General features: G+C 67.4%; 55 protein-coding genes (1 of these 55 cut by a window edge). 25 read left to right on the top strand and 30 right to left on the bottom strand.

The window, feature by feature from the left end; translation table 11 throughout:
- The 6 genes from ileS to purE form a co-directional block, all read right to left on the bottom strand.
- A protein-coding gene (gene ileS / locus B1A78_RS01060; RefSeq protein WP_077145187.1) for an isoleucine--tRNA ligase crosses the window boundary here: on the bottom strand, nt 1-2,160 show its 5' portion. 921 nt of this gene lie to the left of the window's left edge; 2,160 of the gene's 3,081 nt are visible here — the first part of the coding sequence; its start codon is at nt 2,158-2,160; its stop codon lies off the left edge, out of view.
- 247 nt (nt 2,161-2,407) lie between these two features.
- Complete coding sequence (locus B1A78_RS01055; RefSeq protein WP_077145186.1) at nt 2,408-3,337, bottom strand: bifunctional riboflavin kinase/FAD synthetase; 930 nt, start codon at nt 3,335-3,337, stop codon at nt 2,408-2,410.
- A 118-nt stretch (nt 3,338-3,455) separates the two neighbouring features.
- A complete protein-coding gene (locus B1A78_RS01050; protein WP_077145185.1) occupies nt 3,456-4,637 on the bottom strand; it encodes a dipeptidase in 1,182 nt (393 codons plus the stop codon).
- Entirely contained in the window at nt 4,637-5,134 is a 498-nt protein-coding gene (locus B1A78_RS01045; RefSeq protein ID WP_077145184.1) for a dihydrofolate reductase, read from the bottom strand. Before B1A78_RS01045 ends, B1A78_RS01050 begins: the two co-directional genes overlap by 1 nt.
- Nucleotides 5,131-6,207: a 5-(carboxyamino)imidazole ribonucleotide synthase gene (locus B1A78_RS01040; protein ID WP_077145183.1), complete on the bottom strand. Its 1,077-nt coding sequence runs from the start codon at nt 6,205-6,207 to the stop codon at nt 5,131-5,133. The genes B1A78_RS01045 and B1A78_RS01040 overlap by 4 nt, the downstream gene beginning before the upstream one ends.
- Before the next feature lie 4 nt (nt 6,208-6,211).
- Complete coding sequence (gene purE / locus B1A78_RS01035; RefSeq protein WP_077145182.1) at nt 6,212-6,709, bottom strand: 5-(carboxyamino)imidazole ribonucleotide mutase; 498 nt, start codon at nt 6,707-6,709, stop codon at nt 6,212-6,214.
- A 186-nt stretch (nt 6,710-6,895) separates the two neighbouring features.
- On the opposite strand from purE, the gene B1A78_RS01030 reads away from it, so the two are divergent.
- From B1A78_RS01030 to B1A78_RS01015, 4 genes are all read left to right on the top strand, one after another.
- Nucleotides 6,896-7,540 (top strand): GGDEF domain-containing protein, encoded by a 645-nt coding sequence (locus B1A78_RS01030; protein ID WP_077145181.1) that lies wholly within the window; start codon nt 6,896-6,898, stop codon nt 7,538-7,540.
- 68 nt (nt 7,541-7,608) lie between these two features.
- Nucleotides 7,609-7,938: a hypothetical protein gene (locus B1A78_RS01025; protein WP_077145180.1), complete on the top strand. Its 330-nt coding sequence runs from the start codon at nt 7,609-7,611 to the stop codon at nt 7,936-7,938.
- Between the two features lie 23 nt (nt 7,939-7,961).
- Nucleotides 7,962-8,531 (top strand): hypothetical protein, encoded by a 570-nt coding sequence (locus B1A78_RS01020; RefSeq protein WP_077145179.1) that lies wholly within the window; start codon nt 7,962-7,964, stop codon nt 8,529-8,531.
- A gap of 103 nt (nt 8,532-8,634) precedes the next feature.
- Nucleotides 8,635-9,090, top strand: coding sequence for a Dps family protein (locus B1A78_RS01015; protein ID WP_077145178.1), 456 nt, complete (start codon nt 8,635-8,637; stop codon nt 9,088-9,090).
- Between the two features lie 258 nt (nt 9,091-9,348).
- Here the strand turns inward: B1A78_RS01015 and B1A78_RS23280 are convergent, their stop codons facing one another.
- Entirely contained in the window at nt 9,349-10,128 is a 780-nt protein-coding gene (locus tag B1A78_RS23280; RefSeq protein WP_077145177.1) for a cold-shock protein, read from the bottom strand.
- Between the two features lie 261 nt (nt 10,129-10,389).
- On the opposite strand from B1A78_RS23280, the gene B1A78_RS01005 reads away from it, so the two are divergent.
- From B1A78_RS01005 to B1A78_RS00990, 5 genes are all read left to right on the top strand, one after another.
- Nucleotides 10,390-11,007 (top strand): ribonuclease D, encoded by a 618-nt coding sequence (locus B1A78_RS01005; RefSeq protein ID WP_077145176.1) that lies wholly within the window; start codon nt 10,390-10,392, stop codon nt 11,005-11,007.
- 13 nt (nt 11,008-11,020) lie between these two features.
- On the top strand, nt 11,021-11,659 hold the full coding sequence (gene lptC / locus B1A78_RS01000; RefSeq protein ID WP_077145175.1) for an LPS export ABC transporter periplasmic protein LptC: 639 nt from the start codon (nt 11,021-11,023) through the stop codon (nt 11,657-11,659).
- On the top strand, nt 11,656-12,237 hold the full coding sequence (locus B1A78_RS00995; RefSeq protein ID WP_083733690.1) for an LptA/OstA family protein: 582 nt from the start codon (nt 11,656-11,658) through the stop codon (nt 12,235-12,237). Before lptC ends, B1A78_RS00995 begins: the two co-directional genes overlap by 4 nt.
- 154 nt (nt 12,238-12,391) lie before the next feature.
- Nucleotides 12,392-12,544, top strand: a complete 153-nt coding sequence (locus tag B1A78_RS22445; protein WP_179101947.1) for a hypothetical protein — start codon at nt 12,392-12,394, stop codon at nt 12,542-12,544.
- Nucleotides 12,545-12,898: 354 nt separating this feature from the next.
- Nucleotides 12,899-14,713 (top strand): ABC transporter ATP-binding protein/permease, encoded by a 1,815-nt coding sequence (locus B1A78_RS00990; RefSeq protein WP_077145174.1) that lies wholly within the window; start codon nt 12,899-12,901, stop codon nt 14,711-14,713.
- Here B1A78_RS00990 and B1A78_RS00985 read toward each other — a convergent pair.
- Entirely contained in the window at nt 14,710-15,426 is a 717-nt protein-coding gene (locus tag B1A78_RS00985; protein ID WP_077145173.1) for a hypothetical protein, read from the bottom strand. The genes B1A78_RS00990 and B1A78_RS00985 overlap by 4 nt on opposite strands.
- A 209-nt stretch (nt 15,427-15,635) precedes the next feature.
- Here B1A78_RS00985 and B1A78_RS00980 point away from each other — a divergent pair, with 209 nt between their 5' ends.
- Nucleotides 15,636-17,663: a bifunctional diguanylate cyclase/phosphodiesterase gene (locus B1A78_RS00980; RefSeq protein ID WP_144037623.1), complete on the top strand. Its 2,028-nt coding sequence runs from the start codon at nt 15,636-15,638 to the stop codon at nt 17,661-17,663.
- Here B1A78_RS00980 and B1A78_RS00975 read toward each other — a convergent pair.
- The gene (locus tag B1A78_RS00975) at nt 17,660-18,562 is read right to left on the bottom strand and encodes a LysR family transcriptional regulator (protein WP_077145171.1); all 903 of its coding nucleotides are present in this window, start codon (nt 18,560-18,562) and stop codon (nt 17,660-17,662) included. The two genes, B1A78_RS00980 and B1A78_RS00975, sit on opposite strands and share 4 nt — an antisense overlap.
- Before the next feature lie 119 nt (nt 18,563-18,681).
- Between B1A78_RS00975 and B1A78_RS00970 the strand changes: the two genes are divergently transcribed.
- From B1A78_RS00970 to B1A78_RS00920, 11 genes are all read left to right on the top strand, one after another.
- Entirely contained in the window at nt 18,682-19,446 is a 765-nt protein-coding gene (locus B1A78_RS00970) for an SDR family oxidoreductase (RefSeq protein ID WP_077145170.1), read from the top strand.
- 112 nt (nt 19,447-19,558) lie between these two features.
- Nucleotides 19,559-21,196 (top strand): YbaL family putative K(+) efflux transporter, encoded by a 1,638-nt coding sequence (ybaL, locus tag B1A78_RS00965; RefSeq protein ID WP_077145169.1) that lies wholly within the window; start codon nt 19,559-19,561, stop codon nt 21,194-21,196.
- A 125-nt stretch (nt 21,197-21,321) separates the two neighbouring features.
- Nucleotides 21,322-23,097, top strand: a complete 1,776-nt coding sequence (gene recQ, locus B1A78_RS00960) for a DNA helicase RecQ (protein ID WP_077145168.1) — start codon at nt 21,322-21,324, stop codon at nt 23,095-23,097.
- 318 nt (nt 23,098-23,415) lie between these two features.
- Nucleotides 23,416-24,399 carry a hypothetical protein gene (locus tag B1A78_RS00955; protein ID WP_077145167.1) on the top strand — a complete coding sequence of 328 codons (984 nt, stop codon included), beginning with the start codon at nt 23,416-23,418 and terminating at the stop codon, nt 24,397-24,399.
- A gap of 372 nt (nt 24,400-24,771) precedes the next feature.
- On the top strand, nt 24,772-25,074 hold the full coding sequence (locus tag B1A78_RS00950) for a UrcA family protein (protein ID WP_077145166.1): 303 nt from the start codon (nt 24,772-24,774) through the stop codon (nt 25,072-25,074).
- Between the two features lie 21 nt (nt 25,075-25,095).
- On the top strand, nt 25,096-26,166 hold the full coding sequence (locus B1A78_RS00945; protein WP_179101946.1) for a helix-turn-helix domain-containing protein: 1,071 nt from the start codon (nt 25,096-25,098) through the stop codon (nt 26,164-26,166).
- Nucleotides 26,167-26,172: 6 nt separating this feature from the next.
- Nucleotides 26,173-27,078, top strand: a complete 906-nt coding sequence (locus B1A78_RS00940; protein WP_256837379.1) for a sterol desaturase family protein — start codon at nt 26,173-26,175, stop codon at nt 27,076-27,078.
- A gap of 119 nt (nt 27,079-27,197) precedes the next feature.
- A complete protein-coding gene (locus B1A78_RS00935; RefSeq protein WP_077145164.1) occupies nt 27,198-27,632 on the top strand; it encodes a TIGR01244 family sulfur transferase in 435 nt (144 codons plus the stop codon).
- Nucleotides 27,629-28,036, top strand: a complete 408-nt coding sequence (locus B1A78_RS00930; protein ID WP_077145163.1) for a hypothetical protein — start codon at nt 27,629-27,631, stop codon at nt 28,034-28,036. Before B1A78_RS00935 ends, B1A78_RS00930 begins: the two co-directional genes overlap by 4 nt.
- A complete protein-coding gene (locus B1A78_RS00925) occupies nt 28,029-28,943 on the top strand; it encodes a sterol desaturase family protein (protein ID WP_077145162.1) in 915 nt (304 codons plus the stop codon). Before B1A78_RS00930 ends, B1A78_RS00925 begins: the two co-directional genes overlap by 8 nt.
- Before the next feature lie 185 nt (nt 28,944-29,128).
- The gene (locus tag B1A78_RS00920) at nt 29,129-30,715 is read left to right on the top strand and encodes a GMC family oxidoreductase (protein WP_077145161.1); all 1,587 of its coding nucleotides are present in this window, start codon (nt 29,129-29,131) and stop codon (nt 30,713-30,715) included.
- 75 nt (nt 30,716-30,790) lie between these two features.
- Here the strand turns inward: B1A78_RS00920 and B1A78_RS00915 are convergent, their stop codons facing one another.
- Entirely contained in the window at nt 30,791-31,330 is a 540-nt protein-coding gene (locus B1A78_RS00915; protein ID WP_077145160.1) for a helix-turn-helix domain-containing protein, read from the bottom strand.
- 85 nt (nt 31,331-31,415) lie between these two features.
- Between B1A78_RS00915 and B1A78_RS00910 the strand changes: the two genes are divergently transcribed.
- Nucleotides 31,416-31,796 (top strand): VOC family protein, encoded by a 381-nt coding sequence (locus B1A78_RS00910; RefSeq protein ID WP_077145159.1) that lies wholly within the window; start codon nt 31,416-31,418, stop codon nt 31,794-31,796.
- Between the two features lie 458 nt (nt 31,797-32,254).
- Here B1A78_RS00910 and B1A78_RS00905 read toward each other — a convergent pair whose 3' ends face one another.
- The 14 genes from B1A78_RS00905 to B1A78_RS00840 form a co-directional block, all read right to left on the bottom strand.
- Nucleotides 32,255-34,624, bottom strand: coding sequence for a TonB-dependent receptor (locus tag B1A78_RS00905; RefSeq protein WP_077145158.1), 2,370 nt, complete (start codon nt 34,622-34,624; stop codon nt 32,255-32,257).
- 301 nt (nt 34,625-34,925) lie between these two features.
- Complete coding sequence (locus tag B1A78_RS00900; protein ID WP_077145157.1) at nt 34,926-36,305, bottom strand: ammonium transporter; 1,380 nt, start codon at nt 36,303-36,305, stop codon at nt 34,926-34,928.
- Between the two features lie 17 nt (nt 36,306-36,322).
- Nucleotides 36,323-36,661 (bottom strand): P-II family nitrogen regulator, encoded by a 339-nt coding sequence (locus B1A78_RS00895; protein WP_003043080.1) that lies wholly within the window; start codon nt 36,659-36,661, stop codon nt 36,323-36,325.
- 306 nt (nt 36,662-36,967) lie between these two features.
- A complete protein-coding gene (locus B1A78_RS00890) occupies nt 36,968-37,663 on the bottom strand; it encodes an endonuclease/exonuclease/phosphatase family protein (RefSeq protein ID WP_077145206.1) in 696 nt (231 codons plus the stop codon).
- A gap of 51 nt (nt 37,664-37,714) precedes the next feature.
- Nucleotides 37,715-37,927 (bottom strand): DUF2007 domain-containing protein, encoded by a 213-nt coding sequence (locus B1A78_RS00885; protein WP_077145156.1) that lies wholly within the window; start codon nt 37,925-37,927, stop codon nt 37,715-37,717.
- Nucleotides 37,927-38,493 (bottom strand): pyridoxamine 5'-phosphate oxidase family protein, encoded by a 567-nt coding sequence (locus tag B1A78_RS00880; protein ID WP_077145155.1) that lies wholly within the window; start codon nt 38,491-38,493, stop codon nt 37,927-37,929. Before B1A78_RS00880 ends, B1A78_RS00885 begins: the two co-directional genes overlap by 1 nt.
- Nucleotides 38,494-38,527: 34 nt before the next feature.
- The gene (locus B1A78_RS00875) at nt 38,528-39,103 is read right to left on the bottom strand and encodes a DUF924 family protein (protein WP_144037622.1); all 576 of its coding nucleotides are present in this window, start codon (nt 39,101-39,103) and stop codon (nt 38,528-38,530) included.
- Nucleotides 39,104-39,109: 6 nt separating this feature from the next.
- A complete protein-coding gene (locus tag B1A78_RS00870; RefSeq protein ID WP_077145153.1) occupies nt 39,110-39,520 on the bottom strand; it encodes a hypothetical protein in 411 nt (136 codons plus the stop codon).
- A 221-nt stretch (nt 39,521-39,741) separates the two neighbouring features.
- Complete coding sequence (locus tag B1A78_RS00865) at nt 39,742-40,959, bottom strand: hypothetical protein (RefSeq protein ID WP_077145152.1); 1,218 nt, start codon at nt 40,957-40,959, stop codon at nt 39,742-39,744.
- Between the two features lie 125 nt (nt 40,960-41,084).
- A complete protein-coding gene (locus B1A78_RS00860; protein WP_218667920.1) occupies nt 41,085-43,910 on the bottom strand; it encodes a CHAT domain-containing protein in 2,826 nt (941 codons plus the stop codon).
- A gap of 93 nt (nt 43,911-44,003) precedes the next feature.
- Nucleotides 44,004-45,431: a metalloprotease TldD gene (gene tldD, locus B1A78_RS00855; RefSeq protein ID WP_077145150.1), complete on the bottom strand. Its 1,428-nt coding sequence runs from the start codon at nt 45,429-45,431 to the stop codon at nt 44,004-44,006.
- A gap of 42 nt (nt 45,432-45,473) precedes the next feature.
- Nucleotides 45,474-46,022, bottom strand: coding sequence for a DUF4402 domain-containing protein (locus B1A78_RS00850; RefSeq protein WP_083733688.1), 549 nt, complete (start codon nt 46,020-46,022; stop codon nt 45,474-45,476).
- A gap of 132 nt (nt 46,023-46,154) precedes the next feature.
- Nucleotides 46,155-46,352 carry a zinc-finger domain-containing protein gene (locus B1A78_RS00845; RefSeq protein ID WP_083733699.1) on the bottom strand — a complete coding sequence of 66 codons (198 nt, stop codon included), beginning with the start codon at nt 46,350-46,352 and terminating at the stop codon, nt 46,155-46,157.
- Nucleotides 46,353-46,602: 250 nt separating this feature from the next.
- Nucleotides 46,603-47,163 (bottom strand): DUF4402 domain-containing protein, encoded by a 561-nt coding sequence (locus B1A78_RS00840; RefSeq protein ID WP_256837377.1) that lies wholly within the window; start codon nt 47,161-47,163, stop codon nt 46,603-46,605.
- A gap of 111 nt (nt 47,164-47,274) precedes the next feature.
- Here B1A78_RS00840 and B1A78_RS00835 point away from each other — a divergent pair, with 111 nt between their 5' ends.
- Nucleotides 47,275-48,198: an ABC transporter ATP-binding protein gene (locus tag B1A78_RS00835; RefSeq protein WP_077145204.1), complete on the top strand. Its 924-nt coding sequence runs from the start codon at nt 47,275-47,277 to the stop codon at nt 48,196-48,198.
- A 99-nt stretch (nt 48,199-48,297) separates the two neighbouring features.
- Entirely contained in the window at nt 48,298-49,884 is a 1,587-nt protein-coding gene (gene nadB, locus B1A78_RS00830; RefSeq protein WP_077145147.1) for an L-aspartate oxidase, read from the top strand.
- A 54-nt stretch (nt 49,885-49,938) separates the two neighbouring features.
- On the opposite strand, the gene B1A78_RS00825 is transcribed toward nadB, so the two are convergent.
- The 6 genes from B1A78_RS00825 to B1A78_RS00800 all read right to left on the bottom strand — a co-directional run bounded on the left by B1A78_RS00825 (nt 49,939) and on the right by B1A78_RS00800 (nt 54,773).
- A complete protein-coding gene (locus tag B1A78_RS00825) occupies nt 49,939-50,388 on the bottom strand; it encodes a hypothetical protein (RefSeq protein WP_077145146.1) in 450 nt (149 codons plus the stop codon).
- Nucleotides 50,389-50,468: 80 nt separating this feature from the next.
- Nucleotides 50,469-50,714: a GlsB/YeaQ/YmgE family stress response membrane protein gene (locus tag B1A78_RS00820; RefSeq protein WP_077145145.1), complete on the bottom strand. Its 246-nt coding sequence runs from the start codon at nt 50,712-50,714 to the stop codon at nt 50,469-50,471.
- A gap of 106 nt (nt 50,715-50,820) precedes the next feature.
- On the bottom strand, nt 50,821-51,204 hold the full coding sequence (locus B1A78_RS00815) for a GxxExxY protein (RefSeq protein ID WP_077145144.1): 384 nt from the start codon (nt 51,202-51,204) through the stop codon (nt 50,821-50,823).
- A gap of 47 nt (nt 51,205-51,251) precedes the next feature.
- Nucleotides 51,252-52,454 carry a M20 family metallopeptidase gene (locus tag B1A78_RS00810; RefSeq protein WP_077145143.1) on the bottom strand — a complete coding sequence of 401 codons (1,203 nt, stop codon included), beginning with the start codon at nt 52,452-52,454 and terminating at the stop codon, nt 51,252-51,254.
- A complete protein-coding gene (locus B1A78_RS00805; RefSeq protein WP_077145142.1) occupies nt 52,423-53,814 on the bottom strand; it encodes an SRPBCC family protein in 1,392 nt (463 codons plus the stop codon). Before B1A78_RS00805 ends, B1A78_RS00810 begins: the two co-directional genes overlap by 32 nt.
- Complete coding sequence (locus B1A78_RS00800) at nt 53,811-54,773, bottom strand: acyl-CoA desaturase (protein ID WP_077145141.1); 963 nt, start codon at nt 54,771-54,773, stop codon at nt 53,811-53,813. Before B1A78_RS00800 ends, B1A78_RS00805 begins: the two co-directional genes overlap by 4 nt.
- Before the next feature lie 89 nt (nt 54,774-54,862).
- Here B1A78_RS00800 and B1A78_RS00795 point away from each other — a divergent pair, with 89 nt between their 5' ends.
- Nucleotides 54,863-55,186, top strand: coding sequence for a metalloregulator ArsR/SmtB family transcription factor (locus B1A78_RS00795; protein WP_077145140.1), 324 nt, complete (start codon nt 54,863-54,865; stop codon nt 55,184-55,186).
- Nucleotides 55,187-55,540 lie beyond the last annotated feature (354 nt).

Here is a 55,540-nt window from a genome sequence, read left to right as displayed (position 1 = left end):
GCCCTTGAGGATTTCGTCGCCGATGCGGTGGTCCTCGGTGAAGTCTACCGAAAGCGCCCACAGGCGGATGATGTCGGCGCCGTTGGTTTCCATCACCTTAACCGGGTCGGTCGTGTTGCCGAGCGACTTCGACTGTTTGAAGCCTTTGCTGTCCATCGTGAAGCCGTGCGTCAGCACCGCCTTATACGGCGCCTGCCCGCGCGTGCCGCAGCTTTCGAGCAGGCTCGACTGGAACCAGCCGCGATGCTGGTCGCTGCCTTCGAGATAGAGGTCGGCGCTGTGCGTGCCGCCGTCGTGGCGGACGAGCGCGGGCCACCTGCCACTCTCCAGCACGAAGGCGTGGGTGCAGCCCGAATCGAACCAGACGTCGAGAATGTCGGTGATGCGCTCAAAATCGGCGGCGTCATATTTGTCGCCGAGATAGTCCTGCGCGCGCGCGTCGTTCCACGCGTCGACGCCGCCCTCGCGCACCGCCGCGACGATGCGGTCGTTGACGACCGGATCGTTCAGATACTGCCCGGTCTTGCGGTCGACGAAGAGCGTGATCGGCACGCCCCATGCACGCTGGCGCGACAGCACCCAGTCGGGGCGGCCCTCGACCATCGATCCGATGCGGTTGCGGCCCTTGGCGGGGACGAAGCGCGTGTCGGCGATCGCCTGCATCGCCGCCTGCCGCAGCGTCGGGGCGTCGCACAGATCCTCCTCATGCGGATTGATCGCGCCGCCCTCATTCTCCCAGCGCTTTTCGCGCGGGGTCTTGGGCTCGATATGCGTCATCACCTTGTCCATCGGCACGAACCATTGCGGGGTGCAGCGGAAGATGACCTTGGCCTTCGAACGCCAGCTGTGCGGATAGCTGTGCTGGTAATCGGCCGACGCCGCGAGCAGGCCGCCGGCTTCGCGCAGGTCGGTGCAGATCGGGCCGTCGGGGGCGTTGAACTTGGGGTTGATCACCGATCCCTGACCGCCGAGCCAGCCCCAGTCGGCGCGGTACTTGCCGTCGCCCTCGACCGCGAAGACGGGGTCGAGCCCGTTCGCCTTGCACAGGTCGAAGTCGTCCTCGCCATGGTCGGGCGCCATATGGACGAGCCCGGTGCCGCTGTCGGTGGTGACGAAATCGCCCGCGAGGAAGGGACGCGGGCGCGCGAAGAAGCCGCCGAGCGCGTGCATCGGGTGGCGGGCGATGGTACCGGCGAGGTCGGAACCTTTGATGGATAATTTCGGCTCGGAAAAGAATGCCGTGCCAAGGTCGCCAAAGCCCTTCTTGAATCGGGCTTCAGCCTCTTTGACGAGGTCTTTGGCAATCAAATAGAATCCCGGCTCGCCAACCGCGGGGTTTTCCGCGTGAAAGCTTTCGACCAGCCAATATTCGATCTCCGGCCCATAGGCCAAAGCCTGGTTGACCGGGATCGTCCACGGGGTGGTCGTCCAGATCACGGCATGCGCGCCGACCAGCTCGGCGATCGGACTTTCGACGATCTCGAACGCCACGTCGATCTGGGTCGAGACGATATCCTCATATTCGACCTCGGCCTCGGCGAGCGCGGTCTTTTCGACCGGCGACCACATCACCGGCTTGGCGCCGCGATAGAGCATGTCGTTCGCGGCGAACTTCAGCAGTTCGCGGACGATGGTGGCCTCGGCCTCATAATCCATCGTCAGGTACGGATGGTCCCAGTCGCCGCCGATGCCGAGGCGCTTCAGCTGCTCGCGCTGGGTATCGACCCAATGCTGCGCATAGGCGCGGCATTCGGCGCGGAACTCCTCGACCGGAACCTCGTCCTTGTTGAGCTTTTTCTTGCGATACTGCTCCTCGACCTTCCACTCGATGGGCAGGCCGTGGCAGTCCCAGCCGGGGACGTACGGGGCGTCCTTGCCCTTCAGCGTCTGGGTGCGGACGACCATGTCCTTGAGGATATGGTTGAGCGCATGGCCGATGTGCATGTCGCCATTGGCGTAGGGCGGGCCGTCGTGGAGGATGAACTGGTCGCGGCCCTTGCGGCTTTCGCGAATCTGCGCCTCCAGATTGCCCGCGATCCATTTGGCGAGAATTGCCGGCTCCTTCTGCGGCAGGCCGGCCTTCATCGGGAAGTCGGTCTTGGGCAGGAAGACGGTGTCGCGATAGTCGCGCTGCTCGGCGGTGGGCGTGCTGTCGGTCATGGTGCGCGGCGCTTAGCGCAGATTCGCGTGGGCGCAAAGCTTATGGGTTGGGCTGGATGGGGTTCACGCGGAGACGCGGAGACGCGGAGGAAAAAGATAGAGGGGATTCGGGCAGAGGCCGCAGAGGCTGCAGAGGGGAGGGAAATAAGGGCGGCGAAGCCGCCACTCTCATTTCTTCTCCGCGTCTCCGCGTCTCCGCGCGAATAGAAACTCTGCGCTCTCTGCGGCCTCTGCGCCTCTGCGCGAATCATATGTCGGTGAGCAGTGCCTTCGCCTCGTCGCAGTCGACTGCGATCTGCGCCATCAGCGAGTCCATCCCGTCGAATTTCGCCTCCGGCCGGATAAAGGCGTGGAAGGCGACGTCGATTTCCTGGCCGTAGAGATCTTCGGCGAAGTCGAAGAAATGCGGTTCGAGCAACTCCTTGGGCGGATCGAAGCTCGGGCGGATGCCGAGGTTGGCGGCGCCCTTGAGCATGCGACCGTCAGGCAGCCGGCCGGTCACCGCATATATGCCGTAACGCGGGCGGAGATAATTGCCCATGTCGATATTCGCGGTCGGGAAACCGAGCAGGCGGCCGTTCTTGTCGCCGTGCTGGACGATGCCGCGCACGGTGAAGGGGCGGGTCAGCAGGTGTGCGGCGGTCGCGCAGTCGCCCGCCTGCAGCGCCTCACGGATGCGGCTCGACGAGATCACCGCGTCATCGGCATCGACCGGCGCGACCATTTCGGTGAAGAAGCCGAGGCGGCGGGCATGGTCGGCGAGCGTCACGACGTCGCCGCCGCGACCCTTGCCGAAGACGAAGTCGGCGCCGGTGACCACGCCCTTGGCGCCGTAGCGACCCAGCAGCAATTCGGTGATGAAATCCTCGGCGCTCGTGCCCGCGAGCGCGGCATCGAAGGGGAGGACGAGCATCGCGTCGGCACCGGCGGCGGCGAACAGCTCCTGCCTTTGGTCGAGCGTGGTGAGGCGGAAGGGGGCGGCGTCGGGCTTGAAGAAGCGCACCGGATGCGGGTCGAAGGTCGCGACGATCGCCGGGCGACCCTCATCCTGCGCATGGCGCACCGCGCGGCCGACGACCGCCTGGTGCCCGGCGTGGAAGCCGTCGAAATTGCCGAGCGCGATCACGCCGCCGCGCAGATCGCCCGCGATCCGCTGGTGGCCGTCGAGGCGGATCATGATCGCACCTCTCCCCGTTCGTGCTGAGCTTGTCGAAGCACCGTCCTTCTCTTTCCCGCCGTGGAAAGAAAGAACAGCCCTTCGACAAGCTCAGGGCGAACGGATTGGGAGGGGCGCGTCATGGAGCGGGCGGGGTCAGCGGGACGAGCCCCGCGCTCAGCACGCGGATCGCATTGCCGCCCATCGCGGCGCGAATCTCGTCGTCGCTGAAGCCCGCGTCGATCAGCGCCTGGGTGATCTGGACGAGCTGCGCGGTGTCGAAACGCACCGTGGTGGCGCCGTCATAGTCGCTGCCGAGCGCTACATGCTGGATGCCGACGAGGTCGCGGACATGCTTCATCGCCTTCGCGATGCTCGCGGGCGAGGTGTCGCACACGGCGGCGTCCCAATAGCCGATGCCGATCAGCCCGCCGGTCGCCGCGACGCCGCGGATTTGCGCGTCGTCGAGGTTGCGGTTGACCTTGCACGTCGCCTGCACCCCGCCATGGCTCGACACCACGGGACGGCGCGCCATCTTGAGGATATCGGCGACGCACGCCTTCGAGCAATGCGCGACGTCGACGATCATGCCCTTGGCTTCCATGCGGCTCACGACCTGCCGCCCGAGCGGGGTGAGCCCGCCCTTCTTGAGCCCGTGCATCGACCCCGCGAGGTCGTTGTCGAAGAAATGGGTGAGCCCCGCCATGCGGAAACCGGCGGCGTAGAGCTTGTCCAAATTGGCGATGTCGCCTTCGAGATTGTGCAGCCCCTCGATGCTGAGCATCGCGCCGGTGGCGAGCGGCTTGCCCTGCCGCGCTGAAAGGAGCGCCTCAATGTCTTCGGGGGTCGCGACTGCGCGGAGCTGGCCGTTCGACGCCTTGGCATCTCGGTGGAGCTTGGTCGCATGCCACAGCGATCGTTCGAGCAGCGAATCCCAAGTGCGGATCGGCTGGAGCTGCGCGATGACGAGGCCGGTGATATTGTCGCTGTCGGCGCCATTGGCGTCGTAATTCTGCCCCTTGGGCGACTGGGTCGTGCTCGCGAGGACCTGCAGCGCGACATGGCCGTCCTGCAAGCGCGGCAGGTCCATATGGCCGCGGTCGGCGCGCGTCAGGAAATCGCGGCTCCACAGCAGGCTGTCGCTGTGCAGGTCGACGATGGTCAAGGTCGCGTGCAGCGCCTTTGCCCGCGCGCTGACCTGCGGCAGCGGCTTGCCGTCGATCTTGTTGAGCCCGCGTTCGATGACGCCGGGCGCGAAGCTGAAGAAAGCGAGCGCGGCGAGCGCGACGACGAGCAGGATGCCGGTGATCCAGCGGCGCATCAGCGGTCCTTTCGGGTGAAGGTGACGAAGCTGTAGGCGGGGCGGCCGGCGTCGTCGGCGCCATGGTCCTCGCGCGCCGCCTCGACCCAGCCGGCGGGGTCGGGATAGGCGATCGACGCGTCGCCCGCGGGGGTGAGCGCGACCTCGGTCAGCTCGATACGGTCGGCGAGGGGCAGGAACATCGCATAGATTTCGGCGCCGCCGATCACCATGACATGCGGCGCATTGGCGAGGCGCAGCGCATCGTCGATGCTTGCGACGGGCTCGGCGCCTTCTTCCTGCCAGTCGGGATCGCGGGTGAGCACGATATGGCGGCGGCCCTCGAGGATCGCGGGCAGGCTGTCGAAGGTCTTGCGCCCCATGATCATCGGGCGCCCCATGGTGAGCTGCTTGAAACGGCGGAGGTCGGCGGGCAGGTGCCAGGGCATCTTGCCATTGGCGCCGATCACGCCGTTCGCCGCGCGTGCCATGATGAGCGTGATTTCGGGGTGGTTCATGCCGCGGGTTCCGAACCCACCCAAGTTGCGTGACCGAGCTTGCGCCCGGGGCGCACCTCGGTCTTGCTGTAATGGTGGACGTGGCAATGCGGGTCGGCGAGCAGGTCGGGTACCGCGGCGATGTCCGCGCCGATCAGGTTGCGCATTGTCACCGGCAGCGCGCGCGTCGCGGTGCTGCCGAGCGGCAGTCCTGCGACCGCGCGGATATGATTTTCGAACTGGCTCGTCTCGGCCCCCTCGATCGTCCAATGGCCGCTGTTGTGGACGCGCGGCGCCATCTCGTTGAAGACCGGGCCGTCGTCGGTCGCGAAAAATTCGCCGGTGAGCACGCCGACATAGTCGAGCGCGTCGGCGATGCCGGCCATCATCGCGCGCGCCGCATCCTGCTGTTCGAGGACGATCGGCGGCGGCGGCAGGCTCGCGGTCGCGAGGATGCCGGCGTCATGGACGTTGACCGTCGAATCCCAATAGCGGATCTCGCCATCGATGCCGCGCACGAGGATCACCGAAAATTCATGGGCGAAGTCGACGAAGCCTTCGAGCACCGCCGAATGGCGGCCGATGCTTTCCCATGCGGTGTCGGCGTCTTCGGACGTGGCGAGGCGCGCCTGCCCCTTGCCGTCATAGCCCATGCGCACGGTCTTGAGGATCGCGGGCGTGCCGATGCCCGCGATTGCGCCATCGAGCGCGGCGCGGCCCGGCACCGCGGCGAACGGCGCGGGGCGGCCGCCGAGGTCGGCGACGAAGCTTTTTTCGGTGAGCCGGTCCTGCGCGATCTCGAGCCCGGCGGCGCCGGGGCGCACCGCGACATGCCCCGACAGGAAACGCACGGTGTCGACGGGGACATTTTCGAATTCGAAGGTCACCGCATCGCAGGCGGCGGCAAAGGCGGCGAGGCGCGGCTCGTCGTCCCACGCCGCCTGGCTGTGGTGCGCGGTGACCTCGGCCGCCACACTTTCCGCATCCGGCGCATAGATATGGACCTTGAAGCCCAATTGCGCGGCGGCGACCGCGAGCATGCGGCCGAGCTGGCCGCCGCCGAGGATGCCGATCGTCGAACCGGGGGGCAGCAAGGCGTCAGCCCTCGCGCACGGGGGTCGGCGCGACGCTTTCCGACTGCGCGGCGCGCCAGGCATCGAGCTGGCCCGCGAGCGCCTCATCCTCGTTCGCGAGCAGCGCGGCGGCGAACAGGCCGGCGTTGGTCGCGCCCGCCTTGCCGATCGCAAAGGTCGCGACGGGGATGCCGCCGGGCATCTGGACGATCGAATAGAGGCTGTCGACGCCGCTGAGCGCCGCCGACTGGACGGGCACGCCGAGCACGGGCACGCGCGTCATCGACGCGACCATGCCGGGCAGGTGTGCGGCGCCGCCGGCGCCCGCGATGATCGCCTTGAGCCCGCGGTCGGCGGCGCTTTTGGCATAGGAAATCAGGCGGTCGGGGGTGCGGTGCGCCGAGACGATCTGCACCTCGTGCGCGATGCCGAAGCTTTCGAGGATGTGGACGGCGTGCGCCATCGTCGGCCAGTCGGACTGGCTGCCCATGATCACGCCCACCAGCGGCGCCCTATCGCCCATCCCTCATATCTCCCTGTCGCGGCGAGTCATCGCCGCGCCCATCCCCTAGCGGCTCGCCCCCGCGCGGGCAACGGCATGAAATCTCATGCCCGGCGTTTACCGATTGGTATCAAGTGGTCGCTAGCATCGGCGCTCACAAGAGACTGTCGGCGTCCGGCCGGCGTGGGTTCGCTGCGGGGATTTGGGATGGACAGCATTGGGGGGGCACGGATCGCGGTCGATCATCTGACCGCCGTACCCGTCGTCTCCATCGAGGACCAGCTGCGCGACGTTCGCCGCGAACGCGACGCGCTGCGCCGCGAGAATCGCGTGCTCAAGATCGCGGTCGCCGAGCTTGAGCGCGTGTCCGAACGCGACACGCTGACCCCGCTGTTCAACCGCCGCTATTTCCTGACCGCGATCCACCAGCGCCTCGCGCGCTTCGCACGGCACGCCGAAAGCGCCGCGGTGGTGTTCGCCGACGTCAACCAGCTCAAGTTCATCAACGACAGCTTCGGCCATGCCGCGGGCGATTTCGCGCTGATCCAGATCGCCGACCGCCTGCTGTCGTCGATCCGCGCGACCGATGTCGCGGCGCGCATCGGCGGCGACGAGTTCGGGCTGATCCTCGACCAGTCGACCGAGGCCGGCGCGCGTGCGCAGGTCGAGCGGCTCTGCGAGGTGCTTGCGGCCGCCCCCGCCGTCTATGACGGGCGCGAGATCGCGCTGTCGGCGTGCTTCGGGGTCGCGATGCTCGCGCCCGACATGACCGAATCGGACATCCTCGCGGCCGCCGACCGCGACATGTATCGCTGCAAGCAGGGGCAGGATCGCCCGCTCGGGCACCGCTGACGGTCTCTAAACCGCGCATTAACCAAATGAGCGCATCGTCGGACGCCTAAAGGACCAGGGGGCGTCAGATGTTGCATCACCATGACCCGAACCACGATATCCAGAGCCGGATTACCGGGCAGATCGGCGCGCTCGCCGAAGCGCTGCCGCATTGCGCGCTGACGCAGATCGTCCAGGGCGTCGACGATATCCGCTGCCTCGCGCGCGACCATGGCTTCGCCGCGGTCGAGACGCTGGCGAGCCGGCTCGAATCGGCGGTCGCCGCGGGCGGCTATCGCGCCGCGATCCTCACCTATCTCGACGCGATGAGCGACGCCGCCAGCGTACCGCGCGGGCCGATGGCGCCCGCCGCGCAGGAAGCCTGGCTCGCATCGGTGGCGCTGCGCCTCGGGCATTGAGCGCTTAGCAGGACCGGTTTTTCATGGATGCGATCATGGTTGCGCTCGTCGCGGTGGCGCTGGCCAATGCCGACGGGCGGACGGGCAGTTTCCTGTCGCGACTGCTTGCGGTGCGCGGCGACCGGCGGCTGGTATTCGGCCTCGCGGTCGGCGCCTTTATCGTCAATGCGGTGATCGCGGCGGTCGCCGGATCGGTCGCCAACCGGATGATCGGGCAGGGCATCGTCATCCTGCTCGTCGCCTTTGCCCTGCTGTCGGCGGCGGTGTCGCTCGCCTGGCCGTGGCGGACCGGACCCGAGGCGGAGAGTCTGGCGGAAACGCCGGCGCCGCTGCTCGGCGGGCGGATGCTGCTGCTCCAGTTCGGCGACCGCAGCCATTTCCTGATCGGCGCGCTCGCGGCGACGAGCGGCGCGGGCCATTGGGCCGCGGCGGGCGGCCTCGCCGGGTGGATCCTCGCGATGCTGCCGTTCCTCGCCTTCGGCCCCGAACTCGCCGGGCAGCGCGCGGCGAAGGTCGTGCGCTGGCTGGGCGTTTTGGTGCTCGCGGTCTGGGGGCTGCGCAGCGGCATGGCGGCTTTCGGCCTGCTGGGATAAAAGTCGAAGTTTGATCGATTTTATCGATCATATAATATGAAAGTCTAAGTGGGCATGTGGCGCCCGACCTCTCTATATCCGGGCGACAGGAAAGGAGGGTCCCATGCCCGAACATAATCAGCCCAAGGTCGCCGACGCGCTCAACGCGCTGCTCGCCGACAGTTTCGCTCTCTATCTCAAGACGAAAAATTATCACTGGCACGTCCAGGGGCCGCGCTTTCGCGAGCTCCACCTGCTGTTCGACGAACAGGCGACGCAGGTCCTCGCCACCACCGACCTGATCGCCGAGCGCGTGCGCAAGAATGGCGCCGCGACCTTGCGCTCGATCGGCGACGTCGGCCGCCGCCAGTCGATCAAGGACGATGACGCTGCGGGTGTCGACGCCGAGGCGATGGTCAAGGCGCTCGCCGCCGACAACCGCACGCTGCTCGCGCAGCTCAAAGAGGTGAAGGCCGCCGCCGAACGCGACGCCGACATCGCGACGAGCGGGCTGGTCGACGGCTGGGCCGACGAAACCGAACAGCGGATCTGGTTCCTGGAGGCGACGGCAGGCTATTGATTACTGCTCTCTCCCCTTGAGGGAGAGATACGAAGGCTTGGCAGCTTGCTGCCTAGCCGCAGTTGAGAGGGGATTTTGCGTCTGCCTGCGCTGCACCCCCTCACCAAGCTTCGCTAGCTCCTGACGGAGCAAGCTGCGCTATCCTCTCCCTCAAGGGGAGAGGAGTGCATGCCCGCCCCGTCACCGAGCCGTCAATATTCCCCCAACGAAAAAGGGCGGCCTCTCGGCCGCCCTTTTCCTTGTCCGTTCGAACCGAAATCAGTCCTGCGACGGCTGGATATTCACCGCAGCGAATTTGCCGCGATCATCGACTTCGATGTCGAAAGCGACGCGGTCGCCTTCCTCGAGGCCGGCCATGCCCGCACGCTGCACCGCGCTGATGTGGACAAAGGCGTCGGCCTGTCCGTCGTCGCGCGCGATGAAGCCGAAGCCCTTGGTGGTGTTGAAGAACTTCACCGTGCCCGAGGTGCGTTCGCCGGTCAGCTGGCGCCGGCCGCGCGCACCGCCCGGTGCCGGACGGTCGCCGCCGAAGCCGCCGCGGTCGTCACGGCGCGGCGGGCTGTCTTCGATCGGCATCGGTTCGCCTTCGATCTTGAGATCGATGGCCGACACCTTGCCATTGCGTTCGACGAGGGTGAAGCCGAGCGGCTGGCCCGAGGCCAGGCCCTGAAGCCCCGCCTGTTCGACCGCGCTGATGTGCACGAACACATCTTCGCCGCCATCGTCGCGTGCGACGAAGCCGAAGCCCTTCGACGGGTTGAAGAATTTGACGGTGCCATTGCCTTCGCCGACGACCTGCGCCGGCATGCCGCCGCCACGTCCGCCGCCGAAGCCACCGCCGCCACGATCGCCGCCGCCGAAGCCGCCGCGGTCACCGCCGCCGAAACCGCCCCCACGGTCGCGATCGCCGAAGCCGCCACGGTTGCCGCCGCCATAGCTGTCGCCGCCATAGGGTGCCGGTTCGAAGCTGTCGAAATTGCCGAAATCATCGCGCTTACCGCGCCCCCGATGGCCACGGCGGTCTTTGTTGAAACTCATTGTCTGATAGTCGCTTTCGGTCGTCCACGCTCCGTCATACCGGCTCCTTGCGCCGGACGGAGACGCAGTTCACCCTGGACACAGACTCGCCCCGTGCCGCTAACGGCGCAATATATAACCTAAATGCGAGCGTCCTGCGAACAGAAAATTCAAGGGGCCCGTCGCGTTGCGGGCAGCATCCGTCGCACGCCTGTGCCACCCCCATGCCGCGGGTAAAACCAGTCATTGAGCAGCAAGGCCGCTTGGCCTAAGGCGAGCGGCATGACTGTCTATTTCCATGAAGAGGATCTGCCCGAGGGCGTGCTGGGTCCGGGTGCCGTTGCGATCGATACCGAGACGATGGGTTTGAACCCGCTGCGCGACCGGCTGTGCCTCGTCCAGATCAGCGACGGGTCGGGCGACGAGCATCTGGTGCGCTTCGGTCCTGGCAGCGCCTATGACGCGCCGGTGCTCAAGGCGATATTGACCGATCCCAACCGTTTGAAATTGTTCCATTTTGCACGATTCGACATCGCCGCGCTGCAGCATGCGCTCGGCGTCGTTACCGCGCCCGTCTATTGCACCAAGATCGCCTCGCGGCTGATCCGCACCTACACCGACCGCCACGGACTCAAGGAACTGGTGCGCGAATTGCTCGGCCAGGAAGTGTCGAAGCAGCAGCAGTCGAGCGACTGGGGCGCCGCGGTGCTGACCGATGCGCAGCGCGACTATGCCGCGAGCGACGTGCGCTTCCTGCACGCGATGAAGGAGATCCTCGACGCGCGGCTGGTGCGCGAGGGACGCATGGAAATCGCGCAATCCTGTTTCGACTTCCTGCCGACGCGCGCGGCGCTCGACCTCGCCGGCTGGCCCGAGGCCGATATTTTCGCGCATAGCTGAAGGGGCGATTCGCATGTCCGCGCGCGCCGACCATGACCGCACGATGCGCCAGCTGTGGGCGACCAGCGGGTCGAGCCACGACCGCGTCATCAAGATCCTGCGCTTCGGCCTGCCGCTGGTGATCGGCGTTGTCGGCGCGGTGCTGATCTTTTCGCCCTTCACCCAGCGCGCCGAGGTCAGCTTCCTGCTCTCCAAGGACAAGGTCGAGGTCGCCAAGGAGCGGATGAAGGTGACGCGCGCCGAATATCGCGGGCAGGACACCAAGGGCCAGCCCTTCGCGCTCGTCGCGGGCAGCGCGGTGCAGAAAAGCTCGGCCGAACCGGTGGTGCGGATGGAGCAATTGTCGGGCGCGATCAACCTCGCCGACGGCCCCGCGACGATCGCGGCGGCGGCGGGGCAATATAATATGGATACCGAACAGGTCGCGGTCCCCGGCGCGGTGCGCGTGCGCAGCGCCAACGGATACCGGATCGACGCGAGCAATGTCGCGATCGATCTGAAGTCGCGCAGCCTGACGGGCAGCGGCGGTGTCACGGGCGCATTGAACATCGGCAATTTTTCGGCCAACGCGCTGTCGGCCGACCTCGACACGCGCGTCGTCCGCCTGTCGGGCAACGCCCGGCTGCGAATCAATCAGGGAGTGCTGAAATGACCGCAACGTCGCGCCTGTGGGGTCCGCGCAGCCTGGCGATCGCCGGGGCGAGCTTCGTGCTGACCAGCCTCGCGATCCTGTCGAGCGGCAGCGGCGCCCCGGCGCAGGCGCAGGCGCTCGCCAACCACAACAGCAATGCGCCGGTCGATTTCAGCGCCGGCAGCATCGAGGTGCAGGACCGTTCCGACCGCGTCGTGCTGTCGGGCGGGGTCACCGTGACGCAGGCGGGCATGACCGTGACGTCGCAGCGGATGACCGTCGCCTACACGCGGCAGGGCGGCACCGACGTCAATCGGCTCGACGCGACCGGCGGCGTCGTGGTGACCAAGGGCGACGAACGCGCGACGGGCAATGTCGCGATTTACGACCTCGACCGGCGGCTGATCACGATGGTCGGCAATGTCCAGCTGACCCAGCGCGGCAACCGGCTGAACGGCGGGCGGCTGGTGATCGACCTCAATTCGGGGCGCGCGACGGTCGACGGCCGCGGCGCCACGCGCGGACCCGACGGTAATGTCGTGCCGGGTGCGGGCGGCCGGGTGACCGGCACCTTCACCGTCCCCGAACGCAAGCAGTAAGCCGCCCCGCAGCGCGGCGCGAAGATGGTAAAGGGCGCGTCCGCCCTTTCCCTGCACGCGTCCTTCACCATCGCGCGCCAAGGTCGCGGCGGGACCAGATCATCTGCGGCACCGGGGGGTGCAAAGCCGCGCAACGAAAGGCGCCTTGCCCCCTATGCGCTTCTCCCCCCTGCTTCCGCCGCGCCGTCCCCTGTTCGGCCGGCGCCTGACCACGATCGAAACCCCCGAACTCGCGGGGCCGACCCCCGACGAACGGCGGCTGATCGACCGCCTGTTGCGGCGCGCGGGCTATCGCGATTCGCGGTAGGCTGTCCCGCGCAGGAAGCAGGAAGAAGAATCTCACGCAAAGCCTGTCCTGAGCGCCCGCAAGGCAGTCGAAGGGGCGCAAAGGCGTGAAGAAGAAAGAGATTCTCACACGAAGACACAAAGAGGGCGCGCCTGGCCAGCGGGCGTCGTCCCGTCGCCGCAGGCGATATTTCCAATTGCGCTTCGCGCGAGCCTCGCCCCGCGCCGGCGGCATGGACTGCCCTCTTTGTGTCTTTGTGTGAGCCCCTTTTCTTTGCGCCTTTGCGCCTTTGCGTGAGACGAAAATAACACCGCGCCCGAAGGTCCGGCCAACCCGGCTTGGCGTCGCACGCCCGCCACCCTACATAGGCCGCGCATGCCGCCCGATACGCAAACTTCCGCCGAGGCGGCCAGCGAACCGCCCGTCCTCGCGACGTTGCGGCGCTTCCTTCCCTATCTCTGGCCCGCCGGACACACCGAGCACAAGATCCGCATCGTCGCCGCGGCGCTCATCGTGCTCGCGTCGAAGGGCGTGCAGCTGTCGATGGGCTTTCTCTATGGCGCCGCGATCGACAAGATGGCGCCGGGGATGGAAGAGGGCGTCGCGCTCGCGATCGGACTGGTGCTTGCCTATGCCGGCGCGCGCTTTGCCGGGGTGCTGTTCGACAATATGCGCAACGTCGTGTTCGAGCGCGTCGGGCAGGATGCGACGCGCGAACTCGCGATCGCGACCTTCACCCACCTCCACGCGCTGAGCCTGCGCTTCCACCTCGCGCGGCGGACCGGCGAGGTGACCAAGGTGATCGAGCGCGGGACCAAGAGCATCGACACGATGCTTTATTTCCTGCTTTTCAACATCGCGCCGACGGTGATCGAGCTGGTCGCGGTGCTGGTGATCTTCTGGACCAAGTTCAGCTTCGGGCTCGCCAGCGCGACCGCGCTGATGGTGATCCTCTATATCATCTTCACGCGCAAGGTGACCGACTGGCGCAACGCGCTGCGCGTGCGGATGAACGACCTCGATACGCTGACCGTCGGGCGCAGCGTCGACAGCCTGCTCAATTACGAGACGGTCAAATATTTCGGCGCCGAGGAGCGCGAGGCGGCGCGCTATCGCGACGTCGCCGACCAATATGCGCGCGCCGCGGTGAAGAGCGAGAACAGCCTCGCCTGGCTCAACATCGGGCAGAGTTTCATCACCAACGCCGCGATGGCGGGGGCGATGGCCTATACCGTGTGGGGCTGGTCGACCGGCGAATATAAGGTCGGCGACGTCGTGCTGGTGAACACCTTGCTCGCGCAGCTGTTCCGCCCGCTCGACATGCTCGGCATGGTCTATCGCGTGATCCGCCAGGGGCTGATCGACATGGAGGCGATGTTCCGCCTGATCGACACCCCGCCCGAGGTGCGCGACGCCGAGGGCGCCTGGCCGCTCGTCGTGAGCGGCGGCGCGGTGGCGTTCGACAATGTCGTGTTCGGTTACGAGCCCGACCGCACGATCCTGAACGGCGTCAGCTTCGCGGTCGGCGCGGGCGAGACGCTGGCGATCGTCGGGCCGTCGGGTGCGGGCAAGTCGACGATCGCGCGGCTGCTCTTCCGCTTCTATGACCCGCAGGGCGGGCGGATCACGATCGACGATCAGGATATCGCCAAGGTCACGCAGGCCAGCCTGCGCGGCGAGATCGGCATCGTCCCGCAGGACACGGTGCTGTTCAACGACAGCATCGGCTATAATATCGCCTATGGCCGCGAGGGCGCGAGCGCCGGTGATATCGCGGCGGCGGCCGAGGGCGCGGCGATCGACAGCTTCATCGCGCTGCTGCCGCAGGGCTATGACACCGAGGTCGGCGAGCGCGGGCTCAAGCTGTCGGGCGGCGAGAAGCAGCGCGTCGCGATCGCGCGCACCCTGCTGAAAAACCCGCCGATCCTGATCCTCGACGAAGCGACGAGCGCGCTCGACAGCCGCACCGAGGCCGCGATCCAGGCAACGCTCGAGCGGATTGCGGAGCGGCGCACGACGCTGGTGATCGCGCACCGGCTGTCGACGGTGGTGAACGCCGACCGGATCATCGTGCTCGACCGCGGCCGCGTGGCGGAGACGGGGACGCACGAAGAGCTGCTGCGGATGCGCGGGCTCTATGCCGACATGTGGGCGCGGCAGCAGGCGGAGAAGGAGGAGGGGACGGTTTAGTTTTCGCAGTCCTTCGTCGTCACCGCGATATGCCAGCTCGGATCGGTCGGAATATCGGCGCCCTTGATGTGCGGCTTCACCAACTGGAGCAACCGGGCGGCGAGTTCGCCATGGTGATCCGGGACATTGCCGCTTCCCGAGGTTGTTCGGCCCGCCTTGCGCCGCTCGAAGCTGACGCTCGTGCCATCGAGGACGCCTTCGTTGCTGCCGTCATATCCTTCGGTTTTCGCATCGAACCATGACGCGAACTGGCGATAATCGGTTGGCGACAGCGTGAAGGTGCGGCGCTTCATCGCCAAGGGCGCGCGAGAGTCGCAGGCATCCTCCGATAGCGTCACAAACTCGGCCGCGACCGAGGACTCGCGTTTATTAGCCGGGATCAGCGAGAGCGCGTAACTGTGCAGGCTCAGCGAGGGCTCAATAACGATCCGGAAGGAATCGGGTGCATCCTGCGATGCCGTCGGCAGCGCCGCGAGCAGTGCCGCGGATTCTTCGAGACCCTCCGATCCAATATTGGTCAATGGGCCGTCATGGGTGCGGGTCGACTCGCGGTATCGCAGGTCAATCTGGCGTCTGTCCCACCAATCCGATCCGACCATGAAGGCGATGAAGAGCAACTGGATGCCGACGAGGGTGGTGGTCAGGTAGCCGATGCCGTGAAGAATCCGAAGCCTGCGCGACTTTGGGGCCGACGGGGGCGTGGCGGTGGTCATGGTGTCCGGCCTTCGATGGCGTGATATGAAGTCTCATAGCTGAGGGGTCGGAGATAGGCCACAGTTGAGAGCGTGTGCCGACCGCCCTGTCGCGAAATCGCCGCCCCCACCGTCAATAAAATTTACAAATTTGTAAGCAATTACCGCCATTTCGGCAGCAATCGTCCCGCCCGTCCGGTGGGGCGTTTTTGCGTCGAAAGGTGGGGATTTTGATCAGGCTGGCCATGTGCATCGCGGTCGAGCACGACCCGTGGCTCGTCGCGCTCGCGGTGCTTGTCTGCGGTGTCGGCGCCTTTTCGATCGTCCAGATGTTCGAACGCGCGCGCGGTGCGGCGCGGGGGCAGGGGCTGGCCTGGGCCTTCCTGATCTCGGTCGCCGCGAGCGCGACGATCTGGTGCACCCATTTCGTCGCGATGCTCGCCTTCGAGGCGAAGGCGCCGGTGACGCTCGACCCCGTGCTGACGATCGCGTCGCTGATGGTCGCGATGGTCGGCTGTTTCATGGGCTTCGCGGTCGCCGCCTGGGGGCGGCACGAAGCCTATGGCGCGGTCGGCGGCGCGCTGTTCGGCGCGGCGATCGCCGCGATGCATTTCACCGGCATGACCGCGTACCGCGTCGACGGCATCGTCGAATGGGACATGGTCTATGTCGTCACCGCGATCGTGATGGGGATCGTCCTGTCGTCGGTCGCGGTCGCGACGCTGCGCACGCGCCGTACGGTCCGCCACCGCGTGCCGGTCGCCACCGCGCTGATCGTGCTTGCGATCGCGTCGCTGCATTTCCTGTCGATGACCGCGATGCGGATCACCCCGATGGCGCTCGACGCGACGCCGCTGCGTCCGTCGGAGTTCAACGCGCTGGCGCTGGCGACGGTGCTGGTCGGCGCGATCGTGATCGCCGCGGGGGTGTTCGCGGCGATGCTCGACCGCCAGACGCGCTCGGACGCGATGCGCGAACTGACCCGCATGGCGATGAACGACAGCCTGACCGGGCTGCCCAACCGCGTCGCGTTCCGCGAGGAGCTGGGGCGCCAGATCGCGATCGCGAGCACCAGCGGCGAGCGCGTCGGGCTGTGCGCGATCGACCTCGACCGTTTCAAGGAAGTCAACGACGTCCATGGCCACAAGGCGGGCGACGCGGTGCTGGTGCGGATCGCGCAGCGGCTGCGCGGCGCATTGGGCGAACAGGAGTTCGTCGCGCGCCTCGGCGGCGACGAATTCGTCGCGCTGACGCGCTTCACCGACCGCGCGCAGATCCATGCCTTTGCCGCGCGGCTCGACGCCGAGCTGAAGGCGCCGCTGGCGTTCGAGGAATTCGAGGCGCGGCTGGGCGCGAGCATCGGCATCGCGGTCTATCCCGACGACGCGATCAGCGCCGACATGCTCGCGAACAACGCCGACCTCGCGATGTACCGCGCCAAGGCCGACGCCGCGCCGGTGCCGGTTCCCTATGATTCGGCGCTCGACGAGGCGATCCGCGACCAGCGCGAGCTGGCCGCCGACCTGCGCCGCGCGATCGACCGCAACGAGCTCGACGTCCATTACCAGGTGCAGACCTCGGTCAACACCGGCGAGGTCACGGGTTACGAGGCGCTGCTGCGCTGGACGCACCCGCTGCGCGGCCCGATTCCCCCCGTGACCTTCATCCCGATCGCCGAATCGAACGGCTTTATCCTGACGCTCGGCGAATGGGTGCTGCGCCGCGCCTGCGCCGACGCCGCGGGCTGGACGCATGGCGCGAAGGTCGCGGTCAATGTGTCGCCGCTGCAGCTGTCGCACGCCGACCTGCCGCGGCTGTTCCACCAGATATTGCTCGATACCGGGCTGCCGCCGCGGCGGCTGGAGATCGAGCTGACCGAGACCGCGATCATCGCCGATCGCGAGCGCGCGCTGCACGTGCTGCGCCAGATCAAGGCGCTGGGCATCGGGGTCGCGCTCGACGATTTCGGCACCGGCTATTCGTCGCTCGAAACCTTGCGCGCCTTTCCGTTCGACAAGATCAAGCTCGACCGCTTCTTCGCCGCCGAGCTCGAGGGCAATATCCAGTCGACCGCGATCCTGCGTGCGGTGCTCGCGCTGGGCAAGAGCCTGTCGATCCCGATCCTGGCGGAAGGGATCGAGACGCGCGAGCAGCTCGACGTGCTGCGCCGCGAGGGCTGCGACGAGGCGCAAGGCTTCCTGATCGGGCGCCCGGGCCGCGATGTCGCCGGTGGCGGCGCCGCGGCGGCGGTCGCCTAGCTCGCGTCCCAATAAGGCGGGTCGCCGAACGCCGTCTGCAAATGATCGCGGAGCGCGCGTAATTTCGCCGACGGCTCGCGCCCCTGGCCATGCGCCATGTAAATCCACTCCTCGTCGGGGGCGAGGTCGAGCGGGATGGCGACGAGCCGGCCCGCCTTGATTGCGGGGCCGGCGATGAAGGCGGGGAGCATCGCGATGCCGAGCCCCGCCGCGACCGCGTCGCGGATCATGTCGCCATTGTTGACCCCGAGCGCCTGCTTCGCCTGAATCGCCACCGGCCCGTCCTTGGTGCGAAAATGCCAGTCGGCGACGCCGCGGTTGGTGTAGAAGATGCCGCGATGCGCGCGCAGATCCTCGAGCGTCCGCGGCGTGCCATATTCGGCGAGATAGGCGGCCGAGGCGGTGAGGATGCGGCGGCTCTTCGCGAGTTTCCACACGATCAGCCGGCTGTCGTCGATCACCCCCTGGCGGATGATTGCGTCATGCCCGCTCGACGCGACGTCGATGCGGCGGTCGTCGAGGTCGAGCGTCAGCTGCAGCTCGGGATGCGCTTTCAGGAACGGATAGAGCGCGGGGCCGAGGTGCATATGGCCGAAGGTCACCGGCGCCGCGATGCGCAGCGGCCCCGACAGCGTGCCGCGCCGCTCGGCGATGTCGGCCGCCGCCTCGGTCACGTCGCGGACGATGCGCTGCGCGCGCGGCAGGAAGGCGCTGCCGTCCTCGGTCAGCCCGAGTTTGCGCGTCGTGCGGTGGAGCAGCGCGCTGCCGAGCGAGCGTTCGAGTTCGGCGAGGCGTTCGCTGACCACCGATTTCGACAGCCGGAGCTGGCGCGCGGCGCCGCTGATCGAGCCCTGCTCGACCGTGGCGATAAAGGCGGCGATGCCCTCGATGCGGATCATTGTTCGGAAATCCCGAATTATAGAACCAAGAAATGCCGTCTATTCCGAACGGCCTGCAAAGTCCACTTTCCCCTCATCGACCACGGGCATCGGGCCCGCCGCCGAACAGGAGAAAGATCATGGACCGTCTGAACAACAAGGTTGCGATCGTCACCGGCGCCAGCGCCGGCATCGGCCGCGAAACCGCGAAACTCTTTGCCGCCGAAGGTGCCCGCGTCGTCGTCGGCGCGCGCCGCCAGGCCGAACTCGACAGCCTCGTCGCCGAAATCAGGGCCGCGGGCGGCGAGGCGGTCGCCGTCGCAGGCGACGTGCGCAGCGAAGCCTTTCATGAAGCGCTGGTTGCCGCCGCGGTCGACAATTACGGCCGCCTCGACATCGCCTTCAACAATGCCGGGGTGTTCGGCGAAGCCGGCCCCAGCACCGAAGTCAGCGCCGCGGGCTTCAGCGACGCGCTCGCGGTCAACCTCACCGCATCGTTCCTCGGCGCCAAGCACCAGATCGCCGAAATGGTGAAGCATGGCGGCGGGTCGGTGATCTTCACCTCGACCTTCGTCGGCTACAGCTTCGCCTTCCCCGGCAGCGCCGCTTACTCAGCGAGCAAGTCGGGGCTGATCGGGCTGACGCAGGCGCTCGCCGCCGAATATGGGCCGCAGGCGGTGCGCGTCAACGCGGTGCTCCCCGGCGCGGTCGCGACCGACATGTTCGAGGCGGTGAACGACAGCGCCGAAAAGCAGGATTTCGTCACGAACCTGCATGCGCTGAAGAGGGTCGCGCAGCCGATCGAGATTGCGAAATCGGTGCTCTACCTCGCCTCGGACGATGCGAGCTTCGTCACCGGCACCGCCTCGCTGCTCGACGGCGGCGCCTCGATCACGCGCAGCTGACACGCGGGGCGCTGAAAAAAAACGAGCGGGGATCGGTCGCGATCCCCGCTCTTTTGCATTTTTGCGCCGCACAAACTTGACCCCCGGCGCCCCCGCCCCCTAGGCAGGGGACATGCCGCACGACACGACATTGATCGGAACCGTGGTTGCGGGCCTGGGGGTTGCGTTCCTGATGGGGGCGCTCGCGCATCGGCTGAAGATTTCGCCGATCGCGGGCTATCTGCTCGCGGGCGTGATGGTCGGGCCCTTCACCCCGGGCTTCGTCGCCGACACGGGCCTCGCGCTCCAGCTCGCCGAAATCGGCGTGATCCTGCTGATGTTCGGGGTCGGCCTGCATTTTTCGCTCAAGGACCTGCTCTCGGTGCGCCGGATCGCGGTGCCGGGGGCGATCGTCCAGATGGCGGTTGCGACCGGACTCGGCATCGCGCTCGGGCTGTGGCAGGGCTGGACGCTCGCGGGCAGCGCGATCTTCGGGCTCGCGCTGTCGGTCGCCTCGACCGTCGTGCTGCTGCGCGCGCTGCAGGCGCGCGACATGGTCGAAACCGAAAAGGGCCGCATCGCGGTCGGCTGGCTGATCGTCGAGGATCTCGCGATGGTGCTCGCGCTCGTCCTGCTGCCCGCGATGTTCGGGTCGCGCGGCGACGAGGGCAATGGCATCGGGCTGTGGCAGTCGGCGGGCATCGTCGGGCTGAAGGTCGTCGGCTTCGTCGCCTTCATGCTGATCGTCGCGCGGCGCATATTGCCCTGGGTGCTGCACTGGGTCGCGCATACGGGATCGCGCGAACTCTTCCGCCTTGCGGTGCTGGCGATCGCGCTCGGCGTCGCCTTCGGCGCGGCGGTGGTGTTCGACGTGAGCTTCGCGCTAGGGGCTTTCTTTGCGGGCATGATCCTCGGCGAGACGCAATTGAGCCGCCGCGCGGCGGAGGAAACGCTGCCGCTGCGCGACGCCTTTGCGGTGCTCTTCTTCGTCTCGGTCGGCATGCTCTTCGACCCCTGGGTGCTGATCGAGCAGCCGGGGCCGGTGATCGCGACGGTGGCGATCATCGTCTTCGGCAAGTCGCTCGCCGCCTGGGCGATCGTGCGCGCCTTCGGCCATCCGAACCAGACCGCGCTCACCGTCGCGGTCAGCCTGTCGCAGATCGGCGAATTCTCCTTCATCCTCGCGGGACTCGGCGTCGCGCTCAAGGTGATGCCCGACGAGGCGCGCGACCTGATTCTTGCGGGGTCGATCCTGTCGATCCTGTTCAACCCGGTCTTCTTCACGCTGATGGTCAAGCGCATCCGCGCCGATGACGTTCCCGAGCCCGAGGCGGTCGGCGACGACGTCCCTGCAGCGTGCAACGCCGGGGTGGTGCTGATCGGCTATGGCCGCGTCGGAAGCCATATCGGCAGCCTGATCTGCGGGCGCGGCGAGGGGCTGACCGTGATCGAGGACCAGAAGGACATGGCGGCGGCGGCGCGCGAGGCGGGGGCGACGGTGATTATCGGCGATGCGACCAAGGACAGCATCCTGCGGCAGGCGGGAATCGAGGAGGCCGCGACCTTGCTGATCGCGATCCCCGAGGGGGTCGAGGCGGGCGCGGTGGTACGCAAGGCGCGCGCGATCAACCCCAAGCTGCTGATCGTCGCGCGCGCGCATTCGGACGAGGAGGTCGCCGACCTCGTGCGCCGCGGCGCCGACCATGTCGTGATGGCCGAGCGCGAGACCGCGTCGCGCATGGCCGAGCGTGCGATGCTGGCGCGGGCCTGATCGTCGCCCCCGCGCAGGCGGGGGCCGCAATCGGCCTTGCGCCGGGTTGCCAGCGGCCCCCGCCTCCGCGGGGGCGACGGAATGGGGGCTTCCCCCGCTCCCCCAAACTTCCTATCGCCCCCACCATGTCCGCCGACGCGCTTCTCCCGCTCCTCAAATCGACCTTCGGCTTCGACCATTTTCGTGGGCGTCAGGCCGATGTCGTCGACCGCGTTATGGCGGGACAGCGCACGCTTGCGGTGATGCCGACCGGCGCGGGCAAGTCGCTGACCTATCAGCTGCCCGCGGTCGCGCTGCCCGGCTGCGTCGTCGTCGTGTCGCCGCTGATCGCGCTGATGCACGACCAGCTCCGCGGTGCGCGCGCGGCGGGAATCCGCGCCGCGTCGCTGACCAGCGTCGATGCCGACTGGGCCGACACGCGCCAGGCCTATCGCGACGGCACCCTCGACCTTCTCTATATCGCGCCCGAGCGCGCGACCGGCGAGGGCTTCCGCTCGCTGATGCAGGCCCGCGAGCCGGCGCTGTTCGCGATCGACGAGGCGCATTGCGTGTCCGAATGGGGGCATGATTTCCGCCCCGACTATCGCCTGCTGCGCCCGCTGCTCGACGCCTTTCCCGCGGTTCCCCGGCTCGCGCTCACTGCCACCGCCGACAAGCACACGCGCGAGGATATCCTCGTCCAGCTCGGCATCCCGGCCGAGGGGCTGGTGCTCGCGGGCTTCGACCGGCCGAACATCCGGTATCGGGTGACCCCGCGCATCAGCCCCGCGAAGCAGATCGCCGACTTCATCGCCGCCAATCCGGGTCCCGGCATCGTCTATTGCCCGACGCGCGACGGGACCGAACGCATGGCCGAGCGGCTGGCGGCGGCGACCGGGCGCAGCGTCGCCGCCTATCACGCCGGGCTCGATCCCGAACGGCGCGCGCGGGTGCAGCACGACTTCGTCGCGTCGGAGGACGGCATCGTCACCGCGACGGTCGCCTTCGGCATGGGGATCGACAAGCCCGACGTGCGCTTCGTCGCGCATGCCGGGCTGCCCAAATCGATCGAGGCCTATTATCAGGAAACCGGGCGCGGCGGCCGCGACGGCGACCCTGCCGAGACGCTGATGCTGTGGGGCGCCGAGGATTTTGCGCGCGCGCGGATGCGCCTGTCCGAACTGCCCGAGGCGCGCATCGCGAGCGAGCGCGTGCGGCTCAACGCGATGGCGGCGCTGGTCGAGACGGTCGAGTGCCGCCGCGCGCTGCTGCTCCGCCATTTCGGCGAGACTCCGCCCGAACGCTGCGGCAATTGCGACAATTGCCTCGAACCGCCCGCGCAGATCGACGCCTCGGTGCTCGCGCAGAAATTGCTCTCGGCGGTCTATCGCACCGGGCAGAGTTTCGGCGCGGGGCATGTCGAGGCGGTGCTGACCGGACGTAGCGACGAACGCATCGCGAGCCGTGGTCACGACAAATTATCGGTGTTCGGCATCGTCGGCGGCGACGAGGCGCGGCTGATCAAGCCGCTCGTCCGCACGCTCGTCGCGCGCGAGGCGCTCGAGACCACCGAGCATGGCGGGCTGATGTTCGGCCCCGCCGCGCGCGCGATGATGAAGGGCGAGGTGGCGGTGATGATCGCCGAGCCGCCTGCGAAGCGCAGCCAGCGGGGATCGCGCGGCGCCGGCGCGGTGGCGAACCCGGTCGGCGACCCGCTGTTCGATGCGCTGCGCGCGATGCGGCGCGAGATCGCGATCGACGCGGGGGTGCCGCCCTATGTCATCTTCCACGACGCGGTGCTGCGCGCGATGGCGAACGACCGCCCGACGACGCACGCCGAGCTGTCGCGTATCCCCGGCGTCGGCGCGAAGAAGCTCGAAGCCTGGGGCGATCCTTTCCTCGCGGTGATCCGGCAGTTCTAGAAAAATCTCACGCAAAGGCGCGAAGGCGCGAAGAAGAATTATCTCACACAAAGACACAAAGAGGGCAGGCGACGCCGCTGCCCGAAGGGCCGGATCCCGCGCAAAGCGCATTTTACACGGTCGCCTTCGGCGACGGGCCGACGCCAGCGGGGCAGGAACGCCCTCTTTGTGTCTTTGTGTGAGTCTCTTTCTTTGCGCTTTCGCGCCTTTGCGTGAGACATAATTGCACCGCGATCGCCGTCTTCCGTACCGCCAGATTGACAGCATCGCTCACGCCGAGCATCAGGCGCGCAAGGGTCGCGGCCGTTGGAGCCTGCCATGCTGCGCTATGCCCTGCCGATCTTGCCCGCCCTGCTGCTCGCCGCTCCTGCGCTCGCCGCCGACGATCCGCCGCCGCTGACCTATGGCGAGGCGGCGCGCTGCGGGGTGCTCAACAGCCTGATGGGGGTGCTCGAAGAGGGTGATGCCGAAAAATCGCGCCAGCGCACCGCGGCGGCGCTGACCTGGTTCACGCTCGCGGGCGGCGACACCTCGCTCGACGAGGCGGGGCAAAAGGCGGCGTTCGACAGGGTCCACACCGAGGAAGGCGAGGCGGTGGTCGCGCTGCCCGCCGAGGGCAGCGCACGCCACGACCATATGCTGACGCGGCTGACCGCCTGCGACAAGCTGCGCCGGGCCCATTATGAGGATTATCGCGACACCGCCGAATTTCTCGCGACCGCCGATGCCGCGCAATTCGCCGGCGACGCCGCGCTCGCGCGGCAGGGCCGGGAACCGCCGCCGATCCCGCGCAAGGACCTGAGCTTTGGCGACGGCTGGACCTTCCAGTCGCGCGGCAATAATTGCACCGCGATGCGCCCGCTCGGCAAGGCGCTGACGCTCGAACTGCGCTTCACCAATTTCAACGACGGGTCGATCTGGCTGTCGGGCAAAGGGCTGTCGCCGGTGCCCGAAGATCAGGACGAAGCGCTGGCCGCAAAGCATCGCAAGGGGCTGGTGTTCGACGAGGCGGGCAGCGAGGGATGGCAAATGGCGCCCGCGACGACCTACGCCAATTTCGCGGGAACCGGGCTGTTCACCGACGGCGCGCTGACCGCGCATTATGATCTCGGCCTGACCGAGGATGGCGCGACCCGCTATCGCCTCGGCAGCATCCAGAGCCTCTATTGGGATGAGCTCAAGGCCGGCAAGGAGCTGCGGGTCAAGCTATTGGGCAAGGAAGTCGGTGTGATCCCGATGGCTGCTGCGGGCGGGCTGTGGGCCGAAATGCAGACCTGCATCGACCAATATCCCGACGGGTAGATTTGATCTGCGGGAGTGGGTTCTGAAATAATCTCACGCAAAGGCGCGAAGGCGCCAAGAAGAAGGATCTCACACAAAGACACAAAGAGGGCGCACCACATGGCGGGCGTCGCGCGTCGCCGCAGGCGACCCTCCATAAGGCGCTTCGCGCGACCCTGGAGCAGCGGTGCGCGAAAAAGCTGCCCTCTTTGTGTCTTTGTGTGAGTCCCTTTCCCCCTTTTTTGCGCCCTCGCGGCCTTCCGCAACCGCCGATTCCGAAACGGGCTAGCCATTTTCCAAACCCGCCGCGACCCGCGGCGCGGGCTGCTTCATTGCTCGCCCATCGGCGCTCTCCCCTCATCCACGGCGCCGGTGGTCAAAGGAGTGAAGCCCATGAAATATGCGATCCTTGCCAGCCTGTTCGTCGCCGCGGCGGCGCCGTTCCCCGCCGCGCTCGCGGCCGAACCAGCCGCGACGCTGCGCATCAGCCTCGACGATATCGACCTCACCACCCCGCGCGGCACCGAAGCGGCGCAGCGGCGGATCGACCGCGCGGTCGGTGCCTTTTGTCGCAACGATGTCGAGCATCTCAGCCTCGGCGGACGGCGTTCGGCGCGCCAGTGCCGCGAGGCGGCGCGGCGCGACGCCTTCGCGCAGCTTGGCAGCCAGCGGGCACAGCAACTGGCGGCGCGCTGACTCCTGCGATAGCAGATGGCGATGCTCGAGATAATCGATCCGATGATTCGCGGCGGGAGCATTTCGCTGTTCCTGCTGTGGATCGCGCTGCTTGCACGCGATCATCGCGGCGTCGCGGCGGCGCGCGTCGCGATCGCGATGAACGTCACGATCATCGCCTATCTGCTGTCGGGCCTGTTCCGCCCGCACGGGACCGCGCTGCTCCCCTATATCCTGTTCGACATGATGTCGGTGATGGTGCCGGCGCTGTTCTGGCTGTTCGCGCGATTGTGGTTCGACGACCGCGCCGAGATCGGCTGGCGGAGCTGGTGCCCCGTGCTCGCCTTTGCCGCGCTGCCGCTCGCGCAATTCGCGATGATCGCGGCGACCGGGGACTTCAGCCGGGCGATATGGGCGGTCGTGCGCATCGGCATGTTCGGCTTCGCGATCGCGGGCATGTGGATCGCGTGGCGCGGACGGACCACCGACCTCGTCGAGGCGCGGCGCGGCTTTCGCCTCGCGCTGATCGGCGCGATCGGCGGCTTCATCCTGCTCGTCACCTTTATCGAGATGTTTCATAACCGGGAGGGCGGGCACGAGGGCTGGCGCGCGGTGACGCTCGCCGCGATCCTCGCCGCGACCTTCATCGTCTCGGTCGGCCTCTATCGCTTTCGATCCGCCGAGCTGTTCGCGGCGCCCGGTCCGCGCCCCGACCCCGATGCCGCCGCGCCGCGCGCCGAACCTTCGCCGCTGGCGCAGCGGCTCGGCGCGACGATGGCCGAGGAGCGCGCCTATCGCGCTGAGGGTTTTTCGATCGCGATGCTCGCGGCGCGGCTCGGCGAGCCCGAATATCGCGTCCGCCGCGCGATCAACGGCGAGATGGGCTTTCGCAACTTCACCGCTTTCCTCAACGGCTTCCGCCTCGATGAGGTGCGCGCCGCACTTGCCGACCCCGAGCAGCGCGAGGTGCCGATCCTGACGATCGCGCTCGACGCCGGCTTCGGCTCGCTCGGGCCGTTCAACCGCGCCTTTCGCGAGGCCGAGGGGATGACGCCGAGCGAATATCGGGCGCGGCGACTGGATGGGCGGCTGGCCGATTCCGGAATCGGCTAGCCAGATTTGGACAGCGGGGAGCGCGAGGCGCGCCGCTATGCTGCAAGCGGGGTTCCGATCCGCCAGCAGGACGCCCCGATGCTCGACGCCTTTCCTCCCCTCGCCAATCTGGTCCACAAGGGCCCCATCGTCTTTGCCTTCGACTTCGGGCGCTACCTCGCCGCCGCCGCGCTGGTGACGGCGGTCGTATGGGTGCTGCGCCGGACGGCCCTGCGCACCCGCAAGATCCAGGCGCGCGAGGCGACGATCGCCGATCGCCGCCGCGAGGTTGCGCAGTCGGTGCAGACGGTCGGCGTCTATACGCTCGTCTCGGCCTTCATCATCTGGGGCGTCGACGCCGGCGTGCTCCACCGCTTCGAGGGCAGCTATGGCTGGGCGGGCGATCTTGCACTGCTCGCGGCGATCATCGTCGCGCATGACGCCTATTTCTATTGGGTGCACCGCGCGATGCATCATCCGAAACTGTTCAAGACCTTCCACCGCGCGCATCACCGCTCGGTCACCCCGACGCCGTGGGCGGCGTACAGCTTCGCGATCCCCGAGGCGTTCGTGATGATCGCCTTCGTGCCGATCTGGCTGTTCTTCGTGCCCACCCCGGGCTGGGTGATGCTGACCTGGATCCTGTTCCAGATTTTGCGCAACGCGATGGGGCATGCGGGCTTCGAGCTCCACCCGCGCTGGTGGCTGTCGACCCCGCTGACGCGCTGGATCAACACGACGACGCACCACGACCTTCATCATAATGGCGGCTTCAACCGGAATTACGGGCTCTATTTCACCTGGTGGGACAAATGGATGGGCACCGAGCATCCCAAATATGCCGAGCGCTTCGCCGAGGTGGTCGCGGGCGACCGCGTCCTGCCCGGCGAGCGCCCGACCGAGGTTCCGGCCGCCGCGCCCGTCGCCGCATGATCGTTTTTCCGCCGTCCCGGGCGAGGGGTCCGGGACGGGAAAGCGGGAGGCCCGGGGGCCGAGGCGCCCCCGGGTATTCGCGCTTGTCAGCAAGCGGGCGGCGGGAGTAGATCGGCGCCATGAGCGATTTTCGAACCCTGTCCGCCGACTATAGCGTCGCCCCGCAAATCTCGATCGAGGATGTCGCCGAGGCCAAGGCCGCGGGTTTTGCGATGATCGTCAACAACCGACCCGACGGCGAGGAGCCTTCGGCGCCGCAGGGCGACGATATCGCGCATGCCGCGGCGGCCGAGGGGCTGGCCTATGCCGCGATCCCCGTCGGCCATGCGGGCTTCAGCCATCCGCAGCTCGACGCGCTCGAAACCCTGCTGAAGGATGCGACGGGCCCGATCCTCGCCTATTGCCGCTCGGGCACGCGCTCGACGCATCTGTGGGCGCTGACGCGCGCGCGCGCGGGCGACGATGTCGGGGGCATCGTCGATGCGGCGGCGAATGCGGGTTACGACCTGAGCGGGCTGCGGCCGATGATGGACGCGCTCGCGGGCGAGAAATGAGCCTCGCCGACCTCATCCAGCTGGGCGCCTCGCTGGTCGCGGTGCTGTTCGTCGCGTGGCTCGTCGGCAAGCTCGGGCTCGGCGCCGACCCGCGCATCGCCGACGACGCGCATGCGATCCGCCTCGCCGAAGAGGCCGAGGCGGGCTTCGGGGGCACCGAGGTCGCACGCGACCGCGCGGGCTTCGCCGCGATCGTGCAAAATGCCGAGGGGCGGATGATGCTGGTGCGCGCGCATGGCAATCATTTCGCGGCACGGCCCGTCGACCGGCAGGTGATCGCGCGGCTCGACAAGGATTTCCTGACGCTGACCCCGCCCGAGCGGACCTTCGGCGCGGCGACGCTCAACCTCGGCAAGGAGGCCGGGGTGTGGGCGGCGCGGATGCGGAACCTGGCGCATGGATAAATTGCCCGATCCGGTCGTCTATGCGGTGCCGGCGTTCATCCTGCTGCTGATCGCCGAGATGCTCTATTCGCTGCGCAAGGACAAAAGCCGCTACGAGGCGCGCGATACGCTTACCTCGCTGATGCTCGGCACGGTCAGCCAGGTCGCGGGTGCGCTCGTCGGCGCGGCGGTCGTCGGGATGTCGGTGTGGGTGTACCAGTACCGGCTGTTCGACATCGGGCTCGATTTCGCCACTTGGTGGTGGGCGTGGATCCTCTGCTTCTTCCTCGACGATCTGGCCTATTACGCCTTCCACCGCAGCGCGCATCGCGTGCGCTGGTTCTGGGCGAGCCATGTCATCCACCACAGCAGCCAGCATTATAATCTGTCGACCGCGCTGCGGCAGACCTGGACCGGCTTCTTCAGCCTGACCTTCCTCTTCCGCCTGCCGCTGTTCCTGATCGGCTTCCCGCCCGCGATGGTCTTTTTCTGCGCGGGGCTGAACCTGATCTACCAGTTCTGGATCCATACCGAGGCGATCAAGCGGCTGCCGCGCTGGTTCGAGGCGGTGATGAACACCCCGTCGCACCACCGCGTCCACCATGGCGTCAATCCGCGCTACCTCGACGCCAACTATGCCGGCGTGTTCATCATCTGGGACAAGATGTTCGGTAGCTTCGTTCCCGAGCGCGACGACGAGCCGGTCCGCTATGGCATCGTCAAGCAGCTCGGCAGCTTCAACATCCTCTGGGCCGCGGTCCATGAATGGGTCGGGATCGCGAAGGACGTCTGGCACGCGCCTTGGCGGCACAAGCTCAGCTATATGTGGCGCGAACCCGGCTGGAGCCACGACGGCAGCCGCGCGACGAGCGCGACGATCAAGGAACGCTGGGCGGCGGGGCGGCCGGTCGAGGAACCGGCGGAATAATTTTCTGTCATTGCGAGGAGCCGAAGGCGACGCGGCAATCTCCAGCCATCGGACGCGCGCAAGCTGGATGGCTGGAGATTGCTTCGCTTCGCTCGCAATGACGAACGCCCCCCTTGCCACACCCGCTAATGACATTCATGTAAGCATCTCGACGACCACCGAACGGGTGGCGAGGGGAGCGGTATATGGATCAGTTCGACATCATCGTCATCGGCGGCGGCAGTGCGGGGAGCGCGGCGGCGGGGCGGCTTGCCGAGGATGGCACGCGCAGCGTGTGCCTCGTCGAGGCGGGCGGGACGAACGACATCATCCGCATCAAGACCCCAGGCTTCATGCCCTTCATTCCGAAGGCGTCGAACTATCAATATGACACGCTCCCGCAAAAGGGGCTGAACGGCCGCATCGGATATCAGCCGCGCGGTCGCGGGCTCGGCGGGTCGAGCGCGATCAACGCGATGGTCTATATTCGCGGCCACAAATTCGATTACGACCAGTGGGAGGCGCTGGGGGCGACGGGCTGGAGCTATGCCGATGTGCTGCCCTGGTTCCGGCGCAGCGAAGGCAATGAGCGCGGCGCCGACGCGTTTCACGGCGCCGACGGGCCGCTGAGCGTCATGGACCAGCGCTGGCCCAATGTGACGAGCCGGCGTTTCGTCGAAAGCGCCGCGGCGCTGCAATTGCCGCGCACCCCCGATTTCAACGGCGCCAACCAGGAAGGTTTCGGCCTCTACCAGACGACGCAAAAGGCGGGCGAGCGCTGGTCGGCGGCGCGCGCCTATGTCGAGCCCTTGCGCGGGCGCGCCAATCTCGACATCCGCACCAAGGCGCTGGTCGAGAAGATCCTCGTCGAGGACGGCCGCGCGGCGGGGGTCGTCATCCGGCGCGGCGGGCGGCGCGAGACTTTGCGCGTGCGCGGCGGGGTGGTGCTGTCGGCGGGCGCATTCAACAGCCCGCAGATTTTGATGCTGTCGGGCATCGGTCCCGGCGCGCATCTGGCCGAGCATGGCATCGACGTGGTGGCCGATCGCGCCGCGGTGGGCGCCGATCTGCAGGATCATATCGACTATGTGTCGAGCTGGGAGACGAGGTCGACCGATCCCTTCGGCGACAGCCCCGGCGGTAGCTGGCGGATGGTCAAGGCGATCTTCGAGCATCGGCTGAAACGCACCGGCATCATGACGACCTGCTTTGCCGAGGCGGGGGGGTTCTGGAAATCGCACCCCGACCTGCCCGCGCCCGACATCCAATATCATTTCGTCCCCGCGATGCTCGAGGATCATGGCCGGACCAAGGTGAAGGGGCATGGCTTTTCGATCCACGCTTGCGTGCTGCGCCCCGAGAGCCGCGGCACGGTGCGGCTGGCGTCGGGCGACGCCGGCGCCGCGCCGGCGATCGACCCGGGCTTTCTGACCGACGACCGCGACATCGCGACCTTGCGCGCCGGCGTGCGGATGATGCACCGCATCGCGGCGGCGCCGCCGCTCAGCGACTATGCCGGGGTCGATCGGCATCCGGTCGATATCGACGATGATGCGGCGCTCGACGCGCTGATCCGCAGCCGCGCCGACACCGTCTATCATCCGGTGGGGACGTGCCGCATGGGCAGCGACGCCGATGCGGTGGTCGACCCGACCTTGAAGGCCAATGGCATCGACGGGCTGTGGGTCGCCGACGTGAGCATCATGCCGCGGCTGGTCAGCGGCAACACCAATGCGCCGAGCATCATGATCGGCGAACGCGCGGCCGATTTCGTGAAGGCGGCGTTGGCGTGAATTGATCCCCGTCGAAAGCCGGGGCCCATGACCGGTGGCGCTCGGTATCTGGACCCCGGCTTTCGCCGGGGAACGCTAAGCGCACGCCTCCGCCAGCACCCGGCCATTCGCCGTCAGCGCATAAAGGCTGCTCGGCGGCCGCCCGTCGATCACGTCGCGCACGACCAGTCCGTGCTCGCCCAGCGCGGTCAGTCCTTGCGACAGCGCGCGCGGGGTCGCGGGCGCGAGCAATCGTGACAGCGCGTTGAAGCGGTCGTGTCCCGCGCCGATCCCCGCGACCAGCGGCAGCCCCCAGCGCGTCGCCGCGCCCGGCGGCAAGCCGATCGCCGCCTGCGCTTCGGCGATCGTCGCGGCGCGCAGCGCGGCGGCGTGGCCCGCTTCGGTGAGGATATATTCGGGGCGCAGCGGATGGCCGTGACCGGGGTTTCGCTGCACCCAGCCGATCGCCGCTGCGGCGCCGAGCGTGCGGGTCAGGCTGTCGCGCGAGAGCTGCAACCGGTTCACCAGCCCGACGAAGCGCGCGCCCTTGTGCGCCGCGAGATCGGCGAGCAGCGGCACCAGCCAGCGATGGCTGCCGAGCTGCGCGAGCAGCGGATCGGGGCTTCTTGACGGCATTTGCCAGTAACTATACAAACCGTACCAGTGGTGCAACGGGAATCGCGCGCGACATCGTTCGCGCGGCCGGCAGAGGGAGCAATTTATGGCGTTGAAGATCGGATCCGAACTCACCTGTTCGATGGGGGTCAGCGACATGACCGCATCGATCGCCTGGTACGAGCGGGTGATGCTGTGCGAGCTGCTCTACCGCGCCGACGAGATCGGCTGGTGCGAACTCCGGACCCCGATGGCGGGGGTGAATATCGGGCTGAGCCAGGTCGAGGCGGTGGTGCAGGGCGGCGGCGCGACCAATGTGTTCGAGGTCGAGGATATCGACGCGGCGAAGGCGCATCTCGATGCCGAAGGCGTGCGGCAGGACGGCGATATCCAGCATATCCCGGGGCTGGTGAAATTGCTGACCTTCTACGATCCCGACGGAAACGCCTTCATGTTCTCGCAGTCGGAGATGGGCGCGGCGGCCTGAGACGGTCTGCCCGAAACGGATAAGCCCCGCCGCATCTCTGCGGCGGGGCTTCCGATGCTTGCGTCCGGAGACGCGAAGCGATTCCAGTCTTTCTTTCGATCGATTGGACTATTGAAACGCGCCCTGCCGGCGATGGTTCCCGAAAAAATTTGTGCAGCAAAACAGGATGATTCGCGCAGCAATGATTCGCGGGCCGGATCGGGGAGCAGGCGCGACTGCCGCAAAGTGAGGCACGTTTTTCTGCGTGTTTTCGGAGCGGCGCGTGCTGCGCACAAAAAAAGAGGGCCGGGACTTGCGTCCCGGCCCAGCCTTTCAGGCTCTCCCCTCCTGAAACTCTTGAGTGTTGAATGCCATATTAATGTCATCCTGAAAAGGCCTAAATTTGCATCACCACTGCCTATTTATTGTGCATCTGCGAAGGCGGGTCTCCGGCCCGGGAAACCCGCCCCCGCCGGCTCCTAGAAGCTCTTGCGCGCGGTGATGCCGAAGGTGCGCGGCTGGCCGACGGTGTAGCCGAGGCGGGCGCGCCCGCCGCGTTCGCGATCGAACGAGAGCAGCGCATTCTCGTCGAACAGATTGTTGACATAGACGATCAGCGACAGGCCATTCTCCATGTCGACCCCGGCGCTCAGGTTGACGAGCTGATAGTCGGGCAGCTGCAGGTCGACCGTCGTCGAGGCGTTCGCCGGGGCGCCGCCGAAGGGCAGGCCGTGGACGAAGGTCCGCGGGTTGTTTTCCTGATCCGCCGGCTGGGTATAGCGCGTGCCGACATGCTGGAACGACGCCGAGACATAGGCCGAGGCGGTATCCGAGACCGGGAATTCATAGCTGCCCGAAGCCGACAGCTGGAATTTCGGCACCGACGGCAGGCGGTTGCCCTCGCGAATCCCCGTTGCGGTGGTCAGCGCACCGGGCAGGGTGGTGTCGAACTCGGCCTCGATCAGGCTGCCCGACAGGCTGAGGTCGAGCCCGTCGGCAGGGTTCAGCCCGAGTTCGAATTCGACGCCCATCGAATGCGCTTCGGGGACGTTGAACACGATGCGCGACGAGCAGCTGCCCGCGTCGAGCGTGACCTGGAGGTTGCGGATGTCGTTGTAGAAGGCGGCGGTGTTGAAGGTGAAACCGCGCCCCTGCGATTTCACGCCGACCTCGTAGTTCCACAGGCTTTCGTCGTCATAGCTCTGGAAACCGCCGAACAGCGCCGCGTCGGCGGGCGAGCAGAGCGGCAGGTTGAGCGGGTCGTTGACCCCGCCGAGGCGGAAACCCTTCGACGCCTGCGCATTGACGCTGACATTGTCGGCGACGTCGTAGGAGAGCAGGAAGCGCGGGGTGAAGCCGCTCGACTTGGTGCTGTCGGTGCGGTTGTCGCCATTGGCGAACAGGCCGCCCGACACGAAGCTGCGCGTTTCCTTGAAGTCGTAATAGCGCCCGCCCGCGGTTGCGGTGAAGGCGTCGGTGATATCGTAGCTGACCTCGCCGAACAGTGCGAACTGCTTGATGTCATAGGGCAGGAACGCGTTGTACGGCGAATTCGGACCGAAGCCGTTGGCGACCGCCGCCGAGGTCCCCGCGCCGAGCGTCGCGTCGGTGACCGCGTCGTAACCGGGGGTCGGCAGCGTCTGGGTGTAGACGCGGTCGATCTTCGAATAGAAGGCGCCGACCACCCACTGGAACGGGCTGTCATTGTCCGATGCCAGCCGCAGTTCCTGCGTCCAGGTTTCGAGGTCGGTGGTGTCGACCAGGTTCGACGGCAGCAACACGCCCGCGGTCGGGAAGCCGAGGTCGACCGACACCGATCCGGTGAGCGCGCTCGCGTCGCGGCTCACCAGGATGTCGCGGTTGATATAGCTGGTCACCGACGTCAGCTTGGCGCCGCCCAGCCCCACATTGATGTTGAGGTCGGCGATCAGCGTTTCGTCCTCGAATGCCTCGCGCAGCAACAGATATTGCTCGCGCTCGTCATAGGTCACCTGCGGCCGCGTTGTGGTGAAGCGATTGCCATAGAGATTGTAGATGTCCTGGCGGTTGAAGCCGTCGGCGGTCACCTTCTGATAGACGATGCGCGGGGTGATCGAGACGTCGTCGACAGGCTCGAAGGTCAGCGCGAGGCGGCCGCCATAGCGTTCGCCGCTGTTGACGTCGTTGCCGCCAGCGGGGCTGACCGCGTTGATGAAGCCGCCGTAGCGCGTGTAATAGCCGACCGCGCGCACTGCCGCCTTGTCGCCGAGCGGCAGGTTGATCGCGCCCTTCAGATGGCCGCCGATATCGTCGCCGTCGACGAGGTTGAGGTTCGCCTCGACGCTGCCCTCGGTCGTACCGAGCTTGGGCTGGTTGGTGATGTAGCGGATCGTGCCGCCGACCGAGCCCGAGCCGAACAGCGTGCCCTGCGGGCCGCGCAGCGTTTCGACGCGGTTGAGGTCGTAAAGATCGATGTCGGGGGTGAAGAGCGAGAGCGAGATCACGCTTTCGTCGAGATAGACGCCGACCTGTTCCTTGACGCCGGGCTGGTCGCGTACGACCTGCCCCGCCGACACGCCGCGGACCGACACCTGGCTCTGGCCGGGGCCGAGGTTCTGCACCGACAGGCCCGCGACGTTGCGCGACAGGTCCTCGAGCGTCACCGCCCCGGATTTCTGAATGTCCTCGGCGGTCTGCGCGTTGATCGAGAAGGGGATGTCCTGGAGATTGGCGTCGCGCTTGGTCGCGGTGACGATGATGATGTTGCCGTCATCCTCTTCGGCGCCGGCGGTCTGCGCGGCGGCGGGCGTGACGAAAGAGGCCAGCGCGAGCGTCGAAAGCCCGGCCAGCAGCATAGTGCGAGCATGCATGATGTTTTCCTCTCTGAGCAGCGCGGGACTATGTTGTCCCGTCGCGGCAAGAGAAGTGCGCCTGTTGTCACAAATCCGCAATGGGGTCGCGGGGGGTGCGCAATAAAATGTCGGCGCGCTGTTGCATCGCGGCCACAGCGGCGGCGTGCGATCGGTCAGCCCCTCTTGCCGGTCCGGCCGCCGCGATCAAAAAAAGAGGCCGGGGACTTCGCCCCGGCCAGTGGTTCGCAGGAGGAACCTGGGTTGGACCCCGCCGCCTTTTGAAAGAGGAGAGAGCGGCGGCGGGTATCCAGTCTCGTAATCAGTAGTTGTAGGCGCGCTCGCCATGTTCGCCGAGGTCGAGGCCTTCGCGTTCGACTTCCTCGCTGACCCGGAGGCCAGTGAGCGCCTTGGCGATGTAGACGGCGATCGCGGTGCCGATGGTCGACCAGATGATCGTGGTGACGACCGCCATGACCTGCGTCATGATCTGCGGGCCGAGGGCATAGTCTTCGCCCGCCGGGCCGCCGAGCGCGACCAGCATGGTGAAGGCGGTGCCGATCGCACCGACCATGCCGCCGACGCCGTGGATGCCGAAGGCATCGAGCGAGTCGTCATAGCCGAGCTTGGCCTTGATCTTGGTGACCGCGAAGAAGCAGACGAACGAGGCGACGACGCCGAGCAGGATCGCGCCGAACGGGCCCGAGTTGCCCGCCGCCGGGGTGATCGCGACGAGGCCGGCGATGACACCCGAGCAGAAGCCGAGCGCCGAAGGCTTGTGGCCACCGAGCTTTTCGGCGAGCATCCAGGCGAGCGCGGCGGCGGCGGTGGCGACCATCGTGTTGATCATCGCGAGGCCGGCCGAGGCATTGGCTTCGAGCGCCGAGCCGGCGTTGAAGCCGAACCAGCCCACCCAGAGGAGACCGGTGCCGATCATCGTCATGGTCAGCGAGTGCGGCGCCATGATTTCCTTCTGGTAGCCGATGCGCTTGCCGAGGATCAGCGCGGCGACCAGTGCCGAGACGCCGGCATTGATGTGAACCACGGTGCCGCCGGCGAAGTCGAGCGCGGCCGGCGTATCGGTGCCGAACATGCCGCCTTCGAAGAACAGGCCGCCGCCCGCCCACACCATGTGCGCGATCGGGAAATAGACGATGGTCAGCCAGATCGCGCCGAACACCAGCATCGCCGAGAATTTCAGGCGCTCGACGACCGAACCGAGGACCAGCGCGAGAGTGATCGCGGCGAAGGTCATCTGGAACGAGATGAACACATATTCGCTGATCACCTCGTCGGTGAAGGTCGCGCCGGTCGAGTCGGCGTTGACCCCGGCGAGGAAGAATTTGCCCCAGCTGATGAAGGCATTGCCCTCGGGACCGAAGGCGAGGCCATAGCCGTAACAAACCCAGATCAGCATCGCGAGACAGGCGGCGGCGCCGACCTGCGTCATCGTCGAGAGCATGTTCTTGGTGCGCGTCAGACCGCCGTAGAAGAGCGCGAGGCCCGGCAGGATCATCATCAGCACGAGCACGGTGGCGGTCATCATCCAGGCGTTGTTGCCCGGATTGGCGACCGCGGGAGCGGCCTCAGCGGCGGGTGCGGCGGCTGCCGCCGCGGCGTCCTGCGCCCAGACGGGCAGCGCGGCGAACAGCGCGAGGCCCGTGGCCCCGGCTCCTGCCGCAATCTTGTTTGCGAAGTTCATTGCTTCCCCCTTTATCGTTAAAGCGCGGCTTCGCCGGTCTCGCCGGTGCGGATGCGCACGGCCTGACCGACGTCGAGCACGAAAATCTTGCCGTCGCCGATCGACCCGGTTCCGGCGCTCTGCTGCAGCGTTTCGACGACCCGCGGTGCGAGCGCGTCGTCGCAGACGAGCTCGATCTTCACCTTCGGCACCATGTTGGTGGCATATTCCGCGCCGCGGTAGATTTCGGTTTGGCCCTTCTGACGACCGAAGCCCTTGACTTCGGTCACGGTCATTCCGGCGATGCCCAGCCCGGTGAGAGCTTCGCGCACCTCGTCGAGCTTGAACGGTTTGATGATAGCCAGGATCAGCTTCATGACGCCCCCTTTTGTTTCTTGGCAGATGCTGCACTGCAACAGCCGTGCCAGATTGCGCGGGGCCGCGATAAGTTAACATTTTGTGACGAATTGGACCCCGCACGCGACCGATTGAGTCAGCGATATGGGCAGGCGAGGCAGTGTTGTGCCCAAATTTTAGGCAGGCCGCTCCCCCTCCCGCTTGCGGGAGGGGTTAGGGGTGGGCGCGAGCGTAGCGAGCAATCGACGGCACAACTGCCCACCCCGCTGCGACTAACGAGCAAGCTCGTAAGTCTCGCTGCCCCTCCCGCCTGCGGGAGGGGAGACCTAGGCCCGCTCGAACCGCGCCCAGATCGGCAGATGGTCCGATGCGCGCGCCGCGAGCGCGCTGCGATGCACCCCGGCGTCGACCGGCTGCAGGTCGGGCGAGGCGAAGATGCGGTCGAGCTTGGCGACCGGGCGGCGGCTGTGGAAACTGTGGCCGGTGTCGACCAGCCGGTGGCGCTCGCCGAAATCATGGAGGCAGCCGCCCTGGTTGCGCCACTCGTTGCAGTCGCCCATCAGGATCGTCGGCAATTCCTCGCCTTCCGAAACATGGTGGAGGATCGCGCGCGCCTGTTGCCGGCGCCGCAGCCCCGAAATGTCGAGATGCATGCCGACCACGCGCAAGCGTGTGTCGCCGATGCGCAGCGTCGCCGCGACCGCGCCGCGCGGTTCGAGCGTCGGCAGGTGCAGCGCGTGGCTTTCCTCGACCGCGACGCCCTTGCGGACGAGCAGCGCATTGCCGTGCCAGCCGATCGCATAGGGGCGGCCGCCGAGCAGGTCGACCGGCACATAATCGCTATGCTCCTCGAACATGTGCGGCGGGATCGCGCTGGCGCGGGTCCCGAAACGGCGGTCGGCCTCCTGCAGCGCGACGACATCGGCGTCGAGTTCGCGCAGCACCGAGAGCACCCGCCCGGGGTCGCGGCGCCGGTCGAGCCCGATGCCCTTGCGCATATTATAGCTGGCGACCTTGATCATCTCGGGCTTTTTCACAGGATTAGGGACGTTCGACGCGGGCTTAGGTTGCGTTCAGACGGTGCCGAACTCGGCCATCAGCGCCTGTGCCTCGGTGAGATCCTCGTCGAGCACCATCACGCGCACCGGGATGAGCAACCCGACGCTTTCGGCGATGTTCATGCCGGCGTCGAAGCACACGGCATGCACGCCCGCGCTCTCGAGCCGGCCGCGCAGCAGCTCGGCCTCGACCCCGTTCGGCAGCCGTATGAGCTCGACGAGCGGCATCAGGCGGGATCGCCGGCGATGAAGCGGTCGGTCGGGCGTGCGGGCAGGCCGTCGATGCTCTTCGTCCGCCCCTTGGTTTTCTCGACCCACGCCACCGGGTCGGCCTGGCGGTGATATTTCTGCAGCGTGTCGCGCTCGTGGCTGAGTTCCATCATCGGCACGCCCCAGCCGCAGCTCGTCTGGACGCTGTCGACGTCGATCACGAAAATCTGGCGGGTGCCGGGGATCAGCTTGAAATGCGCGGCGATCGCGTCCCAGTCGGCGTCCTGCGGCAACACCGCGCGGCCGCGGCCATAGATGCGCAGGATCAGCGCGCTGCGGTCGAAGGCGCAGAACATGATCGTGATCCGCCCGTCGGCGGCCAGATGCGCGTGCGTTTCGTTGCCCGAACCGCCGAGGTCGAGATAGGCGACGCGGTTTTCGGACAGCACGCGAAAGCTGTCGGCATAGCCCTTGGGCGACAGGTTGATCCGCGCCCCCTCGGCGGCGGTGGCGGTGAAATAGACCGGCTGCCTTTCGATGAAGGCGATATGCTTGTCGGTCAGGGTATCGGTGAAATCGGCCATGGTCGGGGCTCCGCGAGAATGTGGCGCACCCCTATCACCATTGGCTGCCTTCCTCCACCGCCGCTTCCTCGCCGGGTCGCGTCGCCCGGCCGAGCACCGCGTTGCGGTGCGGGAAGCGGCCGAAGCGATCGATCACGTCAAAATGCTTCTGCGCATAATCGTGGAACTGCGGATCGGCGAGCTGGCCGAACAGCCGCAGCGATTCGCGCTGGTCGGCGATATCCTCGCTATGCTGATAGGGGAGATAGGCGAATTGCCGCCGCTCGTCGGGCCAGCCCCGGTCCCAGCCCTTCGCAACGATGCCGCGCGCGATCGCGCGGGCGAGGTCGTCGGTCGCGAAAGCCTCGGCGCTGCCGCGATGGATGTTGCGCGGCACCTGGTCGAACAGGATCGCCGCAGCGAGCGCGGTGTCGGGATCGGTCAGGAAATGTTCGGCGGGCAGCGAACGCAGCGCCGCCAGCCAGTCGCCCGCGAGCGACCGGATGGCGGCGTCGAAAGCATCGCCGCCGCCATACCAGTCGTCCATGCCATGGCCGTCGAACCAGAAGGCGAGCAGCTGCGCCGCCCAGTCGGCGGGCGGTGCGACGGCTTCGCGGTTGTCGTCGGTCATCATGGCTTATTTCGCGGCGCTATCGACCTTGCGATAGGGCACGAACTCGCCGAGCGAGACGAAACCGCTGTACATATGGCTGGTGCGGTCGACGAGCTGGACCGCATCGATGCTGCACAGCTGGCTGCCGATCGTCTTGGTGACGAGGATATCGTCGTCGTCGAGCGATGCGGCGCCGCCCTTCGGCCGGTTGACCCACATCGTGCTGCCGACACGATAGACGATCGCGGTGCCGTCGATGATCGTCGAGCTGCGTGCGGTCGACAGCGGGATGCAATTCTGCGGTTCGCCGGCGACGCGGTCGCCGAGCAATTTGGCGAGCTGCTCCTCGCCGCTCAGCTTGTCCTTCGCCGATGCGGCGGCGGGCATGGCGGCGATCGCCGCGGCGGCAATGATGGTGGCAATTAACGGACGCATGGTTCGACTCCTGTCATTCAACACACACCCTCTGCCGCCAATATAGGGCGCCTCGTCTGAACGACAACTGACCGGCGCCTGTTCTCCCCTCCCGCAGGCGGGAGGGGTCGGGGGTGGGCAGCAACGTTGCAAGTGCCCACCCCGCTGCGACTAACGAGCAAGCTCGTAAGTCTCGCTGCCCCTCCCGCTTGCGGGAGGGGAGCATCGCGCCACCTGTGCCCTCAGCAGGCGCCGTCGGGCAGCGGGATGCCGAGCGGGCCCTTGCACTTCTTCTTCTTGGCGGGCGCCGCGGGCGCGGCCTCGCCGCCGCTCGACCCGCCGCCGCTCATCCCGCCGAAATCGGCGCCGACCATCAGCATGGTGTAGGAGCGGAAGCGCACCTTCGCGGTCCAGTCGATATTCCACACCCCCGTGGCGGGCTTGGGCGGATAGGAGAAATTGGCCTCGGGGCCGAAGGCGTTGAGGTTGCCCATCATGAACTCGCCCGACGCCTTCTTGACCTCGGCAGGGATCTGGCACGTCGTCTGCGACGGCGGCATCACGATCTTCTTGGTGATCAAATTCGCGACCACCGACGGCGGCAGCCAGTCCCACAGCCCGCCGCCGAATTCCTTCGTCGCGCTGCTCGTCCACCAAACGATGTCGCCGACGTCGTTCTTGCCGTTTCCATTGCCCATGCCGCCGATTGTCCACGCGGCATAGCCCGTCGCATTGGTCACCGGGTTCCAGCGGATCGTCACCGATCCGTCGGCCTGGTCGGCGGTCGAGGCCTGGAGCGCGGGCATATAATCCTGCGCGAGGGTGAAGTTGATGTCGCCGCCGAAATTGCTCGCGACGCGGTGCGCGCCGAGCAGGCTGCTGTCCTTGGACGGCATCTTGGTGGACTTGCTGTTCGGCCATTCGACATAGGATTTGCTGTTTTCGGGCGACACCTCGCGCACGATCGGCACCGCGGTCGAGAAGAGGTTCGGCGGAATCTGCCCTGCGGCAACCTTGGCGAAGTCGATGATCACCGGCTGTCCCGGCCCCGCCTTGGCGCCGCAGCCCCAATAGAGCAGAAGCCGGCCCTTCGGCCGTTCGAACTCGGTCGGATAATCGCCTTCCTTGCGCTCGCGCCCGATCAGCGGCACCGATTTGCCGAGCTTGGCCTGCGGCAGGAAGAAATGGTCGCCCTTGGGCGGCGGCGCGGTCGGCAGGTCGTTCGACCCGAGGCGCAGCATCAACTGGCGCGCCAGCGCATTGTCGGGGCCGCCGCCGAACATCATGCTCATCGCGCCGCCCATGCCGCCCTTGCCGCCCATTGCGGCAAAGCCCGACATCGTCGCGGCGTCCATTTCATAGCGTTCCTTGGGACCCGTGGTCTTCTGCTGCGCCGCGACCGGCGCGCTCAGCATCGCGGCGATCACTGCCGCCGACGCAAATCGATAGATCTTGTGCATAATTCCTCCCTGCGACCGGAGGCCGAGCCCCCGGGGAAAATCCTATGCGACCCGATTCTGCTTTTGTTTGAACCGGCTATAGGCGCGGCGAGGGCGCACGCCAAGTGAGCGGGGTCACAGCCGCGTCACGGCGCCGGATCGGTCGTCCCGACATAGACGAGCGGCGCCCAGAAGGCGGGCGCCGACGCCTCGGGGTCGCGGCGCAGCGCGAGCACCGCGTTATGAAAGGCGCTGCTGCTCGCGCCGGGTTTTTGCTCGATCGCGGCGAACAGCCGGGTGACGATCGCCGCCCCCGATGCATCGTCGAGCGGCCAGTGCGACACCAGCAACGCCCCCGCCCCGGCATAAAAGAAGGACTGCGCCAGTCCCGACAGCCCCTCGGCATCGCCGCCCTTCGCCGAACTCGCGGTGTTGCACGCCGACAGGATGACGATGTCGGCGGCGAGCTTGAGCTGTGCCGCCTCCGACGCGGTGAGCAGCCCGTCGTCGAGCTCGGACTGCGCGCCCTCGGCGGGCGGGGTGAAGACCAGCCCCGGCTCGCCGTCGAGCCCGGTCTCGCTCGCGAGCAGTCCGTGGGTCGAGAAGAGGACATAGCGCGCCTTTTTGAGATTCGGGCTCGTCTTGATCACCGCCTCGGTCGCCGCGGGGCCGGTCAGCGCGGTCGCGGTGTCGCCGGGGAACAGCGCGCGCACCCCGTCGATCTCGCGCTGCGCGCCGGGCAGGTACGACATTTCGAGGATGCGCGCCGGGCTCGCGACGCCGCGATCGAAAATTTCCGAATATTCGACGACGCCGCGGTCGGCGCCGGGGAAGCCCTTGAGCGCGGGCGCCCCGGCGGCGAACAGCGTCGGTGCCGACGCGTCGCGCGCGCGCGCGGGGCCGTCGCCGCACGCGGCGGGGCGCTCGGCCTGGGCATGAAGCAGGCAGCGGATCGAAAAGAGGCTCGAGACCGAGGGCAGGGTGGTCACTTCATAACGGTCGATCAGGAACGCCGGCTCGCCCTCGGGCGGCACCGGTGCGGTGACGAGCAGCGTGAGCGGCAGCCCGCTCAGCGGCCCCGGGGTTACCGTCATCAGCCGCGTCGCGCCGCCGAGCGCGGGCTCGATCGGCGCGATCAGCTCGCGGTAGAGCCGGTACGCCAGCGCCTCGTCGAAATTGTCGACCGACCCGACCCAGCGTTCCTTGATGTCGCGCTTCAATTGCGCGCGCAGCGTGTCGACGTCGCGCGCGAGCGCGTCGCGGGTGAGCGCCGAACGATGCCAGGTGAAGCCGCGCTGCGTCAGCGCGAAGACCGAGGTGCCGCGCGCGTCGGGCAGGAAAAAGAGCAGCGCCTCGCCCTTGCCGAGCAGCGCCTGCACGCGGTCGGCGGCGAGCGGGCGCGGCTTGACCAGCCCGTCATAGGCAGGGTCGATCGCGGCGATTTCTTCGGTCGACATGTCGCCCATCACGGCATCGACGTCGCGCAGATAGAATTTTCGCAGCAACTCCTGATCGTCGCCGCCAGGCACCGACAGCCATTGCGCGATGTCCCGATTGAGCGCGGCGACGCTGTCGCGCACCTCCTGCCGGAACCGCTCCTTTTCGGCGACCGGTCCGCTGCTGCGCGACGTCTGTGCGGCCACCTTGGCCAGTGTCGCCGCGGTCTCGCCGATCGACGACCATTGCGCCGCGGCAAAGGCGTCGGCGCGCGCGGTGGAACTTGCGGTGTCCGGGGACAGGGCCCCGAGAAAGCCCTCGAAGGCGGGACGATATCGGCGGACGGCCAGGACAAGTCCTTCGGTGGTCTGCGTCGCCTCGACGCGCGCGGTGGCGCCCGCGACGGCCTGGCGATAGTCGGCGGCGGCGGTCTCTCCCGCGGCGGGATCGCGCGCCAGAATCGCCGCCCCGCGCGCGACATGTGCGTCAATACGGCGGTCGTCGGTCAGGTCCCATGTCCGGGCGACGGCCGGAATCGCCTCGTCGAGGATCGCCGCGCCCTCCTCGACGCGCCCCTCGGCGACAAGCGCCGCGCCGATCCGGCTGCGGAATTCGAGCGCCGAGCTGCCGCTGCCGCCGCGCAGCAGATCGGGCTCAGCGTCGAGGCGCGCGATGGCCTTTGCCGGTTGTCCAGTGCGGGCAAGGAAGGCGATATAGTCGCGCGAGAGCCGCCCGCGCACGGCGTCCCATTGGTCTGGATCCCAAAATTCGCCATTGCGTTCGAGTTCGAATTCATAACCGACATCGGCGCTGATGAAACTGGCCGGCTGATCAGATGCGATCGGCGCGTCGGGGACGAGTCCCGCCACCGCGAGATAGTCGGGCAGCGCCGGCTTGGCGTCGGGCGAGCCGATCAGCGTCAGGGTCGAAAGCAGGCCGTCGGCCGAGGCAAGGAAACCGCGCGCCTCGTCGGTGCGGCCCTGCACGGCCAGGTTGCGCGTGAGCCGCAGCAGCGCATTGCGGAGCGGTGCATCGGAAAGCCGGGTGGTGCCCGTAAAATCCATGGCGCGGACGATGTTGTAGCGCAGCCCGTCGCGCAGATGCTGCTCGCCCTCGACCGGACGGCCATAGATCGTCAGCATCTCGCCCAGATTGCCGTAGGCCGAGGCGAAGATCGGACCGTCGAAACCCTCGAGCTTGCCCACCTCGTCGTGGAGCCGGCGCGCGGTGCGCAGCGCGAGTCCTTCGCCGCGCTCGTCGCGGTCGAAATCGCCATGATCTTCGGCCCAGGCGGTGAGCGCGTCGCTCTCGGCCGCAAGCAGCCCGATGCACGCCGCAAAGCCGTTCGCCGCCATGCACGCTTCATGCTCGCGCCGCGCGAGCGTCATCGCCTGGTCGAAACGCTCGGCGGCCAGCGCCTCGGCGAGCGCGGGGCTCGGCGGCAACGGCGCGACCGCCAGCTCGGCGCGCGCAGCGCCGGGAAGGGCGAACAGCAGCGCGAGCGCCAAGAGGCTATATCGAAACGAAAATCCCACCCGCGTCCCCTTGTCCGCGCGACCCGGGCTCTGGTTATCGCACCATGGCCGCGCGGCAAGCCGGAATTTACTTGGTGGGCGCGGGGCGCGGGATCAGGCGGTCCCGCCCACCGTCAGCCCGCTCACCAGCAGGGTAGGCTGGCCGACCCCGGCGGGGACGCTCTGGCCGCCCTTGCCGCATACGCCGATGCCCTCGTCGAGCGCCATGTCGTTGCCGATGCCGGTGACCTTGGTGAGCACGCTCGGCCCGTCGCCGATCAGCGTCGCGCCCTTGATCGGGGCGCCGAGCTTGCCATTCTCGATCTTATACGCCTCGGTGCAGCTGAACACGAACTTGCCCGACACGATGTCGACCTGTCCGCCGCCCATGCTCTTGGCAAAGATGCCGTTCTTGACGCGGCTCAGCAGCTCGGCGGGATCGTCGTTGCCGCCCTTCATGAAGGTGTTGGTCATGCGCGGCATCGGCGCATGGGCAAAGCTTTCGCGGCGCCCGTTGCCGGTCGGCGCCATGCCCATCAGCCGCGCGTTGAGCCGGTCCTGCATATAGCCCTTCAAAATGCCGTCCTCGATCAGCACCGTCTCGCTCGTCGGGGTGCCCTCGTCGTCGATGCTCAGCGATCCGCGGCGTTCGGCGATGCTGCCGTCGTCGACCACGGTGACGCCCGGGGCGGCGACGCGCTCGCCGATGCGGCCCGAAAAGGCGCTGGTGCCCTTGCGGTTGAAATCGCCCTCGAGCCCGTGGCCGATCGCTTCATGGAGCAGGACGCCGGGCCAGCCGGGGCCGAGCAGCACGGTCATCTCGCCCGCGGGGGCGTCGACCGCCTCGAGGTTGACGAGCGCCTGCGCCAGCGCCTCGTCGATCGCGCGGTTCCATTGCGCTTCCTCGAACAGATGGTCGTACATGTACCGGCCGCCGAGGCCGAAATAGCCGCTCTCGCGGCGCCCGTTTTCCTCGACGACGATGCTGACGTTGAGGCGGACGAGCGGGCGGATATCGGTCGCGAGGAAGCCGTCGGCGCGGACGATCTCGACCACCGACCAGCTCCCCGCGAGCGCGACCGACACCTGTGCGATGCGCGGATCGCGCGCGCGCGCGGCGGCGTCGATCTGCTGGCACAGCGCGACCTTCTTGGCGAAGGGGATGAGGTCGAGCGGATTGGCCTCGCCGTAGAGATGGCGGTTGGTGCGCGCCGGGGCGGCGGCGTGCGGCTGGTTCGCGGGGTCGAGCAGCGCCAGCGTCTCGGCGGCGCGGCGGATCGCGGGGGCGCTGATGTCGCTCGCATGCGCAAAGCCCGTCATCTCGCCCGACACCGCGCGCAGGCCGAAGCCCGCGTCGGTCGAGTAATCCGCCGTCTTCAGGCGCCCGTCGTCGAAGCCGAAGCTCTCGGTCGCGCGATATTGCAGGTAAAGTTCGCCGTCATCGGCCTTGGCGAGCGCCTCGCGCGCAAGCTTCTGCGCGAGATCGGGGTCGAGCGCATCGGCGCGATAGAGGAAGCGGCGGGGATCGGTGGGACTGGTCATGCCGCCGATATAGGCGCGCGGGCGAGCCCGCGCAAACCGCCGTCAGAGATAATTGACCGTCAGCGTGAAGGTGCCGCTGTAATCGCCCTCGGGCTGGTTCGCGGGGACGGTCAGCGTGCCGCCGATATAATAGGTCTGGACCCCGCTCGGCAGCAAGGTCGAGCCGAGCAGCGCGATGCCGCCGCCGCTGGTGCTCGCGGCGCGGACGAGCGTCGCGGTCATCGGCGTCGCGCCGCCGCCGGCGCGGGTCAGCGTTACGGACGTGCTGCCCGACACGGTGATCAGCAGGATGCCGCCGGTGCCCTGGAACTGCGCGCGCTGCGCGTCGTTGCCGACCGTGGTCGCGCCGCCGCTACTGGTGCGCGCGCCGGTGACGGCGTTGACGCTGACGGTGCCGCCGGTCGTGCCGCTGACGATCGTCCCGAAATCGAGGTCGTCGGTCTTGACGAGACTGTTCGGGCGGACGACCGTCGCGGTCGTCGTGCCGGGCATGTCGGCGGCATGCGCGGGTGCCGTCAGCGCGGTCAGCGCGGCGGCGATGGTCAGGATGCGCGCGGCGCCCCGACGATGGCTGGTCCCTTGAATCCCCACGATTCTGCTCCTGTCTGGCACAGACTATGCCAGCGGGATGTGAATCGATGATGCGTCGGCTTGGTAAAGGCGGCGTTTACGTCTTGGGCGATCCCGCCGACGTTTAACCTTTATCGGCGATCCCGCCGAGGCCTAACCCTTGTCGGCGATCCCGCCGATCAGCACGAAGCGCCGGTCGCAATAGCCGCAGTCGGCATAGCCCTCGTCGGTGTCGATTTCGAGCCAGACGCGCGGGTGGCCGAGCGCGGCGTTGGCGAGGCCGTCGCCGGTGCCGTCGCAGGCGATGCGGGTCTTGGGCGTGCGGATGGTTTCGGGCGCGTGCTGGGTCATCGAAGGCGCCCATAGCAAGCGCATCGGCGGCGGGCAATCGGGACGATATTTTCCTCCCTGTCGCGAAGCGAGTGGTGGAGGGGCCAGCGACGTCGCGTCCGTGCCCCTCCGTCAGCGGCTGCGCCGCTGCCACCTCCCCATGGCTGCGCCACAGGGAGGATCATGATGTCGCCATGACGGCACCGGCGAGCGCGTCTCCCCCGAAATGCGCAAGTGGTCCCCGGTGCCGTCGTCCCCACCCAAGGGCGTCTCACAAATAGTTGAGCGTGATCGTGAAGGTGCCGCTGTAGTCGCCGGGCGCCTGGTTGGCATTGACGTCGAGCGTCGCGCCGACCGGGAAATTATAATTGCCCAATGCGTTGGCGATGCGGAAACGCGTCGGGGTGGTCGACAATATCGCGGTCGGCGTGCTGCCGATCTCGAAATTGCGCACCCGCATCTGCGTGCCCGGCCCGGTGATCCAGATCTGGTTCGCGCCGAGCGAGATATTGACCTCGCGGTTGTACGTCCCCAGTCCCGCGAAGCGCGCGGGTTCGCCGTCGCCGCCGGCCAGCGTCACCCCGCCGGTGCGCGTGCGCGATCCGTCGGGATAAAGGCGCACGGTGCCTGCGGTCGTCGACGCGATGATGTCGCCGAAGTCGAGGTCGTTAACCTTGAAGAAGGAAAGCGGCCGCAGCACGATGGCTTCGGCTTCGCCCTGCGTGCTGTTTTGCGCGTGCGCCGACGGGGCGGCGAACGGCGCAAAAGCGAGCGCAATGGCAGCGAGGCCGCGCCGGGAAAGCGGCGGGCATAATGTGTGTCTGGTCCTCACATCACCCCCCATAAGGCCAAGGTGACAAAATATGCTTACCCGCCATGGTAAAGAAATCCTTGCCGAAGCGCGGGCTTTCGCACGCGCCTGCGCGCGGCTATGGAGGCGGCCATGAGTGAAGCCGCCATCCGCATCGACGCCGTCTCGAAACTTTATGCCGGCGGCAAGCAGGCGCTCGACAATGTCAGTTTCGATGTGCCGCGCGGCCAGATCTTCGGGCTGCTCGGGCCGAACGGCGCGGGCAAGTCGACGCTGATCAACATCCTCGCGGGGCTGGTCAACAAGACGAGCGGGTCGGCGAGCATCTGGGGCTTCGACATCGACGCCGATCCGCGCAACGCCAAATATTCGATCGGCATCGTGCCGCAGGAAATCGTCTTCGATCCCTTTTTCACGCCGTTCGAAACGCTCGAGAACCAGGCGGGGCTGTATGGCGTGCCCAAGGGCAAGCGCATTTCGGACGACCTGCTCGCCGCGGTGCATTTGAGCGACAAGCGCGACGCCTATGCGCGCACGTTGTCGGGGGGGATGAAGCGCCGCCTGCTCGTCGCCAAGGCGATGGTGCATTCGCCGCCGATCATCGTGCTCGACGAGCCGACCGCCGGGGTCGATATCGAACTGCGGCAACAGCTTTGGGACTATGTGCAGCGCCTCAACGACCGCGGCGTCACCGTGGTGCTCACGACGCATTATCTCGAGGAGGCCGAGCAGCTCTGCGACCGCATCGCGATCATCAACCATGGCAAGCTCATCGCGAACAAGCCGACGCGCGAGCTGGTCGACATGGCGCGCGAGAAGATCGTGGTGGTGACACTCGACGCCGACGTCACCGAGCTGCCGTCGCACGCCGCCTTCGACAAGGTCGAGCGCGAGGGCGAGCGGGGCCTCGCGATCCACTACAACAAGGATCGCGTCAACGCGGGCGAAGTGCTCGCCGCGGTCAACGCGATGGGCCATGGCATCGTCGACGTCTCGACCCGCGAAGCCGACCTCGAGGATGTGTTCCTCAACCTGACGCGCGCGGCGAATGGGTGAAGCCTCGTTCCCGTTCGTGTCGAGCGAAGTCGAGACACCCTTCAGGAAAGTGCGTAGCCGAGGGGCATCTCGACTTCGCTCGATGCGAACGGAATTTTGATGTCAGATAAAGAGACCCACGACGTCATCATCGTCGGCTCGGGCGCCGCCGGGCTCACCGCCGCGATCGCGCTCGCCGATCATTGCCGCGTGCTCGTGCTCGCGAAGGGCGAGCTCACCGGCGGGTCGACCGCCTGGGCGCAGGGCGGGATCGCCGCCGTGCTCGATGCCGGCGATACGTTCGAAAATCATATCGAGGACACGATGGTCGCGGGCGCGGGGCTCAACCGGCGCGAGACGGTCGAGTTCGTCGTCGAAAACGCCCCCAATGCGATCGAGCGGCTCGTCGAGATGGGGGTGCCGTTCAACAAGGACAGCGATGCGCTCCACCTGACGCGCGAGGGCGGGCATTCGCACCGCCGCATCGTCCATGTCGACGACGCGACCGGCTGGGCGGTGCAGGCGGCGCTCCTGAAGACCGCCGAAGCGCATCCGAACATCACTTTGCTGCCTGGGCAGGCTTGCATCGACCTGATCACCGGCCGGCACGAGGAGCGCTATTCGGGCTCGGGCCGCGTCTGGGGCGTCTATGCGCTCGACGAAAAGAGCGGCAAGGTCCGCGCGCATGTCGGCCGCGCGACGATCCTCGCGAGCGGCGGCGCGGGGCGCGTGTACCAGTTCTCGACGGCCCCGCGCGGCGCGACCGGCGACGGCATCGCGATGGCGTGGCGTGCGGGCGCACGCGTCTCGAACATGGAGATGATGCAGTTCCACCCGACCTGCCTCTACAATCTCGAGGTCAAGAATTTCCTGATCACCGAGGCGGTGCGCGGCGAGGGCGGCATCCTCAAGCACCCCGTCACCGGCCACCGCTATATGCCCGATTATGACGCGCGCGCCGAACTCGCGCCGCGCGACGTCGTGGCGCGCGCGAACGACGACCAGATCAAGCGCTACGGGCTCGACTATGTCCATCTCGACATCAGTCACCTCGACCCCGATTTCGTCGCGGGCCATTTTCCGAACATCTATGAAAAGCTGTTAACGCTCGGCATCGACATGACGAAGCAGCCGATCCCGGTCGTGCCCGCGCAGCATTATACCTGCGGCGGCATCTTGATCGACCTCGACGGCCGCACCGACCTCCCCGGGCTCTATGCGGCGGGCGAATGCACCGAGAGCGGGCTGCACGGGGCGAACCGCCTCGCGTCGAACAGCCTGCTCGAATGCTTCGTCTTCGGCGAGGCGGCGGCGAAGGACATCGTCGCGCGCTGGGACGCGCTCGATACGCCGCCGCCGATCCGCGCGTGGGATGAAAGCCGCGTCACCGATTCGGACGAAGAGGTGATCATCAAGCAGAACTGGACCGAAATCCGCCGCTTCATGTGGAACTATGTCGGCATCGTGCGCACGACCAAGCGCCTCGAACGCGCGCGGCACCGCATCGACATGATGACGCACGAGGTCGAGGATTATTACGGTCATTTCCGCGTCACCACCGACCTGATCGAGCTGCGCAACCTGCTGCAATGCGCCGAGCTGATCGTGAAGAGCGCGCTCCACCGCAAGGAAAGCCGCGGGCTGCACTACACGCTCGACTATCCCGCGATGCTGCCCGAGGCGCACGACACGGTGCTGGTGCCGTAAGAACACGGCGCGCCGCAGACCTCCCGTCCGCGACGCGCCGGCTGTGCCGGGCGATCAGATCGTCGCGACGATCGCGGCGACGATCAGGCCCCACGCCAGGATCAGCACCGGCAGCATCAGCATTTGCGTTATTGCGCCCGCGCCGCTCAGGCGGCCGGTCAGCGTTTCTATCCCGTCTGACACGAAGCGGCTCCACGTCAGCGGCCGCGCCACATGGTCGGGCGTCATCCGCACCCACATCGCGGGGGTGCCAAAGGCCATGACGATGGTGATGGAGAAAATCGCCATCGGGATCGCGAGTCCCTTGTCGGCAAAGGTCGCGGCCATCACGCCGAGGAAAGCGAAATAAAGTGCGACCGTCGTCGCGAACAGGCCGGTCGGCAGGTCGAAGCTGCGGACGACATGCACGCTGTGGTCGGCGGCGGGCGGTGCTTTCAGGATGGCGGCGAGCGGCGCGGGCGCGGCAACGCGTTCGAAGGCGGCGGCGGGGATAGGCTTGCTCATGGCAGGGCTCCTTTTCGATGGAGTCCTGATGCGCCGATTCGCCGCGGCGGGCTTTGACCGACGTCAAAACCCGCGAAAGATCAGCCGCCGATGTTGAGCAGCCGCCCGACGAAGATCAGCACGATCGCGCCGACGATCGAGGCGAAACAGCCGGCGCCATGGAATTCGCGTTGACCGCGCGAGGTGACGAGTCCCGCGAGCAGCGAGCCGCCGATCCCGAGCAGGATCGTCGCGATCCACCCCATCGCGACCGCTCCGGGATAAAAGAAGCGCGCGAGCGCCCCGATGATGAGGCCCGAGATGATGGCGCTGAGAATGTTGATCATGGGGTGGTCCTTCGGATGGGGTGGGGGAATCATAGGGCCGCGAGGCTGTTTGCAAAGTCGAGGTCGTCAAATCTCACGCAAAGGCGCGAAGGCACAAAGAAGGGCGCTAAGGACGGTGGTTGTTGACGATGCGCTTCACGCCCTCCTTGAACGTCTCCCCGCCGAAATTGATCAGAAGGCCGAGCGGCATGTCGAGCAGACGAAGATAGGTCAGGACTTGTTTGCCATAGAGCGGCGAAAGCCGCTCAACGGATTTCAATTCGACGAGCAATCGGCCTTCGATCAACAGATCGGCTCGAAACCCCTCGGCAAGTTCGACGCTCCCGTACCGAAGCGGGATAGGCACCTGGCGAAGGACATTCAGGCCTCGCCGCGCAAGCTGGTCGGCCATGATCGCCTCATAGGCCGACTCCAGCAATCCGGGACCCAACTCCTTGTGGAGATGGAAGCCGCAATCGACAGCTATGCTCGCCAGTTCCTCGACGTCCACCTTATCTCCTTCTTTGTGCCTTTGCGCCTTTGCGTGAGATAATTTTCCTACCCGAACCCCTCGTTCAAGAACCGTTCCGCCAGCGCCGCGTGCAGCGCCGCACCGCGTGCCATCACTTTCTCGTCGAGCACCATGCGGTTCGAATGCAGGCCGCAGCAGCTGCGCCAGTCGCTCCCTTCGTGGCTCGCGCCGAGCCAGAACATCGCGCCGGGCACCTTTTCGAGCACATAGGCGAAATCCTCGGCGCCCATCACCGGATGGTCCATCGTCAGCCACGCCGCCTCGCCGAACGTCTCTTCGACGACGCGCTGGCCGAAGGCGGCGGCGCGGCTGTCGCATACGGTGACGGGAAAGCCCTCGACGATCTCGACCTCGGCGGTGCATCCATGCGCCTCGGCGATCGCGGGGGCGAGGCGCTTCAGTTCGGCGGCGACCGCGGCGCGGCGGTGCGGCGACAGGGTGCGGATCGTGCCGAGCAGTTCGGCGGTTTCGGGGATGATATTGTTCGTCGTGCCCGCCGCGATCTTCGCGATCGTGATCACCGCGGGGTCGAACACCGACACGCGGCGCGTCACCATCGTCTGGATCGCGGTGACGATCGAACAGGCGACCGGGATCGGGTCGATCGCGTCATGCGGCATCGACGCGTGGCCGCCCGCGCCCTTGACGGTGATCGACAGCACGTCGGACGAGGCGAGCAACGGCCCGGCGCGCCCCGCGAACACGCCGTGCGGCGCGTTGGGCATGATGTGGAGCGCAAAGGCCGCGTCGGGCAGCGGGTCGATCAGCCCGTCGCCCAGCATGAAGCGCGCGCCATGATGGCCTTCCTCGCCGGGCTGGAACATGAACTGGACGGTGCCGGGCAGGCGATCGCGTGCCGCGCAGAGCAGCTTCGCCGCGCCGACGAGCATCGCAACATGCGTGTCATGGCCGCAGGCGTGCATCGCACCGCTGGTCTCGGAGGTGAAGTCGAGCCCCGTGTCCTCGACGAGCGGCAACGCATCCATGTCGCCGCGCAGAAGCACGGTGCGCCCGTTGGCGGGGCCGCGCAGCGTCGCGACGAGCCCCGTCGTCGACGGTCCCTCGCGAAATTCGAGCGGCAGCCCCGCGAGCGCGTCCTTGATCTTCGCGAGCGTCTTGGGGTTCTGCAGGCCGAGCTCGGGTTCGCGGTGGATCGCGCGGCGCAGGTCGACGAGGTCGGGAAGGATATTGTCGGCCTCAGCGGGCCAGCTGTGCGTGAGATTTTCCATGCCGCGAATGTGCCGCCAAGCCGGCTTCGTGTCGACCCTCGGCATCGCGCCTTATGTCGGTCAGCACCCGCCCGACATTCTGCCCGATCGCCCAGCGCGCGATCGGTTCCCAATAGAGGCCGGGGTCGATGCGCAGCACATGCCCCGCGCGCACGGTCAGCCGCGTGCGTCCGCCGGGCAGCGGCGCCAGGTCGAAGCGCGTCTCGCCGGTGTCGAAATATCCGATGAGGTGCGGGGTGTGGAGTTTGCGGTACGGGCTCATCTCCTCCATCGCGGGCGGCTGGCGCACGACGCGAAACGCCAGCGCGCGGCCGGGCTGCCAAATCGTGATCCGTTCGTCGGCGGTGCCGGTCGAAAAACGGCCGATCCGCCGCGCGCCTTCGCCGGTGCCGACGATGCGGCTCGCGATCGGATAGGCGAGGCCCGCGAGGCCGACGAGTCCCGGGGCTTCGGCCACCGGGCGGTCGGCGGTCAGGCTGGCCCACACCGCCTCGGGCGGCGCGGCGATGGTGACGGCGGCGTGCGTGTCGATCGGCACTTCGGGCGGCATCGCGGCGTCAACGAGGAAGATCAGCGGCAGTGCGGCGAGGCCGTAGAAGGGCTGGCGCGGATCGACGAGCCGCTTCGCCGCCGCGCGCCCGATTGTGCCGCCCGCGAGCGCGAGGATCGCGGCGAGCGGCAGGATCAGGATCACGCACATCAGCCCCTCGAGCGCGAGCATCAGCAGCGCGAGCGTGCCGAGCATGCCCGCCGCGGCGACCGCGCCGAAGGTTTCGGCCATGCTCCGCACATGGCCGCGGTTGACGAGGAAGCCGGTGATCAGCCCGACGAGAAACGGCGTGGCGACGAACAGTCCCCAGCCATAGGCGCCCATCGTCAGCGCCGACACCGCGACCGCGACGACGACCAGCGCGGTCCCGGCGAAGATGCCGATCGCGAGCTGGTACGGTGGCGCCGGGTCGCCGACGCGCCGGAGCTCGGCTTCGCTGCGGCGCGGCCACAGCAGCGCGAGCGCAATGACCGCGAGGATCTGCAGCGTCGGCACCATCGCCGCGAGCGCGAGCCCGCCGCCGCGCCCGAGCCGCTCGGCGCGCCGCAGCGAGAGCATCGCGAGCGCGCCCGAGATGCCGAGGCAATAGGCAAAGCCGAAGATCGCGACCAGCGGCGAGACATCGGGCAGTATCGCAAGCTGGCGGATCGGGAAGAGCCAGAAGGCGTCGTCGAGGCCGAGCGGCATGCCGAGCGCAAGAAAGGCGAGGAAGACCATCGCATGCTGCGACAGGATCAGCGCCGTGGCGATCACGAGATAGAAGAGCGCTGCGGGCAGCTGGGTGCGCAGATGGTGGAGCAGCCCCTTCATCGCGCTGCCCCCGCGACGTCGGAGGGCAGCGCCGCCGCGGGCGCGACGCGGCTCAGCCCGCGCCGCGCGCCGAGCGTTTCGGGGGTCTGCACGTCCCACAGCAGCCCGAACCGTTCGCCGAGCCGGATCAGCGCATAGCCCCAGTCGCTCTGCCCCGGGTGCAGCCCGATGCGCGCCGAGCCCGGATAGGCATGATGATTATTGTGCCACGCCTCGCCCATCGTCGGGATCGCCGCCCAGGGCACGTCATAGGCCTGCACGCCATGCGCATCGACGGTCCAGTGCTGCGGCCCGCGATTGTGCGCGAGATGGCCGACGAGCCAATGGCCGTGATTGGCGACCGCGACGCGCGCCGCGACGCCCCACACCACCCAGCCCCAGCCGCCGATCGCGAAGAAGAGCAAAGCGACGGGCAATTGCTGCCAGCGCCAGCTTCTCTCCAGCCATCGTATGAAGGGATCGCGGTCGAGCGGCGCGAAATCGAAGTGGGGCGGCCGGTCGAGGTCGAGCCGGCAATAAATCTGCCACCAGGCGTCGCGGACGATATGCGTGCCGTGGCGCAGGAAGGGGTGGCAATTCGCCTGCCTTTGCGCCCAGTCGCGGGTGTCGTGCGCGCGGACGATGCCATAGGGTCCCGCCATGCCGACGAACGCGCCGAACCAGATCAGCGTCCGCGCCAGCCAGCGCGGCGCAGCAAAGCTGCCGTGGATCATCATCCGGTGATAGCCGACGCTATGCCCGAGCAGCAGCGCGGCGCCGGTGGTAAGGAAGAACAGCGCGATCGCTCCCGGCGTGACGAAGAAGGGGCCGGCGGCGAGCGCGACCAGCGCCATGCCGCCGTTCCACAAGATGCTCGGTGCGTCGGCGCGGACGGTGCCGGCGACCGGATCGGGGCGATAGCCCGGACCATGGTCGTCGATCAGGAAATTCACCGCATGGGGATCATGATCGCCGCGCATCGTCCGACTCCTTGTCCGCAAAGAATATAAGTAATTTCTTAAATAAATTATTGCTTGTCAAGGCCGGGCGGCATGCCCATTTTGGGGCAATGGAACGGGTTTTTCAGGCCTTGGCATCGACGCCGCGACGGCGGATTCTCGCCTATCTCGCGCATGCGGAGCTCAGCGCGGGCGACATCGCCGCGCGTTTCGAGATGAGCAAGCCCGCGGTGTCGCAGCATCTGTCGGTGCTCGAAAACGCCGGGCTGATCGCCAGCGAAAAGCGCGGCCAGTTCGTCTTCTACCGCCTGATCCCCGATGCGCTGACCAATGTGCTCAACGGATATGTGCAGGAAGTCTGCCCGGTCTCGCGCCCGCTGAAGGCCGAATCGAAGGCGCTGGCGGAAAAGGCGAAGGCGGGGTCGCCCGATTGAGATGCGACCAATGATTGCCGCCCGGTTTCGGGCGTTAGCAGACATAATGATCCTCCCTGTGGCGAAGCCATGGGGAGGTGGCAGCGCGAAGCGCTGACGGAGGGGCAATACGCAGCGTTGCTGGCCCCACCACCATCCGCTTCGCGGACGGTCCCCCTCCCCATCGCTCCGCGACAGGGAGGATTTGGATATCCGCTAACGACCGATTGCGGACGCTTAAGGATCGAGCCTATTGCCCCTTCCGCTTGCGGGAGGGGCAGCGAGACTTGGGCACCCCGCGCCCTAGTCGCAGCGGGGAGGGTTTTGGCAACGCAACAGGCCCTCCCCCGACCCCTCCCGCAAGCGGGAGGGGAG

Origin of the sequence: Sphingopyxis sp. KK2 (assembly GCF_001990265.1) — a bacterium.
In the GTDB taxonomy this organism is placed as follows: domain Bacteria; phylum Pseudomonadota; class Alphaproteobacteria; order Sphingomonadales; family Sphingomonadaceae; genus Sphingopyxis.
This window is presented reverse-complemented; position numbering and strand designations above follow the sequence as displayed.

Bases quoted from the DNA above. Each gene is read 5' to 3' on its own strand.
- B1A78_RS00950 (WP_077145166.1), top strand. From the start codon at position 24,772: ATGAAATATGCGATCCTTGCCAGCCTGTTCGTCGCCGCGGCGGCGCCG.
- B1A78_RS00820 (WP_077145145.1), bottom strand. From the start codon at position 50,714: ATGATCAACATTCTCAGCGCCATCATCTCGGGCCTCATCATCGGGGCG.
- tldD (WP_077145150.1), bottom strand. From the start codon at position 45,431: ATGACCAGTCCCACCGATCCCCGCCGCTTCCTCTATCGCGCCGATGCG.
- B1A78_RS00970 (WP_077145170.1), top strand. From the start codon at position 18,682: ATGGACCGTCTGAACAACAAGGTTGCGATCGTCACCGGCGCCAGCGCC.
- B1A78_RS00865 (WP_077145152.1), bottom strand. From the start codon at position 40,959: ATGCACAAGATCTATCGATTTGCGTCGGCGGCAGTGATCGCCGCGATG.
- B1A78_RS00990 (WP_077145174.1), top strand. From the start codon at position 12,899: ATGCCGCCCGATACGCAAACTTCCGCCGAGGCGGCCAGCGAACCGCCC.
- B1A78_RS00895 (WP_003043080.1), bottom strand. From the start codon at position 36,661: ATGAAGCTGATCCTGGCTATCATCAAACCGTTCAAGCTCGACGAGGTG.
- B1A78_RS00835 (WP_077145204.1), top strand. From the start codon at position 47,275: ATGAGTGAAGCCGCCATCCGCATCGACGCCGTCTCGAAACTTTATGCC.
- B1A78_RS00915 (WP_077145160.1), bottom strand. From the start codon at position 31,330: ATGCCGTCAAGAAGCCCCGATCCGCTGCTCGCGCAGCTCGGCAGCCAT.
- B1A78_RS00925 (WP_077145162.1), top strand. From the start codon at position 28,029: ATGGATAAATTGCCCGATCCGGTCGTCTATGCGGTGCCGGCGTTCATC.
- B1A78_RS00795 (WP_077145140.1), top strand. From the start codon at position 54,863: ATGGAACGGGTTTTTCAGGCCTTGGCATCGACGCCGCGACGGCGGATT.
- B1A78_RS01055 (WP_077145186.1), bottom strand. From the start codon at position 3,337: ATGATCCGCCTCGACGGCCACCAGCGGATCGCGGGCGATCTGCGCGGC.
- B1A78_RS00995 (WP_083733690.1), top strand. From the start codon at position 11,656: ATGACCGCAACGTCGCGCCTGTGGGGTCCGCGCAGCCTGGCGATCGCC.
- B1A78_RS00985 (WP_077145173.1), bottom strand. From the start codon at position 15,426: ATGACCACCGCCACGCCCCCGTCGGCCCCAAAGTCGCGCAGGCTTCGG.
- B1A78_RS23280 (WP_077145177.1), bottom strand. From the start codon at position 10,128: ATGAGTTTCAACAAAGACCGCCGTGGCCATCGGGGGCGCGGTAAGCGC.
- B1A78_RS00880 (WP_077145155.1), bottom strand. From the start codon at position 38,493: ATGGCCGATTTCACCGATACCCTGACCGACAAGCATATCGCCTTCATC.
- B1A78_RS00885 (WP_077145156.1), bottom strand. From the start codon at position 37,927: ATGCCGCTCGTCGAGCTCATACGGCTGCCGAACGGGGTCGAGGCCGAG.
- B1A78_RS00935 (WP_077145164.1), top strand. From the start codon at position 27,198: ATGAGCGATTTTCGAACCCTGTCCGCCGACTATAGCGTCGCCCCGCAA.
- B1A78_RS00905 (WP_077145158.1), bottom strand. From the start codon at position 34,624: ATGCATGCTCGCACTATGCTGCTGGCCGGGCTTTCGACGCTCGCGCTG.
- B1A78_RS00945 (WP_179101946.1), top strand. From the start codon at position 25,096: ATGCTCGAGATAATCGATCCGATGATTCGCGGCGGGAGCATTTCGCTG.
- B1A78_RS22445 (WP_179101947.1), top strand. From the start codon at position 12,392: ATGCGCTTCTCCCCCCTGCTTCCGCCGCGCCGTCCCCTGTTCGGCCGG.
- B1A78_RS01015 (WP_077145178.1), top strand. From the start codon at position 8,635: ATGCCCGAACATAATCAGCCCAAGGTCGCCGACGCGCTCAACGCGCTG.
- purE (WP_077145182.1), bottom strand. From the start codon at position 6,709: ATGGGCGATAGGGCGCCGCTGGTGGGCGTGATCATGGGCAGCCAGTCC.
- B1A78_RS00800 (WP_077145141.1), bottom strand. From the start codon at position 54,773: ATGCGCGGCGATCATGATCCCCATGCGGTGAATTTCCTGATCGACGAC.
- B1A78_RS00875 (WP_144037622.1), bottom strand. From the start codon at position 39,103: ATGACCGACGACAACCGCGAAGCCGTCGCACCGCCCGCCGACTGGGCG.
- B1A78_RS01050 (WP_077145185.1), bottom strand. From the start codon at position 4,637: ATGCGCCGCTGGATCACCGGCATCCTGCTCGTCGTCGCGCTCGCCGCG.
- B1A78_RS00805 (WP_077145142.1), bottom strand. From the start codon at position 53,814: ATGAAGGGGCTGCTCCACCATCTGCGCACCCAGCTGCCCGCAGCGCTC.
- B1A78_RS00900 (WP_077145157.1), bottom strand. From the start codon at position 36,305: ATGAACTTCGCAAACAAGATTGCGGCAGGAGCCGGGGCCACGGGCCTC.
- B1A78_RS00910 (WP_077145159.1), top strand. From the start codon at position 31,416: ATGGCGTTGAAGATCGGATCCGAACTCACCTGTTCGATGGGGGTCAGC.
- nadB (WP_077145147.1), top strand. From the start codon at position 48,298: ATGTCAGATAAAGAGACCCACGACGTCATCATCGTCGGCTCGGGCGCC.
- B1A78_RS00890 (WP_077145206.1), bottom strand. From the start codon at position 37,663: ATGATCAAGGTCGCCAGCTATAATATGCGCAAGGGCATCGGGCTCGAC.
- lptC (WP_077145175.1), top strand. From the start codon at position 11,021: ATGTCCGCGCGCGCCGACCATGACCGCACGATGCGCCAGCTGTGGGCG.
- B1A78_RS00845 (WP_083733699.1), bottom strand. From the start codon at position 46,352: ATGACCCAGCACGCGCCCGAAACCATCCGCACGCCCAAGACCCGCATC.
- B1A78_RS00930 (WP_077145163.1), top strand. From the start codon at position 27,629: ATGAGCCTCGCCGACCTCATCCAGCTGGGCGCCTCGCTGGTCGCGGTG.
- B1A78_RS01025 (WP_077145180.1), top strand. From the start codon at position 7,609: ATGTTGCATCACCATGACCCGAACCACGATATCCAGAGCCGGATTACC.
- B1A78_RS01020 (WP_077145179.1), top strand. From the start codon at position 7,962: ATGGATGCGATCATGGTTGCGCTCGTCGCGGTGGCGCTGGCCAATGCC.
- B1A78_RS00870 (WP_077145153.1), bottom strand. From the start codon at position 39,520: ATGCGTCCGTTAATTGCCACCATCATTGCCGCCGCGGCGATCGCCGCC.
- B1A78_RS00955 (WP_077145167.1), top strand. From the start codon at position 23,416: ATGCTGCGCTATGCCCTGCCGATCTTGCCCGCCCTGCTGCTCGCCGCT.
- B1A78_RS00825 (WP_077145146.1), bottom strand. From the start codon at position 50,388: ATGAGCAAGCCTATCCCCGCCGCCGCCTTCGAACGCGTTGCCGCGCCC.
- B1A78_RS00810 (WP_077145143.1), bottom strand. From the start codon at position 52,454: ATGGAAAATCTCACGCACAGCTGGCCCGCTGAGGCCGACAATATCCTT.
- B1A78_RS00975 (WP_077145171.1), bottom strand. From the start codon at position 18,562: ATGATCCGCATCGAGGGCATCGCCGCCTTTATCGCCACGGTCGAGCAG.
- recQ (WP_077145168.1), top strand. From the start codon at position 21,322: ATGTCCGCCGACGCGCTTCTCCCGCTCCTCAAATCGACCTTCGGCTTC.
- ybaL (WP_077145169.1), top strand. From the start codon at position 19,559: ATGCCGCACGACACGACATTGATCGGAACCGTGGTTGCGGGCCTGGGG.
- B1A78_RS01045 (WP_077145184.1), bottom strand. From the start codon at position 5,134: ATGAACCACCCCGAAATCACGCTCATCATGGCACGCGCGGCGAACGGC.
- B1A78_RS01030 (WP_077145181.1), top strand. From the start codon at position 6,896: ATGGACAGCATTGGGGGGGCACGGATCGCGGTCGATCATCTGACCGCC.
- B1A78_RS00920 (WP_077145161.1), top strand. From the start codon at position 29,129: ATGGATCAGTTCGACATCATCGTCATCGGCGGCGGCAGTGCGGGGAGC.
- B1A78_RS01005 (WP_077145176.1), top strand. From the start codon at position 10,390: ATGACTGTCTATTTCCATGAAGAGGATCTGCCCGAGGGCGTGCTGGGT.